General features: G+C 23.8%; 43 protein-coding genes and 1 pseudogene (1 of these 44 running past the window's edge). 13 read left to right on the forward strand and 31 right to left on the reverse strand.

Going from position 1 to position 57,671, the window contains the following annotated elements; translation table 11 throughout:
* Nucleotides 1-555: 555 nt before the first annotated feature.
* Complete coding sequence (locus Q0087_RS01845; RefSeq protein ID WP_297897889.1) at nucleotides 556-1,245, reverse strand: DUF447 domain-containing protein; 690 nt, start codon at nucleotides 1,243-1,245, stop codon at nucleotides 556-558.
* Nucleotides 1,246-1,661: 416 nt separating this feature from the next.
* Between Q0087_RS01845 and Q0087_RS01850 the strand changes: the two genes are divergently transcribed.
* Nucleotides 1,662-2,669 (forward strand): SIS domain-containing protein, encoded by a 1,008-nt coding sequence (locus tag Q0087_RS01850; protein ID WP_297897890.1) that lies wholly within the window; start codon nucleotides 1,662-1,664, stop codon nucleotides 2,667-2,669.
* Nucleotides 2,670-2,806: 137 nt separating this feature from the next.
* Here the strand turns inward: Q0087_RS01850 and Q0087_RS01855 are convergent, their stop codons facing one another.
* From Q0087_RS01855 to Q0087_RS01865, 3 genes are all read right to left on the reverse strand, one after another.
* Nucleotides 2,807-3,334: an Hsp20/alpha crystallin family protein gene (locus Q0087_RS01855; protein ID WP_297897892.1), complete on the reverse strand. Its 528-nt coding sequence runs from the start codon at nucleotides 3,332-3,334 to the stop codon at nucleotides 2,807-2,809.
* Nucleotides 3,335-3,828: 494 nt separating this feature from the next.
* Entirely contained in the window at nucleotides 3,829-4,917 is a 1,089-nt protein-coding gene (locus Q0087_RS01860; RefSeq protein WP_297897894.1) for an NOG1 family protein, read from the reverse strand.
* A gap of 265 nt (nucleotides 4,918-5,182) precedes the next feature.
* Nucleotides 5,183-5,743 (reverse strand): TIGR00296 family protein, encoded by a 561-nt coding sequence (locus Q0087_RS01865; protein WP_297897896.1) that lies wholly within the window; start codon nucleotides 5,741-5,743, stop codon nucleotides 5,183-5,185.
* A gap of 680 nt (nucleotides 5,744-6,423) precedes the next feature.
* Between Q0087_RS01865 and Q0087_RS01870 the strand changes: the two genes are divergently transcribed.
* The gene (locus Q0087_RS01870) at nucleotides 6,424-7,026 is read left to right on the forward strand and encodes a TetR/AcrR family transcriptional regulator (protein ID WP_297897897.1); all 603 of its coding nucleotides are present in this window, start codon (nucleotides 6,424-6,426) and stop codon (nucleotides 7,024-7,026) included.
* Between the two features lie 144 nt (nucleotides 7,027-7,170).
* On the opposite strand, the gene Q0087_RS01875 is transcribed toward Q0087_RS01870, so the two are convergent.
* Nucleotides 7,171-8,541 carry a TldD/PmbA family protein gene (locus Q0087_RS01875; protein WP_297897899.1) on the reverse strand — a complete coding sequence of 457 codons (1,371 nt, stop codon included), beginning with the start codon at nucleotides 8,539-8,541 and terminating at the stop codon, nucleotides 7,171-7,173.
* 1,479 nt (nucleotides 8,542-10,020) lie between these two features.
* Here Q0087_RS01875 and Q0087_RS01880 point away from each other — a divergent pair.
* From Q0087_RS01880 to Q0087_RS01890, 3 genes are all read left to right on the forward strand, one after another.
* A complete protein-coding gene (locus Q0087_RS01880; RefSeq protein WP_297897901.1) occupies nucleotides 10,021-10,494 on the forward strand; it encodes a hypothetical protein in 474 nt (157 codons plus the stop codon).
* Between the two features lie 1,033 nt (nucleotides 10,495-11,527).
* Complete coding sequence (locus Q0087_RS01885; protein WP_297897903.1) at nucleotides 11,528-12,742, forward strand: GMC family oxidoreductase N-terminal domain-containing protein; 1,215 nt, start codon at nucleotides 11,528-11,530, stop codon at nucleotides 12,740-12,742.
* 424 nt (nucleotides 12,743-13,166) lie between these two features.
* Complete coding sequence (locus Q0087_RS01890; RefSeq protein WP_297897905.1) at nucleotides 13,167-13,910, forward strand: succinylglutamate desuccinylase/aspartoacylase family protein; 744 nt, start codon at nucleotides 13,167-13,169, stop codon at nucleotides 13,908-13,910.
* Nucleotides 13,911-14,035: 125 nt separating this feature from the next.
* Here Q0087_RS01890 and pyrI read toward each other — a convergent pair whose 3' ends face one another.
* From pyrI to Q0087_RS01950, 12 genes are all read right to left on the reverse strand, one after another.
* Complete coding sequence (gene pyrI / locus Q0087_RS01895; RefSeq protein ID WP_297897907.1) at nucleotides 14,036-14,497, reverse strand: aspartate carbamoyltransferase regulatory subunit; 462 nt, start codon at nucleotides 14,495-14,497, stop codon at nucleotides 14,036-14,038.
* Nucleotides 14,498-14,702: 205 nt separating this feature from the next.
* Complete coding sequence (locus tag Q0087_RS01900) at nucleotides 14,703-16,658, reverse strand: adenine deaminase (RefSeq protein WP_297897909.1); 1,956 nt, start codon at nucleotides 16,656-16,658, stop codon at nucleotides 14,703-14,705.
* 75 nt (nucleotides 16,659-16,733) lie between these two features.
* Nucleotides 16,734-17,117 (reverse strand): tautomerase family protein, encoded by a 384-nt coding sequence (locus Q0087_RS01905; RefSeq protein ID WP_297897911.1) that lies wholly within the window; start codon nucleotides 17,115-17,117, stop codon nucleotides 16,734-16,736.
* Between the two features lie 337 nt (nucleotides 17,118-17,454).
* Entirely contained in the window at nucleotides 17,455-18,681 is a 1,227-nt protein-coding gene (locus Q0087_RS01910) for a TIGR00300 family protein (RefSeq protein ID WP_297897913.1), read from the reverse strand.
* A gap of 77 nt (nucleotides 18,682-18,758) precedes the next feature.
* Nucleotides 18,759-19,988: a peptide chain release factor aRF-1 gene (prf1, locus tag Q0087_RS01915; protein WP_297897915.1), complete on the reverse strand. Its 1,230-nt coding sequence runs from the start codon at nucleotides 19,986-19,988 to the stop codon at nucleotides 18,759-18,761.
* An 810-nt stretch (nucleotides 19,989-20,798) separates the two neighbouring features.
* On the reverse strand, nucleotides 20,799-21,416 hold the full coding sequence (locus Q0087_RS01920) for an orotate phosphoribosyltransferase-like protein (protein WP_297897916.1): 618 nt from the start codon (nucleotides 21,414-21,416) through the stop codon (nucleotides 20,799-20,801).
* Between the two features lie 280 nt (nucleotides 21,417-21,696).
* Nucleotides 21,697-22,656 (reverse strand): Gfo/Idh/MocA family protein, encoded by a 960-nt coding sequence (locus Q0087_RS01925; RefSeq protein WP_297897917.1) that lies wholly within the window; start codon nucleotides 22,654-22,656, stop codon nucleotides 21,697-21,699.
* Nucleotides 22,657-23,235: 579 nt separating this feature from the next.
* Nucleotides 23,236-24,105 carry a hydroxymethylbilane synthase gene (hemC, locus tag Q0087_RS01930; protein WP_297897918.1) on the reverse strand — a complete coding sequence of 290 codons (870 nt, stop codon included), beginning with the start codon at nucleotides 24,103-24,105 and terminating at the stop codon, nucleotides 23,236-23,238.
* 322 nt (nucleotides 24,106-24,427) lie between these two features.
* Complete coding sequence (locus tag Q0087_RS01935; protein ID WP_297897919.1) at nucleotides 24,428-26,704, reverse strand: heavy metal translocating P-type ATPase; 2,277 nt, start codon at nucleotides 26,702-26,704, stop codon at nucleotides 24,428-24,430.
* Nucleotides 26,705-27,057: 353 nt separating this feature from the next.
* Nucleotides 27,058-28,800, reverse strand: a complete 1,743-nt coding sequence (gene cfbE, locus Q0087_RS01940; protein ID WP_297897921.1) for a coenzyme F430 synthase — start codon at nucleotides 28,798-28,800, stop codon at nucleotides 27,058-27,060.
* Between the two features lie 142 nt (nucleotides 28,801-28,942).
* Nucleotides 28,943-30,835, reverse strand: a complete 1,893-nt coding sequence (locus Q0087_RS01945; protein WP_297897923.1) for a bifunctional NADP phosphatase/NAD kinase — start codon at nucleotides 30,833-30,835, stop codon at nucleotides 28,943-28,945.
* Between the two features lie 261 nt (nucleotides 30,836-31,096).
* Nucleotides 31,097-31,561 (reverse strand): pyruvoyl-dependent arginine decarboxylase, encoded by a 465-nt coding sequence (locus Q0087_RS01950; RefSeq protein ID WP_297897925.1) that lies wholly within the window; start codon nucleotides 31,559-31,561, stop codon nucleotides 31,097-31,099.
* 675 nt (nucleotides 31,562-32,236) lie between these two features.
* On the opposite strand from Q0087_RS01950, the gene Q0087_RS01955 reads away from it, so the two are divergent.
* A complete protein-coding gene (locus Q0087_RS01955; protein WP_297897927.1) occupies nucleotides 32,237-32,626 on the forward strand; it encodes a translation initiation factor IF-5A in 390 nt (129 codons plus the stop codon).
* Between the two features lie 438 nt (nucleotides 32,627-33,064).
* Nucleotides 33,065-33,955, forward strand: a complete 891-nt coding sequence (gene speB / locus Q0087_RS01960) for an agmatinase (protein ID WP_297897929.1) — start codon at nucleotides 33,065-33,067, stop codon at nucleotides 33,953-33,955.
* 110 nt (nucleotides 33,956-34,065) lie between these two features.
* Here the strand turns inward: speB and Q0087_RS01965 are convergent, their stop codons facing one another.
* From Q0087_RS01965 to Q0087_RS02000, 8 genes are all read right to left on the reverse strand, one after another.
* On the reverse strand, nucleotides 34,066-34,566 hold the full coding sequence (locus tag Q0087_RS01965; protein ID WP_297897931.1) for a YfcE family phosphodiesterase: 501 nt from the start codon (nucleotides 34,564-34,566) through the stop codon (nucleotides 34,066-34,068).
* A gap of 128 nt (nucleotides 34,567-34,694) precedes the next feature.
* On the reverse strand, nucleotides 34,695-35,492 hold the full coding sequence (locus Q0087_RS01970; RefSeq protein WP_297897933.1) for an ABC transporter permease: 798 nt from the start codon (nucleotides 35,490-35,492) through the stop codon (nucleotides 34,695-34,697).
* The gene (locus tag Q0087_RS01975) at nucleotides 35,489-36,439 is read right to left on the reverse strand and encodes an ATP-binding cassette domain-containing protein (RefSeq protein ID WP_297897936.1); all 951 of its coding nucleotides are present in this window, start codon (nucleotides 36,437-36,439) and stop codon (nucleotides 35,489-35,491) included. The genes Q0087_RS01970 and Q0087_RS01975 overlap by 4 nt, the downstream gene beginning before the upstream one ends.
* Nucleotides 36,432-37,046: a MarR family winged helix-turn-helix transcriptional regulator gene (locus tag Q0087_RS01980; RefSeq protein WP_297897938.1), complete on the reverse strand. Its 615-nt coding sequence runs from the start codon at nucleotides 37,044-37,046 to the stop codon at nucleotides 36,432-36,434. The genes Q0087_RS01975 and Q0087_RS01980 overlap by 8 nt, the downstream gene beginning before the upstream one ends.
* A 693-nt stretch (nucleotides 37,047-37,739) precedes the next feature.
* Complete coding sequence (locus tag Q0087_RS01985) at nucleotides 37,740-40,937, reverse strand: hypothetical protein (protein ID WP_297897939.1); 3,198 nt, start codon at nucleotides 40,935-40,937, stop codon at nucleotides 37,740-37,742.
* A gap of 336 nt (nucleotides 40,938-41,273) precedes the next feature.
* The gene (locus tag Q0087_RS01990) at nucleotides 41,274-41,750 is read right to left on the reverse strand and encodes a hypothetical protein (protein WP_297897941.1); all 477 of its coding nucleotides are present in this window, start codon (nucleotides 41,748-41,750) and stop codon (nucleotides 41,274-41,276) included.
* Between the two features lie 259 nt (nucleotides 41,751-42,009).
* Nucleotides 42,010-42,459 carry a hypothetical protein gene (locus Q0087_RS01995; RefSeq protein ID WP_297897943.1) on the reverse strand — a complete coding sequence of 150 codons (450 nt, stop codon included), beginning with the start codon at nucleotides 42,457-42,459 and terminating at the stop codon, nucleotides 42,010-42,012.
* A gap of 112 nt (nucleotides 42,460-42,571) precedes the next feature.
* On the reverse strand, nucleotides 42,572-42,898 hold the full coding sequence (locus Q0087_RS02000) for a DUF2085 domain-containing protein (RefSeq protein ID WP_297897945.1): 327 nt from the start codon (nucleotides 42,896-42,898) through the stop codon (nucleotides 42,572-42,574).
* Between the two features lie 786 nt (nucleotides 42,899-43,684).
* Here Q0087_RS02000 and pyrH point away from each other — a divergent pair.
* The 4 genes from pyrH to Q0087_RS02020 all read left to right on the forward strand — a co-directional run bounded on the left by pyrH (nucleotide 43,685) and on the right by Q0087_RS02020 (nucleotide 46,348).
* Nucleotides 43,685-44,371, forward strand: a complete 687-nt coding sequence (gene pyrH, locus Q0087_RS02005) for a UMP kinase (protein ID WP_297897947.1) — start codon at nucleotides 43,685-43,687, stop codon at nucleotides 44,369-44,371.
* A 140-nt stretch (nucleotides 44,372-44,511) separates the two neighbouring features.
* Entirely contained in the window at nucleotides 44,512-44,700 is a 189-nt protein-coding gene (locus Q0087_RS02010) for a DUF2116 family Zn-ribbon domain-containing protein (protein ID WP_323384735.1), read from the forward strand.
* Between the two features lie 350 nt (nucleotides 44,701-45,050).
* Nucleotides 45,051-45,377 (forward strand): YbjQ family protein, encoded by a 327-nt coding sequence (locus Q0087_RS02015; protein WP_297897949.1) that lies wholly within the window; start codon nucleotides 45,051-45,053, stop codon nucleotides 45,375-45,377.
* 113 nt (nucleotides 45,378-45,490) lie between these two features.
* Nucleotides 45,491-46,348 (forward strand): heavy metal-binding domain-containing protein, encoded by an 858-nt coding sequence (locus Q0087_RS02020; protein WP_297897951.1) that lies wholly within the window; start codon nucleotides 45,491-45,493, stop codon nucleotides 46,346-46,348.
* A gap of 49 nt (nucleotides 46,349-46,397) precedes the next feature.
* Here Q0087_RS02020 and Q0087_RS02025 read toward each other — a convergent pair whose 3' ends face one another.
* Entirely contained in the window at nucleotides 46,398-47,393 is a 996-nt protein-coding gene (locus Q0087_RS02025) for a sulfite exporter TauE/SafE family protein (protein WP_297897953.1), read from the reverse strand.
* A gap of 365 nt (nucleotides 47,394-47,758) precedes the next feature.
* On the opposite strand from Q0087_RS02025, the gene Q0087_RS02030 reads away from it, so the two are divergent.
* Both Q0087_RS02030 and Q0087_RS02035 read left to right on the forward strand, forming a co-directional pair.
* The gene (locus tag Q0087_RS02030; RefSeq protein ID WP_297897955.1) at nucleotides 47,759-48,949 is read left to right on the forward strand and encodes a hypothetical protein; all 1,191 of its coding nucleotides are present in this window, start codon (nucleotides 47,759-47,761) and stop codon (nucleotides 48,947-48,949) included.
* 260 nt (nucleotides 48,950-49,209) lie between these two features.
* Nucleotides 49,210-51,339, forward strand: a complete 2,130-nt coding sequence (locus Q0087_RS02035) for an MJ1255/VC2487 family glycosyltransferase (RefSeq protein ID WP_297897957.1) — start codon at nucleotides 49,210-49,212, stop codon at nucleotides 51,337-51,339.
* Nucleotides 51,340-51,548: 209 nt separating this feature from the next.
* Here the strand turns inward: Q0087_RS02035 and Q0087_RS02040 are convergent, their stop codons facing one another.
* The 5 genes and pseudogenes from Q0087_RS02040 to Q0087_RS02060 all read right to left on the reverse strand — a co-directional run.
* Nucleotides 51,549-52,481: a transcription initiation factor IIB gene (locus Q0087_RS02040; protein ID WP_297897959.1), complete on the reverse strand. Its 933-nt coding sequence runs from the start codon at nucleotides 52,479-52,481 to the stop codon at nucleotides 51,549-51,551.
* Nucleotides 52,482-53,118: 637 nt separating this feature from the next.
* Nucleotides 53,119-53,421, reverse strand: a pseudogene (locus Q0087_RS02045) (Gar1/Naf1 family protein); the annotation flags it as partial.
* Nucleotides 53,422-53,749: 328 nt separating this feature from the next.
* Nucleotides 53,750-54,529, reverse strand: coding sequence for a type 1 glutamine amidotransferase (locus Q0087_RS02050; RefSeq protein WP_297897964.1), 780 nt, complete (start codon nucleotides 54,527-54,529; stop codon nucleotides 53,750-53,752).
* Nucleotides 54,530-54,630: 101 nt separating this feature from the next.
* Nucleotides 54,631-56,046 (reverse strand): MurT ligase domain-containing protein, encoded by a 1,416-nt coding sequence (locus Q0087_RS02055; RefSeq protein ID WP_297897966.1) that lies wholly within the window; start codon nucleotides 56,044-56,046, stop codon nucleotides 54,631-54,633.
* Nucleotides 56,047-56,318: 272 nt separating this feature from the next.
* Nucleotides 56,319-57,671: the 3' portion of a right-handed parallel beta-helix repeat-containing protein gene (locus tag Q0087_RS02060; protein WP_297897968.1), read on the reverse strand. The gene runs 1,407 nt beyond the window's last position; the window shows 1,353 of its 2,760 coding nt (coding positions 1,408-2,760); its start codon lies off the right edge, out of view; the stop codon is at nucleotides 56,319-56,321.

Genomic DNA, 57,671 nt, shown 5'->3' on the forward strand with positions numbered 1-57,671 from the left:
ATAAACCCTAAATCCAAAAAAAGAAAAAAAGAAAAAAATTTTATGAGTCGTCCTCTATTTTTAAATTTTTATTTTATTATTATATTTTTTATTTTAGTTTTTTACATTTCCATATAATTATTATATTCATTATATGCATTACATTCATTATACACATTATATTCCTTATTTTAATTCCATATCATTTATCACGTATTAAAAATATTATACTAAGTTTATGCTAACCCAATACTATTTTTATATTATTTTTCAAAATATCAATTTAATCTATTTCAAAGTTAATACGAATAATAATAATAATGTTTTTAAATTTAAAAAACATTTAAAAGTTCAATATCTATTATAAAATTATTTAATCAAAATAAAAAATTTCAATATATAATATAAAAATATATAATATAAAAATATATAATATAAAAATAAATAATTAGTAAAATTTAATAAATCATTTTTAGAAAAATAAAATAAGTATATGAAAAATAAATAAAATAAATAAGTATAAAATAATTAAAAGTATTAATATATAAAAATAGGAGATATATTAACTATTTAATGCTACTTTATTATATACCCTTTATTGATAAGAGTTTCTCCAAGTAATTCAATAGCTTCTTTCTCTTCATTACTTCCAACTTTATTAATAACTCTTTTTGATTCTTTAAACCTATCTAAAAAATATCTTTTTTTGTCGTTATTAACAATATCCATTCTAGTAAAATTTACTAAAGATTCTATTAAACAATAAAAACCCCTATTAGCTGCTTTTGCACATTTATTATTTAATATAATCTCTTCAACATTGGCAAGAATAACTTTAGCCTCTGATTTTTTAATAGGATCACTTTTTTTAAAAGCATTCTTTACATCACTTACCTTACACACCAAATAAGCATCAACATCTTTTAAAACAGGTAAATTTCTCTCCAAATGATTATTCAAGTACTCATGATTAATATTATGTCTTTCAATATTATTATCTATAAAATATTCTTTAGGAATATTTTCTATTGTGGCTAATGTGAATAAAATAGGATTTAGAGTTATATTAACGATGAATTCATTTTTTAAAAGAATATTACTTAATGTATTACTACCTTCAAATATACGACACATTATTACATCTTTATCCTTACATATAACCCCAATAGGAGCCCCATTTTTATTATTTTCGTTATCAAGAGTTGTTATTATAGTTTCATACTGCTGTCCTTTTTTCATTCCCACAGAACTTAAATTAATATTCATAATATTATTTATATTTAAGAAGTATTTAATTATAATTATTTGAGGTTTTAAATTAATTTAAATATTATTAATAAATATTAAATTTAAAATAATGTATATATTAAATTTAAAAATAATTTAGGAATTTAATAAATAGTAATAAAATTTAATAGAATATGATAAATTTTTATAAAAATAATAAATTTCATATATTTAAATTTTCATATTATAATAAATGAGCATATAATCTAATAGTTTAATATTAAAATGAATTAAATTATAAACTATGAGTTATATGATTAGAATAATATATAAAAATTTATAATTGATTTATAATATTATTAAATGCTGAATTTATCTTAAAGTTTAAATAGGATAATCAATAAAACTATTTAAGATAAAAAATACTTAAAAACATCAAATCAGTTGGAGATACAATGAAATACAAAATGTACAGTGAACTATTCGAACAACCTGATTCAATTAGAAAAACATTTCAAATGGAATTAACTAATATGGACAAAATAGCTACTAAATTATCTAAAGTAGACCGTATTTATCTAATTGGTTGTGGAAGTTCTTTATCAACAGCTTACACATCTAAAGATGCTCTTGAAATGGTAACTAACTTAAATATTGATGTTTTTACAGGATATGAATTCTATTATAATAAGAAGATAGATGGAGAAAATTCCGCAGCAATATTTACTTCACAGTCTGGTGAAACAGTAGATACACTAGCAGCACTTAGAAGAGCTAATGAGTTGGGAATACATACAATTACTATTTCTAATGAAAAAGAAAGTTCAATGGTTAAAGAAGCAAAAGATGCCATAGTGACAAGATGTGGAAGAGAAGAAGCAATTTTAGGGACTAAGACCTATGTAACTCAACTATCAACATTATATTATATCTTATTCTCGGCTTCAGATTATGAGAAAACTGATGAACTACTAAGAGAACTTAAATCAATCCCTGATTTAATGGAAAAACTTATCGAAGATACTGAAGAAGAAAATAAAAAATTAGCATATAAACTAAAAGATGAAGAAATATTTTATGCAATGGGAAGTGGACCAAATTTTGGACTAGCTTATAAATTAGCTATGACTATGCTAATGGAAGGTGCATTAAAACATTCATGCCCATTATATTCAGCAGAGTTTAGACATGGATTAATAGAAAGAGCAGAAAAGGATGTCCCAATTATAATATTAGATTCAAACTATCCTTCTGATGAGATAACTAAAAAAGCAATTGAATTCTGTAAAAAAATAGAGGCTAAAACTTTAGTTTATAAAATGGAAGATTATTCTAAAATAAATAATTTATTATCCCCATTTATACTTGTTATACCATTAGAATGGTTTGTATTTTACTTAGCACACTATAATGGAGAAGATCCAGGAAGTACTAGACATATAGGAAAAGTAAGATATGAATAATTATAAAACTAATTTTTAAAAATAAAACAAGAAAAGAATCAAAAAATAAATTATATTTATATTATAAAAAAATAATAAGGAATTATAAATTTAGTATTCCTATTAATACCATAGTTTAATATCCTTATTTACTATAATTATTTAATATCTACTTTTAATTTTTTAACTTCAATTTTTGGAAGTTCTAAGAAAAGAACACCATTAGTAAATTCTGCTTTTGAATCATCCATTTTTACTTTATTTGGTAAAGTAACTGTTCTTTTAGCAGGACCATATGTTCGACCTTTAATTAAAAATTGACAGTCCCCTTCACAAGATTCTTCAGAAGGATCTCCAAAGAAAGTGGTTATTGTTAAATCCCTATCAACAATTTCTACATCAATTTCATCTTTTTCGACACCTGGAAGATTTACTTTCACATAAAAAGTATTGCCTGCATCTATTAAATCTAAATCAATTTTGCCAGGAGCTGTTTCTTTATATTCACTTATTTTACTATCAAAGTCTTTCTGAAAAGATTTAAGGTTAACAAGTATATCATCCATAGTCTTTCCAAAATCATTAGCCATTCTTCCAGCTACATTTTTTCCTTTTTCTACACGTTTATCTACTTTTCCTGCAATTTCATCATATTTATCTTTATCAAGTTTAGGTTTTTCAGACATAATTTTATCTCCTTATAAATTTAATTTATAAATTTTCTATCACTCGCTTATTTATTTCAAAATATTAATATTATATATTATCCCAAGTCATTATTATAACTTTTGGTTATTAAAAAATTTTTTTAATTCATACAGTTATAAAGATGCAATTAAAATTTTAATATATTAATATTATTAGTTTTTTTATAAAAAAATATAGTAAAAATAGGAAAATAATGATTTAAACCTAAAATAACATATAAAAAAAGAAAAATGAAAGAAAAATATAATAAAAAAATAAAAATACTAAAAATAAAAATACTAAAAATAAAAATACTAAAAATAAAAATATTAAAAATAATTAATATGATATAAAATAAAAAATTTATATAAAATATTCAGAAAAAATAGAAAAAATAATAGAAATTAAAAAATAAATAACAAATTAATAAAAATAATCAATAAAGATTATCAATAGGATAATTAGAAAAATACCAAGTAATATTTACTAATTATTAATAGTAATCCATATCATCATCATTTTTTTCTCTTTCTATCTTTTTCACATTAGATAATTTAGAAATTATATCTTCTATTCCCTTACCTTCATAAGCAGAAATAAATAAATAATCATCAATTTTTTCTAAATAATTATTCAAATAATTATTATTTGAATTAGAATTAATTTCTAAATCAGAATCACTATTTAATTCAATTTTTTCAATATCTTCCTTATTTTCATTAGCAATGTCTATTTTATTAAAAAGATAAACCATAGGAACATTAAAAATTCTCTTGATTTCTTCAGAAAGATTATATTGACTCTCTATAGGGAAACCACAAGTTTCTGAAACATCAATAATGAAGAAAATTGCATCAGCTAAATGTTCAAGAGCCACCATCGCATTTAATTCAATTTCATTCATATCTAAAATAGGCCTATCTAAAAGACCAGGAGTATCAATAATCTGTATTTTTTTCCAGTCTCTTTCAAGATGCCCAATTTGAATACCTTTAGTAGTGAAAGGATAATTAGCTACTTCCGGAGTAGCATCGGTAATCTGACGAAGCAAAGTAGATTTTCCAACATTTGGAAATCCTGCTATCACAATAGTAGTTGCTTCAAAATCAATAGTAGGCATGTTTCTAAGATTAGATTTAGCAAAATCTAAAAAATCAAGATCTTTTTTGATTTTATTTACAACAGAAGCTATTCTACCATAGGCTTGTCTTTGAAGAGTTGAAGCTTTTTCAGGCGAAGATCTACGAATTCTACTAGAATAATCTTTTTCAAGCTGAGTTATTATTCCATAAGCCCAATTTAATGCACCCAATGATTTTTTCATGTCATCTACACCCACAGTGATATCAATATAATCTTGATAAAACTCAGGAAGTGTTTCAATATTAGGAACTCTATCCAAAACCATTTTAAGCCTGTCTTTAATTACTTGACAGGCCGTAATAACCCTTGTTTCTTCAATTCTCTTAGCTTTTAAATGTCTTGGAATTTTTGAAGTCCTAGCTAAGTCTGCTGCTTTTTTCCCTCTCCTAAATCCCTTATCTAAAAGTTCATCAGGAGTTGGAATAGTTGGAATCATCATAATATTAACCTAAATATATAAATTTATTAATTAAGAATTCATTTTTAAAAGAATTAATTTTAAATTTGTCAAAAATAGAACAATGTAATTTACTATTATTTACCTTTTATTAAACTACCTTAATAAAGATTTTCTAATAAATACAAAAATAATTCAAAATTAAATTAAATATTTAATAAACATTCAAAAACAACATAATTATAATTACTAATATCATTATAATTACTAATATCTCAAGATTAATAAAAAACGCTTTTAAAATAAATTAATCTTTGAAAATTTGTCCTTGAAATGTATAAACCATTGTTTCTTTTGAAATCCAACAATCAGAAGATAATCCTGCTTTTAAACAAGTATTAGCTAGAAATGTTTTAACATCCATATTATGTTCAGTTGCAACTTGTGGTAGAAGTAATCCTTTATTAAATCCATTTTCAATAATTAAACCATCCTTACCAACAATTATCTCATTTAGATAATCAGAAGGATTATTCAAATCTAAAAGCTCAGGTTTTGTTAAAACAGTTACTTCAAGGCTAATATCTTTTAATTCTTCTTTATTTAATTTAGGAAATCTTGGATCATTTACCGCTGCAGAAATAGCTACATCAATTGTAGCATCTATAAGAGGAGCTATTGGCTCAGGATACCCAATACAACCCCTTAGATTATTATTTTTATTTAAAGTTACAAAAACACCTAATTTTTCCTTCAAATGTTTGGGACAATCTTTTGGAACATTAATTTTTGTACCATTATTTAAATAATTCTCAATAGCTAACTTAGATACATTTATTAAATATTTTCCATCGTCATTGGTTAACATGTTTTAAAAAGTCTCCCATTAATTACTAAATAAGTTGAAAATTATAAAAATTTACTAAGATTAAAATAAGAGATAATTAAACTAATTAATTCAAAAATCAGTTATATTATTTATAATAATCTTTTAATCAATATTAATATGTTTAAAATAATATTTAAAAATATTGAATTAAAAAAGTTATTTTATCAAAATAATAAAAATAATAAAAAACAATTTCTAAATATATAATAAATTATTATATTAAAAAGAATTAGGTTATAAAAGATTATTTATATATATTATAAATGATAATTAAAGTAAAAAATAATATTGAACTTTTAAAACTATTAAAAAAAAGATTCACAGTTATAATCACGATTTTTAGGAAATAAAGGATTATACATTTTAAAATGTAATAACTCTTGGGGGGAGAACACAAAAATGTATAATTCTTTTTAATTCCTTGCCCATATTCTAAGATTAGATTATTATAATGTTATAATTTAATAATCTTATTTGAATGAAATTTTCTTATTGGAATGAAAATTCGTTCTAAAATATGAACAATTAATAATTATATCATAATCATATATAAACATTGCTATTTAATGTTAAAATTGAGTTGTTATATGTAATAATATACAAAACGAATGAAAAATATATATAGACAAATAGAAAATATATATAGGGAGTTTAAAGTTATGAACACAAAAGATCGCATAATAGAAGCAACATTTTTATTATCACTTGAATATGGATATAACAATGTATCCATCAAACAAATAAAAAACAAATGTAACATAGCTGCTAGTTCAATTTATCACCATTTTGAAAATAAAGATGAAATATTATCTTATTTAGTAGATAAATACATCATGAGTATTATTGATTATGAAAGAGACCATACAAAGGATCTTGATGTTTCTTTAATGAAAAAATTAGAAATCAATTTTTATTATGCAATTGGAATAGATTTATTAAATAATAAAAAACCACTAATAATAGAAGGAAATCATATAAACACAAAAAAATATTATCTTATGTTTACAGGAATATATCATCAAAATCCCGAGTATAGAAATTTATTTAGTGAAGCAATAGAAGATATTTTGAATTTTTTTAAAGAATTAATAGAAGAAGGGAAAGATAAAAAAGAAATAAGGGAGGATATTAATTCAGAAAAAATGTCGCTTTTTATTTATTCAAATATGAGAGGTACAATAGAAATATGGTTAAATTCTGATTATGAACCGAAAACACTTATAGATTCTAATCTGGAACTTATAGAAAAAATACTGCAATAAATGTCACTAAAAGAAAAATTAATAAAAATAATCAAAATTTGATGAAAATTAATTAAAATATAATAAGAAATAATTAAAATTTAATAAGGCAATAATGAAAATTAATTATTAAACAAAAATATTATAAAATAATGATAATAATAATTAGTTACTGCCCCCAACAGTAGCATTCAATATTTTTGTGTGTGGACCACCGTCTCCAACAGGAGCAACTTGTCCAGATTTTCCACAGAACCCGATTCCCAGTTTAAAATCACTTCCAATAGCATCTACATTTTTTAAAGTTTCCAAGACATTTCCTGAAAGTGAAACATCCCGTAAAGGATTTGTTATTTCGCCATTTTCAATTTTAAATGATTCGGCAGCATTGAATTGGAATATACCTTTACCAGTATCGACTTGACCCCCTCTTGAACCTTTAAGATAAATTCCATTAGAAACATCTTCAATTAATTCTTCAAAGCTCATATCTCCTGGCTCTAAATAAGTATTACTCATTCTGACTATTGGTTGTTCACTTATTATTGATCTTGCATTTCCTGATGATTTCATCCCTAATTTTGATGCAGATTCCCTTGAACTAAGTAAAGATACTAATTCTCCATTTTTTACAAGTTGGTTCTTTTTAGTTTTAACCCCTTCTCCATCATAAGCATAATAACCAAAACCATCTTTATTGCTTGCATCATCCACAATATTAACAATATCTGATCCAATTTTTTGATTTAATTTTCCCTTTAATATTGAATCATTTTGAAGAATCAAATCAGCTTCAACTGCGTGGCCTAATGCTTCATGTATAAATACACCCGTTAATTCATTATCAGCTAAAATAGAAAAATTACCAGAAGGTGGTGTGCTGGCTTTTAAAAGCCTATTTGCTTTTTCACCAATATTTCTACCAAAATTTTCGATATCTTGTTCTTTTAAAGCCTCAAACCCTTTTGCACCCCCAATACTCCCATGTCCAAATTGAATTATATCTCCAGAAGATGCAGCAGCATTCAAAAATAAACCTATGCGAGTTTCATCCATTAAAATAGAACTTCCTTCGCTATTTAAATATATAGACTTCGATTCACTGTCCGAATAATTGACAGTAGTGCTTAATACATTATCAAAGGTTGCAGACTTACTAGCATCAGTTATTATCTCCTTTTTATCCTCAATACTTACATCACTAACAGGAATTTTTCTAGGAGTTTTTACACTATCTTCAATAATTTCAGTTTCAGCTAATTCTACATCACCTTCTAAAACATTTGATAATTTTATTGCAGTTTCAGCTATTTCATTTAGTTTATTTAAATCATTTGTAAATGCGAATCCCCATGCACCATTTTTTAAAACCCTAATTCTTACCCCAATATCTATTCCAGTGTTTACCTCTTGTATTTTATTGTCTTTCATTACAATATTAGTACTATTTCCTTTAGAAGCCTTTATATCAACATAGTCGACTTTTGAAATTATATCATCAATATTTTTTATGAAATAATCCATATTTTCTTCCATTTTCTCGCCTTAAATAAATAATTTTATTAAAATTCATTAGTTAATTGGATAAAATTTATTAATTATAAAAAATTATCCATAAAGTTCAATATTAAATAAAATACTATTTTATTATTCATTAAATATTATTTAGTATATTTTTTATTAAAATATTTGATTATTATTAAAATATTATACACCATAATAATAAATATTTTACTAATATATTACTATTAATATCCTACTTTACAAAATCCTATATTATTCACTTATATTATTTTAATTTATCTTATTTAATATTACTCCTATTCTAATTTATCTTATTTAATATTACTCCTATTCTAATTTATCTTATTTAATATTACTCCTATTCTAATTTATTTCATTTAATATTCCCACTATTTTAATTTACCTTATCTTAATTTATCTTATTTCATATTTACCTTATTTTATTTTAATTAATGATAATATTTTCTTATTTAAACCTTCTAAAAGAATATTTATTTTTTTATTCTTATTTATTTTTATAAAATTATTTATATTAGTATTTAGTTAATTCTTAGAGAATATATATTTTGAAATTTGGCCTTGAAATTTATCAAGCAAATAATTTAGATTTTAATAAAAATTTTTAAAATTTTTAAAATTAGAGCATATTGCCCATAATCAAAAATTAAAGAATAAGTATAAGTTATAAGTTAAATTACTGAATTATTACTGTTTTTAGAGTAACATTTAAATAGCATTATTAATAATTAAAAATAAGTAATTGAAAATAAAGGCTCAAATTAGTAATTAAAGATAACTTATAACTTATTATTATATATTAAACGAGGAAAATGATTTCTGAAATTTAAAATTAAATATCAAAATTACTTAAAAAAATAAAAAAATATACTTCTAAAATATTATTACGATTCCAAATTTTGAAAATACGAAATTAGATAAATAAAAGAAATAATAATTTTCTACTAGTTTTATGGGGGAGATATCATGATAAATATCATGAAAATCGTGGCAGGAATTGGTTTTTATTCTATAATAGAATTCAAACCTGAGAATATTTAATAAAAATTCTCAAAAAAAAAAACAATTAATATAATGCTTTATTTAGATAACCTTTTTATTTAAATAACCTATTTTAATATTTTAATTATTCTTATAACATCCATATTTTAAAATAAGAAGTAAATAAAGATTTTTAATTCAATTAAAGATCAATGAAACAATTTGAATTAAAAAAGTAAAGTATTTTAAATTACTATACATTGAAAAATTGAAATTTAGTTTTTTCATTAATTATATTTTTCATTAGTTATAGGAGAATATATGGATATATTTTTAGAATACATTATGAAAAATGGATTTATAAACATGGAAATTGAATAATCAATTTTTGAAATAATAAAAACTATTTTTAAAAGCATAATCCCAAAATTTTAAAAATATAATTCAAAATTGAAATTTAAGATAAAAATTTACTAGTAGGAGAATGAAAATTTGAAAATTATTAATAAAAACTTCTTTATGGGAATTTCTTTAATACTTATAATATCATTATTTTTTATGTCATCTGCAACAGCGAGTACAATTACAGTAACTGCAAAACCAAGTGCAAATAATAATTTAGCATATAAAGATTACACGATAACTTGGGAAAATCACTGTCCCCTGTGCGGACATGAAGGAACTTTAGTATTCAATCCAAAAGGAACTTATGAGGGAGAATTAACATGCTCTCATTGTGGAGCGGATTATTGCGCAGTTACTGGTAAAGATAAAAATTGGAAAGGGCCTAGAGCCTGTTTAAAACATCATGTAGAAAAAAATAACACTACTAATTATGAAAACTATAATTTAATGAATAATACAAGTGAAAATTACCAGCAAATACTTTTTAGAAGTATCTTATTGAATATTATAAACTTTACATCATATCCTCAGATTACAGTATTAGGAAATATGATTAATTAAAAATTAAACTCTTAAAAATGATATTTTAATATATAATTTAAAATATACTATAATCAAAAATAATAAAAATAGTAATAAAAATAATAATATTAATAATAATAGAAAATAATAGCAATATACTAATAATGAGAAAAATCATGTAAATATTTAAAATTATTATTAAAATTTAGAATAATATACATTAATTATCAAAATTAATTCGTGAAAATACAAAAATATTTATATTAATAACTACTTAAAAAAAAGATGTAAGTGTTGATTTTATCATCAAATAAAATCTTAAAAATTATGAAATTAACACAAAATCTAACACAAGAGGTGAAAAAATGCTAATTGAACTCGATTTACAACATTTCTGTTGTGGTCCTAAAGGCTGTGAAATCGAAATCACCTATGGTGAAATGATGGATGCAGAATAAGTTTTTAAATTATATTAAATTTAGTATATAGCAAATTATGATATTAAATATATTATATAATATATTATACTATAAAAAATTTAATTAAACTTATAATCTATCTATTTTATTAAGTAGATTAAAATCTACTTTTATTTTTTTTATTGATTTTAAAGATATATTATTTATTAATAATAATAATAATAAAAATAATAAATAAAAACATATAAAAAACTAAATTTCCTAAATAAATATTAGCTATTTTTACAATTAATCTAATTAGATAATTACTCTAAATTAAAATACTCATTCTAAATTAAGATATTTATCCTAGATTTTAAAATTAATAATTTTTGATGATTTTTATTAAAAATTACTAATTTTAATTTAATTTAAATCAAATCAAATATTTCTTTTTATTAAAATATTATTTTTAGTTTCTTATTTATAATATTAGCTTAATATAATTTAATAAACAGATTAATTGATTAATTATTATGATTATAAAGAAATGAAAAATTAATATAAAATATAATATATAAATTAATATAATTAATATTTTTAAAAATATAAATATAAATTAAAATAGGATAATTAATATTTATTAAAAGGAAATTAAATATTAGAGGCATTAAATGGTAATTATTATTGGATCTGGAGCAGGAGGAGGTATTTTAGCTTTAGAGTTATCAAAGAATAATATTCCTGTAACCATAATTGAAAAAGGGCCTTTTATAGATTCAAAAGATGCCCATAATTATTATAAAATACATAGTGATGATACAGATATTCTAAAAACAGAGTGCTTGGGCGGTACAACAACAGTTTCTGCAGGTAATGGTATCCGTGTTCTTGAAAAAGAATTAGAATCAATCGGAATATTAATCCATGAAGAATTAGATCAAGTTGACAAATTATTATCCATTCATGAGATGGATGACAAGCATTTTGGAGAGGGTAACAAAAAATTTATCGAATCTTCAAAAAAACTTAATATGAAACCTTTTAAAATGCCAAAATTCATTAGAGATAAAGATTGCATACCTTGTGGCAAATGTACATTTGGATGTCCAAAAAATGCTAAATGGACATCAATTGACTTTATAAAAAAAGCAATGAAAAAAGGTGCTAATCTATTAGATAATACAGAAGTTTTAGAAATAATTGTTAAAGATAATATTGTAAAAGGAGTTCTTGTTAAAAATAAAAATAATCAAGAAGAAACTATTTTATCCGATATAGTTATATCTTCTGCAGGAGCCATAAACACAGCCATATTACTTCAAAAAATAGGATTACCAGGAGGTAAAAAGTTGTTCATGGATTCATTTGTTACAATAGGAGGAATAGTAAAAAATATTGGATTTAATAAAGAAGTACAGATGAATAGCCTTATAAAAGGAGAGAATTATATTCTTTCACCCCATTATGCACAATTTATTGCAAATGAACTTAAAAATAAAGGTGCTAAAGAATCAGATATTTTAAGTATTATGGTTAAAATTCCTGATGACAACTATGGTCAAATTAAAAAAGGGAAAGTAATTAAAGAAAATTCAATTAAAGATATCAAATTCATAGCAGAAGGCTCAGCTGTTGCAGGAGCTATTTTAATTGAATCAGGAGTTGTTCCCGAATCAATTGTTTCAACTAATCTTAGAGGAGCCCATCCTGGTGGAACAGCAGCTATTGGGGATTTAGTTGATTTAAACCTTGAAACGAGTGTTAAAGGATTATATGTTAGTGATGCTAGTGTTTTACCAAAATCACCAGGAGCTCCACCAATTTTAACAATATTGGCATTGTCCAAAAGACTTTCTAAACATCTAATATCAATAATAAAAGATTAAATAAATAAAAAAAGATTAAAAAATGAATTAAAGATTAGTAAAACGACTTAATTTAAAAAAAATAATAATCTAAATTAATTATAAAATAAAATAATCAATGACTAAAATAATTAAATAAATAGATAAAATAATTATAAATAAATATAAATAATTAATAAATAAAAAATCAACTAAATAAATACATTTAAATAATAATTAGAAAATAAATTAAATGATAAATTAAATAATAATTAGAAAATAAATTAAATAATAAATTAAATAATAAATTAAATAATAATTATTAATTATATATTAAATAATGATTAATAAATAAAAAAATATTAAATAAATTGGAGGAAAAAAAATAATTTTTAATAATGAAAAAATTAAGGTTAATAATAATTTTAAAAGAATATTTATATTACTAATTTTAATATCCATTTTCGTGGTTGGAATTCAAGCAGCATCTGCCAGTACAGTTATAGTTAAAGATTGGGGTACTGGAGGAGATGTTACAAAAAATAGTTTGATAAAGAAAAATATTCCAAAATCGAATATTACAACTAAAGTTGTTAAAGCTGCAAAAAAAGGAACCCCTATTGTTAAATTTGGAAATGGGAAAGGTAAAAAAACACTTATTGTTGCAGGAGTTCATGGAAGTGAACTTTCATCACAGGTTGCAGCAATGAAACTCATAAACTATTTAGATAAGAAAAAAAATATAAAGGGGACTATATATGTTATACCCTTTGTAGCTCCAAAAGCAACCTCAAAAAACCAAAGATTTTATAATAGCAAAAACTTGAATTCTATAGCTAATAAAAAAGGAAGTATAACAAACAAAATAATGCTTACTGCACAAAGAATTAATATTGATGCTGTAGGAGATTTCCATTGTACAATGCCTGGTGGAAATCCTGGTAAGAATATAATAATGGGTTCAAAAGTTCCAACAATAGCAAGTGCAAAAATGGCCATTGGAATTTCAAAAATAACAAAACATGCTTATAAAAATTATTATATGGCTGGTAAAGACTATCCTGGTGCTCTTGAAGATGTTCTAAATTTAAAAGGTATCCCATCAGTGACTTGTGAAGTTAAGAGCCCACATGGAACAATAGCAAAAGGAAGTATAACTTCCTCTCTAAAACAGATGCTTGGATTTTTAAAATATAATAAAATTATTTAATACAATTAGTATTGTTACTATAATGCAATTAGTATTATTATAATAAAATTATTATGTTACTATAATAAAATTAGTTAGTTATTATTGTTATAATAAAATCAACATTATTTAAAGATGATATGAAGTTAAAATTGTTTATCTATCTCTTTTGCATCAATTAATCTTTCACAATAATGACATCTTAAAAGTATTGGAGATTTTTTTATCAAATGAAATCTAGATTCAATTGGTTCATTTGCATTGGTAATACAGTTTGGATTGACACATTTAATGATTGATTTTAATTCCTTCATAAATCTAACTTTATCTTTAGCAACAACATTATAATCCCTTATTATATTGATTGTAGCTTGGGGAGCGAGAAGCGCAATTTGATCAAGTTCGCTGGAATCTAATTCCCTTTTTTCTATTTTTACTATATCTTTTTTTCCAGCTTTTCCAGAAGAAACATTCATAGCTATTGTAACATTAGTATCTTCATTAGGAAGTCCTAAAATTTTTAAAACATGAAGAGATTTATTAGCTGTAATATGATCAATAACAGTCCCATTTTTAATTGGTTCTACTTTCATTTCAGGTTTTTTCATAAGATTATATTTTATATTAAATTTTATTTAAAATTTTTTATTTTAAACTTAATATTAATAAAATCAATAATATAAAAAAAATAAATGTTAAAAATTTAATACAATAAACTAAATACAGTAAATATATTAAATATAGTAAATATATTAAATATAATAAATATACTAAATATAATAAATATACTAAATCTAATTTTAGAAATTAAGATTATTCAATAATTAAATCAACAAAAGAAAAGTTATCCACATCAAATAATCCTTTATCACTTAATTTTAACTTTGGAATAACTAAAAGAGCCATGAATGATAAAGTCATGAATGGAGCATCAAAATTACAACCTAAATCTTTTATTATTTTATTAATTTCAATAATTTCATCTGAAACTGTGAAAACATCTTGATCGCTCATTAAACCGGCTATTGGAAGTTTTAGAATTTTTTCAATATTTTTAGAAACCACAGCTAATCCTCCGTGATTTTCATGAATTAAATTTACAGCCTTAGCCATGTCTTTAGAATTTGTTCCTAAAACAATGATATTATGAGAATCATGAGCAACACTAGAAGCAATAGCCCCATTTTTTAGATTAAAACCTTTAATAAATGCATTAGCTATATTATTATTTCCATATCTTTCAACCACAGCTAATTTTATAATATCTTCATCGATATTTTCTTGAATAATTCCTTCATTCACATTAAGAAAAGCACGATATTCATTTGTAATTAATTCTCCTTCAGTAACCTCAATAACCCTTACCTCAATAGTATTCTTAGTATTCTCATTATTTTTAGTATTTTTAATGTTTTTAGTGCTTTTAATGTTTTTACTGTTTTTAGTATTTTTACTGTTTTCACTGTTTTTAATGTTTTTAGTGCTTTTAATGTTTTTATTATTTGATGAATCATTTGTATCAACATATATATTAAAACAATCTTCTGTTTTTTGATTAAGAATAAAAGTATTTTTTAAAGTGGATTTTTTAGGTTTTATGAATGATTCACCTCTTGATGCTACTAATTTACCACCGATAATAGTTTTTTTAATGTTTAAATCTTTTAAATTATCAATTAAAGTAAAATTAGCCTTTTTACCAATATTAATAGAGCCAGAATCAAGATTATAATGTTCAGCAGGATTTATAGTTACCATTTTAATAGCCTCAATAGGATCAATCCCAAAACTAATAGCTTTTTTAATTAATATATCTAAATGTCCTTCTTTTAAGTCACTTGGTTCTTTATCATCACTAACCAAAAAATCGAAAATAGGATTTTTTAAAGCTTCCTCAAAATCATTAACAGAAACTGAACCAAAAAAATCTTGATTTGAGAAAAGTGAAATTCTATCCTTCATATTGAAAAGAGCATTCATATTTTTAGCAGAAGACCCCTCTCTAACCATAATTTTCATACCCAGATTCTTTTTTTCAATAGCTTCATTAAAGCTTACAGATTCATGATCAGTAGAGATATCAACAAATTCATTTTCAATATTACTCCCATAATCCTCTATATTTTTAATTTTGGTTTCATCTATTGCTTTTTTAAAAACATTTACATATTTTTCTAAATCTTCACCAAATACTAGAGGAGCATGTCCATCAATAGGTTTATTATATTTTTTAGCCACATTTAACTTATCGATTATATCTTTATCCCTATTTATAACTCCTACAAAGTTCATTACTTCTCCTAAAGCCACAACTTCATCTTTAGACATTAATTTATCAATAGCAAAACTATCTAAAAAAGCACCATTTGTTTCAAAATTAGTAGCAGGAACACAAGAAGGAGCAGAAAAATAAAAATCAAAAGGAACATCATTTCCATTATTTATCATAAATTCAATACCTTTTAACCCACAAACATTAGCTATTTCATGAGGATCAGCTATTACCGAAGTAGTTCCATAAGGAACAACGGCACTAGCAAAGTTAGAAGGAGTGAGAAGAGAACTTTCAATATGTATATGAGCATCTATAAAACCAGGAACTAAAATCCCTTCAAAATCAAGATCTTTATCAAAATCAGAAGAATTAGAAGATAAAACATCAATATTATCAATATACCCATTTTTAATAGTTATTTTCCCAATATATATTTCATTAGTAAAAACATCTAAGATATTTGCTTTTATTGAATTAAATTCTTTATAATACATAATAATCAATTAAATTAATAAATTAAATTAATAAAAATATTTTTGTTAAATATATTTTTGTTAAAAATATTTTTGTTAAACATTTACTTTAAAATCGAGATTTATATCTTTCGCTGACTTTCCGCCTCTAACACCCCAATTTTCAAGTGGTTGTTCATTTATAAATATAAAAATAGATTCTTTTTCAATATTAAGGGCATTATTCAGTCTTTCAACAATTTTAGAAAATAAAATTTTTTTTGTGTTATTAGTTCTTCCTGAAAACATTGATATTTCAATTAAATATTTATAAGGTTCTTTCATTTCAAAAAAATCCCTTTCATATTCCATTAAAAAAATATTTTTATCATCATCTGGAAGATTTAGTACATCTATTATACTAGATAAAACCTCTTTTTTTAATTTTTCTAAAAAATCTTTATCTTTTCCCTTAGCTAGTGATATTTTTGTAAGTGGCATTAAATAACTCCTATTTAATTAAGCAAATTAATAGTTATATTATTCTTTATTATATTATATATTTTTTTTATATATATTATAAATATATTTTAAAATTTAATTAAATAAAATGATAAAAAATAAAAATAATAAAAAAAATACAATTAAAAATAGTAATAATAATAAAAATAATAAAAAATACAATTAAAAATAGTAATAATAATAAAAATAATAAAAAATAGAATTAAAAATAATATAAAAATTAAATACAAAGAAAAAAAATCTAAACTTCAAAAAAGAAAATAAAAAATTAAGGTGGATATTTAATAAAAAATAATAATTTAAATGTTTTTTATCACTACTTGTCCAATTCCCTATATAATGTTGGTAAAAATGCGCCAATATCTGTTACAACACTTAAAACTTGTGCACTTCCCCTATCAGCTAATTTTGTTACTGTTGCAGGATTGATATCAACACATACACTCTTTACTCTTGATGGTAAAATATTTCCAGTAGCTATTGAATGCAACATAGTAGCTATCATAATAACCATGTCCACTTCTCTAGCATATTCTCTCATCAGCTCCTGAGCTTCAATTACATTTGTTATAACATCTGGAAGTGGACCATCATCACGTATAGATCCAGCTAATACAAATGGAACATCATTCTTAATACATTCATACATTATCCCACTTTTAAGAGTTCCATCATTAACCGCTTCTTTAATAGATCCTGAAGCATTAATTGTATTAATAGCCCTCATATGGTGAGTATGACCCCTACTTACAACTTCTCCTGTTTTTACACAAACTCCTAGAGAGGTTCCATAAAGAGCATTCTCAATATCATGAGTAGCTAATGCATTTCCTGCAAAAACAAAATCTATATATCCCTCTTTAATCATTTTAGCCATTAAATCCGCAGAACCAGTATGTACAATAGCAGGACCCCCAACTATAGCAATCTTTCCGCCTTTAGATTTAACTTCTTTAATCTCTGAAGCAATATTTTCAATAATACTCATTAATGGTTTTTCTGAAGAAACTTCACTATTCATAAATTCAAAAACACCTTGTTTACCTCTTGGACGTTCTGGAGGAGTTACACGTATTCCTTCTCTTCCCACAACAATTAAATCCCCTTTACATATTCTTCCAATTGGTTTACAAGAAGCTTTAGTATTATTGTTTTCATCTGATTCAATAACAACCATACAATCCATTTCAATATTTTCAACAAGTAACCAATTCCCCTTATGAAGAACATGAGTAACATGGTTGGTAGTTGAATAAAAGTTCTCTGGAGCTACTTTATCCTTAGGAGAAGCAACTAAATCAACTTCTTCAATTGCTGAGATTGTAGCGCCAATTTCACTAAGTTCATCCAATATTTGATTTAAAAGAGAGGGAGAATCTGCTGAAACAATGATTTTAGCTCTACTTACATCAGACTTTCTTTTTCCAACATTAAGATCGATTATTTTAAAATCTCCCCCTTGATCCATAATAATATCAAGAGTTTTTGGAAGAATTAAAGAATCGATAATATGTCCAAACAGTTCTATTTCTCTTTGATTCATAAATAAATCTCCTTATTAAATTATTAAATTAATATTAAGTTGCATTATGAAATAATTATTGAATTATATTTAATTTATTATGTCCTATATCTTAGGATAGCACCTATCCCACCAAATGCTTTGAATAATTGCATTCCTTCTTCAGTTTCAGTAGAAATTATTTCAACATCAGAACCTAACTCTTCTGCCATTTCAACAAAATCATCGACAAGGTCTTTGACTTCAGAAACCTTCATTTTTTCATTACAATTTTCACATATTAATTCTTCATCAGCTTTAGAGTTATTATAAGTTATTTGAACTTTATTTCCACAATTAACACATTCCATAGTTGCCCTAGTCTTAATAAGATCTTCAGAAAGTAATAATATATCAACAGCTCCCATTTGAAGATTTTTCCTAACCTCTTTTTCACCATAAGAAGCTAAGCCATTATCATTTATTAATTCTTTAAGAAACTTCTGTACAAGTTGTTTTTCTTGCATAACATCCATTTCTTCTAAAATATCCATTGATTTATCTATAACTTCCCTTATTCCAAATTCTCCAGTATAAGAAGTGTCAACAGTAGCTATAACTTTATTTTTAAGTTCATACTGAAGATAATCACCTTTAAGAAATTCTTCTTTTGTATGGCCAGGACCTCCCAATATAATTCCTTTAAGGTCCTCAATTCCTAGAAATGCATCATTCATATGTTCCCCAATACGTTTTTTAAATTCGTGAGCAGCTAAATCAATTAAACGATCAAACCTTCTTTGTGATTGACCTCCTGCTTTATGTTTTCCAGGAACTCCACTAGTTAAATGTTTCATTATATCTACTCTTTTTCCTTTTAAAGTAGCTATTGTAGCTTCTTTTCTATCAATAACTGCTAATCCATATACTTCTTTAACATCCATCATATGTTGTAATGGTTCTAAGAAAAATTCAGAGTTACAATGGTAAGTATATGTTTGAATAGGTTCAGGAGGTTCGAAAACAAAAGTTTCCATCTTTTCAGTGCCTGGACCTCCTTTCGGAACCATACCCACAAAAAGAACCAATCCTTTTTCAGGAGGCTTTTTAAATAAACGAAGCCTTTGAACAATAACTTCTATAGCTGATTGAACATTTTTCTTTGTTTGTTTACTTTTAATATTAGCACTCTGACTTAACTCTTCACGCATATGTTTAGTAACATCACTAAGTTGACGATCCGGAGGTATATAAACTGATACTAACTCAGTCCCTCTTCCTTTTTTTTCAGATAATTCTTTAAGAGTTCTTTTAAATTCATATAATTCTTTTGAAGATACTTCTGACAATATATTCACTCCATGATTATGAAAATATGATAAAATTATAATAAATTTTTTAATAAATTATAATTAGTTATAAACAATAATATACAGTATAATCAACAATATGTAACGTAATTAGTAATATACCATATAATAAAATATACATCCCTCAAATAAATAAGTAAAATGTATAGCTAATAAAAATATTAGTATAATAAAAGTCTAAATTTAAAATACTGACATTAAGACAATAGAATGCTATTAATATTATTAAATTCAGCAATAGATTTATACCTTTTTATATTTATAAAAACTATAATATATAATTATAGCTATAAACTTACTATAAATATCAGGATATAATTATAATCCATATTATAATAAAAAAATTAATCAATATACTAAAAAAAATTTAATAAATTAATAAAAAAGGAAAAAATTAAAATAATTTAAAAACTTATATCATAACCATTTTAAAAAAAAAAAATTAGTTTAATATTTATTTTCTCCCACTTTTTATTTATTTAATCATTCCTTTTCAATATTTTTAATCTTTATTTAAATAAAAATATATATTTTTCTTATTAATTAAAATATATATTTAAAGAAAATTCAGTGCAAATAAAGATTAATTTTCATTTTTTATTATAAAATTTATCAGATAAGGATAAATTTGTTATAAAATATAAAAAACTAGTAAAAAAACTTCTTGGATGAAAAATAAAAATAATTATCTAAAAAAATATAAGCTAAAAATAAAATTTTTTAAAATTTATAAAAAAACTAAAGATTAAAAAATAAAAATAGTAGAATTAATTGAATTTAAAGAATTGATTATCCTAACCTACTAACTTTTATTAATGATTCTACAGGAACACCTTCAATTTCAGAAATTCCAACTTTATCAATTAATACAGCCACTGCTATAGGCTCTGCTCCTTGATCAATTAATGCATTAATTACTTCTTTTACAGTTCTACCACTTGTTATAACATCATCAACAATTATAACTTTTTTGTCCTTAACTTGAGCAAAATTTTGACTAATTGCTCCTTCTTGATCTTTTTCATCATCCTTCATATGTTTTATAGGATGGAATACAGATAATGAAGTTTCACAACCCTCTTCTGTTTCTAAAAAATCAGCCATCATTGTTGCAAAAGGTATCCCACTTACAGCAATACCTACAATAACATCAGCTTGACCATGATTTAATGTCATATCACTTAATGCCGCTGAAACATAGCGAAGTCTTGCAGAGCTTCCACCTAAACTATTCCAATTAATAGCAAAATCAACAGGAGCATCTGCAGGCTTTTCTTTTTCATCAAGCTTCTGCATAGTTAGCCATCTAGCTGTATCCATAGAAACATTTAATTCATCAGCTATTTCTCCAACTGTAAAGCCATGTTTTCTGAGTTCATGAGATTTTTTTATTAAATCTTGTTTCATTTTTACACCAATTGAAAATAGTTCCACATTTTTTAATTAGGATTAATTATAATCTTTTATTTATAGACAATATAATGTTTAATTAAGATATTATTAATATATCTTTTTAATAAGATAATATATTTTTTACTAAAATAATTTTAATTATTATTATATAAATTAATTAAAATAATATTTACTAAAAAAATATTAATTATCAATATATAAATTAATTAAAATAATATTTACTATAAATAATTTATCTTATTAATATATTGCTAATTGGTTAAATAATAAAAATTTAATCATCTAACTCGTCTAATTTTATAGGTAATTGTTCTTTAGAAGATTTATTAGCAGCTAAAACCATTTTAAGTGCATTTAAACCATCTTCACCAGTGATTTCTAATTCAACATCATTGACAATAGAATTTAAAAATGAAGATATTTCATATTTTAATGGTTCTTCCCTTTGAATTTCTACTTTTTGTGCGAATTTTCCTGCTACATCTACACTTTGATCAATATAATCAATAGAAATTATACCATCAGTACCAGTGACCTCCAATGCTCTTCTTTTATATGGAGTTAACCAATTAACTTCTAAAATACCAGTAATCCCATTAGCAAATTTAGTCATTATTTCTGCATGATCTTCATATTCACATTTTTCTAGAATACTACCCATTGTTGCATAAACTTGAGTTACATCATCATCAAATAAGTAATACATAACATCCAAATCATGAATAGCTAAATCAATAGCTACCCCAACATCTTTAATCCTTGGGGGGAAGGGACCTACCCTTTTAGCAGATGCAGAAACTACATCCCCAATAATATCCATCTCAATGAGTTCTTTTGCTTTTTGAACTGCAGGGTTAAACCTTTCAACATGTCCAGTACTTAATTTAACACCTTTTTCTTTAGCAGCTTCAATCATTCCTTCAGCTTCTTTTAATGTGAATGCTATTGGTTTTTCAACTAAGACATGTTTACCATTTTCTATTGCAGCCATAACAACATTATAATGATGAGTAGTTGGGACACAAACACTTACAGCTTCAATTTCAGGATTTTTTAATAAATCTAAATACTCCGTATATCCTTTAGTATCATATTTTTTAGATACTTTAGCTAAAGTATTTTCACTTACATCAGAAACTCCTACGAGATTCGCATTATCCAACCTATAATAAACACGAGCATGGTTATAACCCATTGCTCCAACCCCAATAACTCCTACATTAACACTCTTCACAACTAATCCTCCATATTGAAAGTTAATTAGTAATCATTATAATCTATTAATAAATCATTATAAATTTAAATTTGTAATTTTTTAATATTTAAAGTTATGAATTCTTGATAAACCTAAATTTATAATTTTTAATATGTATAATGTCAAAAATATTATACTAAAAATGCCATTATTTAATTAAAATCCTATTTATATTGTTATACCTCTAAAAATCCTATTTAGATTGATATATTTATAAAACAATGTGATAAATAAGGACAATATATTAATATGAAATATTAAATCAATATAATAAATAATAGCTTCAAAATAATAATATTTAATCTAAAATTAATAAAATAATCATTATTAACATAAAAATATTAAATTATATACACATAATATTAATTTCAGACCATATATTTTGATAATTTACTATTATAATCTAATATTATAATCCAAATATTATAATTATAACTTATACTTGATGACATATAAACTTAATCTTAAGTAAAAAATTTTCTATTCAAATAATAAATAAACCATTATAAAACTTATTTCTAAACTCAAACAAATATTTAAACTCAAATAAGCATTTCATTAAATAAATTCTTTCATATCATTAGCAAGTTTTTTAGCCAAATCTTCAGCTTCACCAATAGAAGCTTTTAGTTCAGATTGGTTGAGTATTTCTCCTTTTTGAGTCAATAAAATAGAATATAAACATAATTCTTCCCCATTAACCCTAGCTATTGATCCCAATGGCCATTGACAACCAATTCCTAATTCTTCAAGAACTGTTTTTTCTGCCAAGACTTCTTGCTCCGAAACATGATCATTTAATTTCCTTATAGTATCTTTAACTGGAGAATCTTTTCTTGTTATTACAGCTAAAGCTCCCTGACCTGCTGCAGGAGTTAAATATCTAAGAGAAAACCTACTTTTAATATATTTTGTAAGTCCTAATCTATTTAATCCAGCTTCAGCCATTATAGTAGCATCTACTTCCCCATTTAAAACTTTTTCAACACGAGTACCAATATTACCCCTTATAGGATTTAATTCTAGACCTTTTTCATACATATTACAAAAAGCTTCTCTTCTTAGACTACTAGTTCCCAAAGTTGAACCTTTTTTAAGTTCTTCCCAAGAGTAATTTGATACTAAAACTTCATTTGGAGATTCTCTAACTGGAACCGCAGCTATTTCAAGATCTTCATCAAGTTCTGTCGGAACATCTTTTAAACTATGAACTGCAAAATCTACTTCCTCTTCTAAAACAGCCCTATCTAATTCTTTTGTAAAAAGTCCTTTAGAATCCATATTATAAAGTTGAGAAGTAGTTATCTTATCTCCAGTAGTTTTAATAATTTTAGTTTCAACTTCATTATTTGTTAAATCAAACAAACATTTTCTAATATAATTTGTCTGTGTTAAAGCAAGTTCACTTCCTCTAGTTCCAACAATCAATAAATCAACCCCAATTCTAATAAAGAATTGTATTTAAATAAATAGTTATTTAATAAATAATAAAAACACTTTGTGTTTTAAAATATATAAAAATAAAAGATTTTATAATGAATATATATTTTATACGGATATAAATTTTTTCATTATACATATTATTATAAATTATAAGTATTATTAAAATAAATTAAAAAAGATGAAAAATAGAAATTAAAAATAATAAATGTAAAAAGATACTAAAAATAAAAATATTAATAATAATAAAAATATTAATAATAATAAAAATATTAATAATAATCCAAAATTAAAGTTAAAAATTGAATTTTTAGGACTTATTAACATCTTTTAATAGCATTGCATTAATAGCAACAAGAACAGTACTTAAAGACATCAAAATTGCCCCAATAAGTGGATTAAGCATGAACCCAAATGGTGCTAATACTCCTGCAGCCAATGGCAATGCTATTATATTATAACCTGCACCCCAAACAAGGTTTTGATTCATTTTACTTGTTGTTTTAATACCAAGATCTAAAAATTTAATTATATCTTGAGGATTACTCTTTACTAATATAACATCAGCAGAATCAATAGCTACATCAGTTCCAGACCCTATAGCTACTCCAATATCTGCTGCTGCAAGACTTGGTGCATCATTTACTCCATCACCAATCATCATTACAGCATCTCCAGAATTTTGATACTTTCTAACTATTTTCTCTTTATCTTCTGGGAGAAGTTTTCCAAAAACATTGTTAATTCCTAATCTTTGAGCAACCAAATTTGCTGTTTGTTTATTATCCCCAGTAAGCATAATCGGAGTAATATTTCTTTTTTTAAGAGAATCAATCATTTTTTTAGATTCTAATTTAATTTCATCTCCTTGAGAAATAAAACCCAATAGTTCATCATTTTTATTTAGTAAATAGCTAATAGAATTACCTTTTTCTGCAAGTTTTTCAAAAGTTGATTTATCATGAAAGATATCTTTTCTATCTAAATAAGCCTCAGATACTATCCTAAATTTTTCCCCATTAATATTACCACTTAATCCAATTCCTGTTTCTTGATGAGTATCTAATGCTTTTTCGTAATTTAAATTCATTTCTTTTGCTTTTGATAAAATACCAATAGCTAATGGATGATTAGATCCATTTTCTAATCCTGCAGATATTTCTAAAATATTTTGATTAGTAAAACCATCATTTAAACTTTTATAGTTAGTTACTTTAAAATTTCCCTCAGTTAATGTTCCAGTTTTATCCATCAAAGCATATCTCAATTTTTTTATTTGTTCAAATGAAGTCCTATTCCTAAATATAAGTCCATTATTGGCACCAATAGAAGTACTTCTAGCCACAACTAGAGGTATAGCTAACCCCAATGCATGAGGACAAGCAATAACAAGAACAGTCACGGCTACAGAAAATGCAATGCTTATGTTTTCTACATAATACCAAGAAACAAAAGAAATTATCCCTAATATAATAGCTACATAAAATAGCGTTCTTGCAATAATATCTGCCATAGTCTCTCTTTTTGATTGTTCTTTTTGAGCTTTAGAAACTAAATTTTGTACCTGAGACAGATAACTTTTTTTACCAGTCCCAGTTATTTTTACTTGTATATTTCCTTCCCCATTAACTGAACCCCCAATAACACCATTGTTAACATTTTTTGTTATTCTTTTAGACTCTCCAGTTACCATAGATTCATTAATGCTAGTTTTTCCATGTATTATAATTCCATCTGCAGGAATTTTTTCTCCTGCCCTTATTTCAACAATATCTTTTTCATTTAATTTTGAAACATCTATATCAATTATATTTCCATTTTCAATTTTATGTGCCTTTTTTGGAAGCAATTTAGCTAGTTTATCAATTGCAGAACTTGCACTCATTATTGAATTCATTTCTATTATATGGCCCAATAACATTATATCTATTAATGTAGCTAATTCCCAGAAAAAATCAGAAACCATTGGATATATATGGAATATGTTATTTGCAAAAACAGAATATAAACTATAAAAATAGGCAACTGTAATTCCCATGAAAATTAAAGTCATCATTGCCGGTTTTTTATCTTTTAATTCCTTTTTTGAACCATTATAAAATGGACTTCCGCCATAAAAATAGATTATAGTCCCAATTAATAAAACTATCCAATATGAACCAAAGAAACTAATTTGAAATGGCATTTCCATTCCCATCATAGGAGATAAAATTATAATAGGAATAGTTAAAATCAAAGAAGTCCAAAATTTTTTTTTGAGATCTTTCATATCCATCATACCATTTGAATCATGACTCATGAATTCATGACTCATTTCATCCATTTCTTCATGATGCATATGTTCATGGTTACTATTAAACTCCTTTGAATCTATATTATCACTAATATCATTTTTTATATTACTATTTTCCTTATGATTCCCATTATGAAAACTATCATTCATATTCCTATCAGTTGATTCTCTATGATGATTTCTGTTTCTTTTATCATAAACAATAGCTTTTTTGTGGTTATTTTTTATTTCCATTTCATCTTCATCCACCTCATGATGAAAAATATTTTTTTTATGGTCTTTTTTCTTATCCATAAAATACCCCGTAAATTACTATATACAAATTTTAAAATTAATATACAAGTTTAAAAAAATTTGACTTTTTATTGTATAATATTATTTTATAATATGTATTTAAAAAGTAATATAATTTATTAGAAATTAACATGATTTTTGATTTCATTATTGTGAAATTTTTAAATTGCAATAAATAATTATGGATTATTTTAGATAGGATATAATTAATATAAAATATTCACTAATAGTAAATAGCCTATTTAACATGAAAAATCCATTTAAAAATTAGAAATTAGAAATATAATTTAAATCTTAGAAAAAATATACAAATTTAGAAATATAAAAATTTAAATATTATACAAACTTAAATATTATCTTTTATTTATTTGAGAATAATTAGAACGATAAATAAAAAGAATATTTTTATTATTAGAAATAACCTTTTTTTGTGCATCAATAGGATTTTTAATGATTTCAACATTATGAAGCATCTTTTTTTCTATTTCAATCCCTAAATCATCAGTTAAGATTAAATCTAACTTTTTTTTAGAGTTTTTATTAGAATTATTTTTTAATTTATAATCAGAATCATTTAAAAGATTGTCTAAAAGATTAGCCACCTTATTTTCATCAATTTCTTCACAAGTAACACCATATTTTCCACCTAAAATAATTGTATAATCATCAAAACTATCAATCATTTTAATAGAGCTTTCAATGGCCTTAGTGTTTATTCCAGGGTTAATTTCTTCAATAATGATAGAATTATTATAATTTTTAAGTGAAGTCCTACCTTTAATACCTTTAAAATTGATTAATCCTCTTTTAATTTGATCTTTATCAATTCCTAAAGATAAAGAAACAGTAACGGCACATAAAACATTTAAAACATGATGTTTTCCTGGAGCAAAAGTATCAATAACTAATGAGCCAGATATTCTATCCCCCAAATTAGTCAGAATATTTTTATAAATTAGTTTAATACGAGTATTATTTAATCCATAAGAAACTGAATCCAGAACCAAGTTAGCCGAATTATCATTAAAGCTAAAGGTATTTATCTTAGATAATATTGCTTTATTATAACATCCACTAGAGGAATGGAGATTATTAAAATCAAAAGAATTATTCAAAGAATCCTTTGAAATATCGTCACTTATATAAAAATTATGCAATGTTTCTTTTTCAATAACAACAATATCACAGTCAAAAACTTGTTTTTTTGCATTTCTTGCATTTGAAGTATTTTTAGCTATAGGATAATTTTCCACAAGATTAGTTAATACACCAACATCCCCTAAACCAGTAGCTCCCAAAGAACTTTCAAAGATACATGCCCCATATCCAATATTATAATTTAAGTTATCAGGAGAGTTATTGGGAGATTCATCTATCCTAATTAAATCATCAATATTGATACAATTAGGGTTATCAATTTTTTTAGCTATATCTATAGTTTCCAATATACTTGCAGGAGTTATACTAATATTCTTTTTTAAAATTAATTTTTTACCTTTTTTATAATAACAAGCCCCAAGACTACTTAAAACAAGAGGACTCTGATAAAGCAAAATCTCTTTAAGCATAGATACTACACTAGTTTTACCTTTAACCCCTGTAACTTCAACAACCGGGATGTTTTTATTAGCTATATCATTTTTCCATTTATTTAAAATTAGTTTAATTGCTTTATGATGAGTTATTTCAGTTATATCAATTTGGGGATTAAAATTTTGATTAATATTAGTACTATTAGCATTATTACTATGATTAATATTAATATTCTCAACACTAATCTTCCCACTAGTAATATTCTCAATATTAATCTTCCCACTATTAAATTTAGAATTATTAAGAATATTATAAAAATTAAAAGGAGAATGAATAGGATTAACTATTAATATATCTAAATCAACAAGATTATCTAAATAATTTTTTAAATCAACTTCATTCTTTAGAATATGTATATTATGAAAACTAAGTAAATCACTATCTTCATTTTTTATAGTATTATAAATATCATAGGCATATATATTATCAAATTTACCTAATTTTTTAAGTCCAACAGCGATTTTAACTCCACCATGAGTTAAATCAATAACCAGTGCATCCATATTCAACAAACCAATTTTATAATAGATTTTTTATTTAAAAGAGTTAATACTAAAAATTTAATATAAAAATTTAGTAATTAAAAAATTAATATAAAAAATTAATATTAACGAATTAATATAAAAAATTTATATCAAGAATTAATTAAAAACAAGCTCTATCTGAACCTAATCCACCTTCAGTTAACTTTTCTTTAACTTTTTGATAGAAGTATTTATCTGTTGTTCTAATAAAACAAACATCATTTTGAGATCTTATAAATCTTAATTCTTCTGAATCATCAATTTCCTGACTAACTTGACCATCCATAACAAGAACCGCTTTTTTACCCTTTTTAAGTAATTTAACTTTAATTTCACTTTTATCTGAAACAACAAAAGGCCTTAATCCTAATTTATAAGGACATATAGGAATTATAATAAATGCACCAACTTTTGGATCTACAATAGGTCCTCCAGCAGACATAGAATAAGCAGTTGAACCACTAGGAGTAGATAATATAAGACCATCGGCCCTAAATTCCTCTACAATCTCTCCATCCACACTTACTTCAAAATTTAGCATTTTAGCTGGTTTTTCAGTCATTATCACAACTTCATTTAAGGCAGTGAAAAGTTCTTTACCATGGGAAACTCTTAGTTGAGTTCTTTTTTCCTTAAAATACTCTCCTTTAAGAATAGTTTCAATCTTTTTAAAGGAATCTTTAATATCTAATTCGGTTAAAAATCCAACAGTCCCTAAATTTATTCCCAAAATAGGAATTTCGCCAGTGCTAAGTTTAGTTTGGCCTCTTAAAAGAGTCCCATCTCCACCAAGAGTTATAACCATATCTGTATCAAACTCATTAATATCTTTTACATATTCCGAATAATCATCTTGAATATCCAACCCATTCAGTTCATTAGCTACATCTTCATTATGCTGAGATATATTATATATTAAGTCAGGGATGTCTAGATTATCCTTTTTAACTCTAGATAGTTTTTTAGCTAGTGATTCTTCAATTGAAATATCAATACCTTGATCATCTAAGAATTTTATAAGTTTAGCTGAGAATAAAATAGCTTCTATCTTATCTAACCTACTTACAATCCCAACTTTTTTAATATCAAATGACTTATTATTATTTATAGTGTTTATTATTTTTTTATGAAGTTTAGGATTACTTGATCCAATAACAATAGCTTTTTCTGATATGCTTAACCTGTTTTTTAGTTTATTACCATTTTCATCAGTGATAATTGCACCAGACTCAATAGCTATTAACATTGAAGCAGCAATATCTATTATTCTACTTCCCCTCATATCAATAAAAACATCATATTTACCATTAGCTATATAAGTTAGTTCTAAAACAACAGAACCTAATATTCTCATCCTTCTTACTTTTTTTATTAAGTTAAATACTCCATAACTATTATTCTTAAGAAATGCACCTATAGATAAATTATTAATATTAGTTTCGGTATTAGGCATCATTTTTTTATTATTTAACCATGCCCCTTGACCTTTAACTGCATGATAATAATCTCCACTAGCAAAATTTTTTATAAAACCTAATTCTACATCATCAAGAGAAATATATTCTTTATTAACCTCAGCAACAGCTATAGAAATTCCATAAGCAGATATATTTTTTATAGCATTACTAGTTCCATCAAGAGGATCAACTAAAAACAAAAATCTAGGTTTATCTTTATTATCTATACTATTAGAATCATTTGAATTATTCTGTTCGGAGTTGTAGATATCTTTTAATTCATCAGAGACATTAATATTTTTTACAACACCTCTACCAATTTTTAATTCCCCTATTTCTTCACTTATCAAAATAGAAGTAAAATTAGTATCTCTCAAAACTTTTATAACCTCTTTTTCAGCTATTAAATCAATATAAGATGTTGGAGTTCCATCAGCCCCCATTTTAACAAATTCACCAGATTCATTATTTCCAAAATGTCTCTTAATCTTTTTTTCAACATTCTCAATTATTTTATTGGAAATATTTTTACATAAATCAATGTCTTTGTTTTTCATTTTTATAGCCTCAAGTAATAATAGCAAAAAATAAAAATATAATTAATATGAATTATAATGAATATATATTAACTTAATACCAATTATAATAAATATAGACCATATTAATACTAATTATATCTAATATTAGTTATAGTTATTATATGAATTATAATTATCTATGAATATACTTTTGAACATATATTATTATATTATCATATAATAATTATATAAAGTATAAAATATAAATCCATTGCTTTTTTTAATATATACTTATTGATTTTAATTTTTATCAATAATTTCATCATTTATATAAATAACTGAAGCAACAACAGTCCCCAATTCTTCAACAACATGATTAATTTCTTCAATTACTAATTCATTAATTTTTTCATTACGAACTTTCATCATATATTTAACCATTTCCTCAGCACCCTTTTTGATTTCTTCAGAAGTCTTATTGATCCCTGAATTTTCAACAACACAACCAAGGTTATCTCCAATAGCTATTGCTACAGCAGAAGAAATTAAATCCCCTTTTTTATCTGAGCTTATTGTTGCTAATACACAATTTACCATAGCTCCAGCTTTCAATTTTGGGAGTAAACATGTTTCTGTTTCTTTTTCAAGCATACTTGAAACTTTAATTAAATTAACATCACCTATTCCTGCTTCGAGTAATGCATTATCAAATGAATTAAGTTGAGTTGGACCTTCTGCCTTTCCTGATACAATAGCTACTTTCATTTTATCACATTGTAAATTTAATAAGTATTAACGATATGTTATTAGTAGAAAAATTTTTAGTAAAGATATTTTTTAGTAAAGATATTTTTTAGTAAAGATATTTTATTAAATATATTTTTAATTAGTTTAAATTTAGTAATTTAATAAATTTTTAATTGAATTTTATTAACTTGAATAAATTTTTTATTTTAAGTTAAAATTAATATTATTTTAAAATTAATATTAGTTTAAAATTTATTAGTTTAAATTTTAAATAAAATTCAATTTATCATATTTTAAATAATTTTTAATTAAAATCTAATTTATTTGTGTTTATTATATTTATATTAATTTATGATAATTAATATTTAATTTATTAATTACAAAAGCATTAAATTTATTTATAATAATTATTATTTTAATTTTAATTCTTATTTTTAATTTTTTTATAATAATTAAATTCAATAGAATACTTTATATAAAACTTGATTAAATATAATATTAATCTAATTATATTGCTTATATTAACTACATTTTTGCATATTGAAGTTTATATAAAGTTCATAATAAATATGTGTAAATACACAGTATTATTAATTAATATTAGATTTTATAAGGGGAAAATATTTTTTTAATAAATATATGACCTTAAAATTATTTTAACAAAGATTATATCCTATATGTGGAGGAAAAATAATGTCAAAGAAAGTTGTTGAAGTGAAAACTTTAAAAATAGGAAAATATGTAGTATTGGGTGGAGAAGCTTCTAAAATAACTAGTTTATCAACTTCATCTCCTGGAAAACACGGAGCAGCTAAAGCAAGACTTGAAGCTGTTGGTATTTTTGATGGACAAAAAAGAAGTATTGTTAAACCAGTAGATACTAAAATTGATATCCCAATTATTGATAAAAGAGTTGGACAAGTATTATCTATCATGGGTACTGATGTTCAATTAATGGATATGGAAAATTATGAAACTCTCGAACTTCCTATACCTGAAGAGATAAAAGACCAAATTGTCGAAGGTGCAGAAGTGGATTACATTACTGCTTTAGGAAACATGAAAATAATGAGAGTTAAATAGATAAATGTTTAAATTTATCTAACTAATTCCTTTATTTTAAATACTATTTCTAAATTAATAATAAAATAAATAAAATACTTAATTCTAGCTAATTCCTTTATTTTAAATACTATTTCTAAATTAATAATAAAATAAATAAAATACTTAATTCTAGCTAATTTTTTTATTTTAAATAATATATCAAATTATATAGTAAATTATATATTTAATTCAAAATCTAACAAAAAAATCTTTTATATTGATTATAAAATAATTTATATCATTTATACTAATAATTTAAGATTTATTAATAATAAAATATATATTAATATTTTTAAACACTATTATAAACAAGTTATATCAATATTATAAATTGATAGAAAATTTTAAATTTGCAAATTTAAAAATAATAAATTTAAAAATATATTTATTTTAAAATATTAAAAGGTCATTGTTATTATGCTTTTTAACACTTATAAACCATGGAAGTTTGCTTTTTCGCAAGAAACTGAGGATTTAGATGAAGCTAAAGAAAATAGTTGGGGAATAATTGGTGTACCATTTGATAGCACTAGTTCATATGGCCCAGGATCAAGATTTGGCCCAACAACTGTTAGAGAAGCATCATATAGCTTTGAAAAATATAATATAACATTTAAAAGTAATTTAGATACAGTTTTCTACGATTTTGGAAATATAAATGTTATATATGGAAATTGTAGAGAAACTGTTAAAATTCTTGAAGAAACAATATTAGAACTTCTAGAACATGGAATAAAACCAATAACTATTGGTGGAGAACATAGTATTAGTATAGCTCCAATAAAAGCACTTTCAAAAAAATATAATATTGAAAAAATGACAATCATACATCTTGATGCACATATGGATATTATTGATGAATATCAAGGTGAAAAATGTTCCCATGCAACAATAATGAAAAGAGCGTATGATTTAAATCCAAAAGAGATAATTGAAATAGGAATTAGATCAGCAAGCCTTGAAGAAAAAGATTTTGTTGAGAATAAAGAGAATATAACCATATTTACTGCAAAAGATACAAGAGAAAAATTTGAAAATATTAATAAAAAACTTAATCAAATTAATGTAGATGAACCTGTTTATTTAAGCATTGATATGGATGTTTTAGACCCTTTATACGCTCCAGAAGTTGGAAATCCAATACCAAATGGAATTTCAATAGATATAATTGAAGATATACTAAAAACTTTAGCAAAAAAAAATATAGTTGGTTTTGACTTAGTTGAGGTAGCTACAAGTAAACTTGGAGATTCAACTGCAGTAACTGGATCTAAAATAATATATGATTTCTTATCATTAAATAAATAAAAATCATTTAAAAATAATACTTTTTATCATTAAATAATAAGAATCATTGAAAAATGCTGTTTTTTATAATTAAATAAATAATAATTACAAAAATTAGCTATTTTGTCATTTTAATTTATTTTTTTAACATCAACACTTATTTTACCATTTTCTAAGGATAATATCATTACTGTAGCTTCACTAAAAATTGGAGCAGTTGGACTTCCAGGATTTAAAAGAATAACTTCCCCCATTTCTTCTATAAGTGGCTGATGAGTATGTCCACTTATCAAAACATCAACATCGAGTTCCTTTGCAATATAATACAATTGTTGAGTATCTCCTTTTGGATTAACTTCTCCATGTTTAACTCCAATTTTAACTCCTTCAATAGTTTTTACAATACTTTCAGGAAAATCATTTCCATATTCTCTATCTCTTTCTCCTTGAACAATTAAAACAGGAGCTATTTTTTCTAAATCATATTTTACATCAAGAGAAGTCAGATTACCTGCATGTATAATAAGTTCAACATCTTCAAATAATTTAAATACTTCTAAAGGTAATTTATCCACTTTATCGGGAATAAATGTATCTGAAATTAAACCAATTTTCATAAATAACAAAACCATGATTTCATTTTTATTAATATTATAATTTTAATTTAATTTAATAATAACTAATTTAAAAAAATTAAAAAATAATATACAAATAAAATTTAATGCAATCAAATTCAAATAAATAATATTTCAAACATTATTTATCTATTTTTTTCAGATTTTGCAAAAAAGAATGTCCCTATTACTAGACAGATTACTGTCAATAAAAGTATTGCAGCAAAGTTAATCAATGGATTAAAAATTGGTGTTTGAACACCAGTAACACCCCTTACCAAATCAATACAATAAGTCATTGGCATAATACGACTCAAAGCAAGTAATAGCATATTAGAATCATTTACAGGAATAATTGCTCCTGATAAAAATATTTGAGGCATTATTATTATCATCATTGCGAAATTTGCAGTTTTTGGATTTTTAATTAATCCCATTAAAATCATTGACAATGCCCCAGCTGCAAAACATATAAGTGGCGAAAGTGCCAAAATCAATAACAATTGATCTAATGGAAGGTAAATATTCATAACCAAGCCAACAATGAGTGTTCCTATCATGCTGACTATAGCTACAAAGGTAGATCCTATTATTTTTCCTATGACTAATGAATAACGAGAAATAGGAGATACTAACATTTCTTGAGTAAAGTCTGTTTCATGGTCATCTACAAGTGAGGTCATCCCTAAAATTGTCACCATAAACAACATAGTAACAAGCATTCCCACAAGCATAAATTCACCAAGATTTGCACCTCCCACTATGCCCATCATATTTCCACCAATCATACCCATCATAAAGAGAGGCATAACAAGTGTAACAATTAGCATAGATGGCGATTTAAAAAATACTGTGATATCTCTTGCTACTACTGCAATGATTGAATTTAATTCTCTTGAAATATCTGACTTTCTTTGATTTAAATTTTCGTTCATATTCTTCATGCCTCTACTTCATTTTTTTTATTTAAAAATTCAATATATGCATCTTCTAACATTGGTTCATGAATTTTTATTACACTTAGTTCTGTTTTTAATTGTGCGAAAATCTTTTGTGGTGATTTTGTATAAGGAACAATTATATGTTTGTCTATAATGAAAGGTATATCAAGTTCTGATAGTTCTTGTATCAATTCATCACGATTTTCAGCATCAATGATTAGTTGGGTTTTAAGTAAACTTTCTTTCAATTTTTCTGGAGAAGAGCAGGTAGCAATTTTGCCTTTATTTATAATACAAACATTATCTGCATTTTCGGCTTCATCAATATAATGAGTTGTTAGAAAAATAGTAATGCCATATTTATCACGGATTTCATTAATATATTTCCATAAACTTCTACGACTTTCTGCATCTAATCCTTGTGTTGGTTCATCAAGGAATAAAACATCTGGTGTATGAATTAAGCTACGCATAATTTCAAGTTTTCTTTGCATTCCTCCAGATAAATTTTTTACAGGATTAAACAATGCATCAATGTCAATATCAACCACTTTAGCAAGTTCCATTACTTTTTCACGATAGTTTTTTGGCATTAGATTAAAAGTTGGCCTGTATGTAAACATACCATAAAGACATGCATGAAATCTAATGTTTTCTTCAGCTGTAAGTTGTTTGTCGAGACTAGGTTTTTGAAATATAATTCCTATCTTTTTTCGAACTTCTCTATCTTCTTTATCTATATCAAACCCTGCAATTTTAACTTCTCCCGATGTTTTTCCGAGCGTAGTAGTTAATATTGAAATTGTTGTGGTTTTTCCGGCGCCATTAGGACCTAAAAAAGCGAAAAATTCTCCTTTTTTAACTGAAAAACTTATATTATCGATTGATAATTTTTTAGAACCTTTATAACTTTTAACTAAATTTTTTACTTCTATTACATTATCAGTCATTTCTCTTACCTCCAAAACCTTTAAATTTATGGTGATGGTGATGATGATGGGAAGAATCCCTATTATGAAACTCCCAAAATCTTCTGGAAAAATTATTTTGATTTTCATGTTTTTCAAAGAAACGTTTTCTGAAAAATGCAATATAATCATCCACATCTACTTCTTTTTCAATGTTTTCAATTATTCTTTCTATGTAATTTAGAAGATTATCCTGTTCTTCATCATTCAAACAGCCAAAAAGCTCTTCTAAATAATTATATTCCATATCATCCTCCTCATTAGGAGTAGCTTCACGCCCAGCATCAGTTAATTTTATAACAAATGAACGACGATCTTTTTCTGATTGTTCCCGAATAATGTAACCTTTTTTTTCAAGTTTATTTAGAAGTTCAGCTAATGCTTGTGTACTTATATCAAGTAAGTATCCAAGTTCTTTTTGCATTATTTCTGGTTGCATTTTTAAAAGAGTTAATACTCTTCCTTGTCCTTTATATGGATTAATATCTTTATTTTTATATTTTTGATCCATTTGATCCATATATAAATGACCATATAAATGCATTAGCTCCATAAATTCAGTTGCTAATTTTTTTCTTTTATTAGTCATGATACTACCTTCTTTTTAGTCAAGTTTTTTAATTATTCAGTAAAGTAGACTATTAATTTAACAAGTCTTTAATTATACTATCAAGTATATTATTATATTATCAAGTACTTAAGTATTTTGGTAAGGTGTGTAGTATATAAAAAATAAATTTTGTTATTATTTTATTCATTTTCTTAATTTTTCATTAAAAAATGATTTAAATAATTATTAAATCATTGAAAATAGTAATTTTAGACATTATAAAATATTATCTAGTAAATTATTTAAAAATAATGTCAAATATACATTTTAAAATATTTGATAAAAAAGCCAAATACAAATTTTTTAAAATTTTAAAATTAAAATTTCGAACAGATAAATTATCATTTAACATTTAAGGCAGAGATAATTAATAATACCCTATAAAATTAATAAATATTATTTTTATAATAAATAATATAATTTTAATATATATTTATAAGAATATAATGAAAAAGAGTTTAATGAAAAAGATTTAATTAAAAATAATGAATTAAAATTAGTATTATTATAAAATAATTAACTAAAATCAGTTTTATAAAAAATTAAGGAAAATATTTTATTATAAAAAATTAAAGGAAGAAATATAATTGCTTTTTATAAATAATATACTATATAATTAGTTTAATATTATTTTATGCTATTTTTCTTCCAAAAAATGGTTTATTTTTTCATTTATCTTATTGGTCTATATACTTTTATTTTTATTTTGAAAGTTTTGCCAGATTTTAAATTAATCTTAAACTTTATCTTATTATCCACATACTTATATTTTATTTTTTTATTGTAAACTTTCCATAAATTATATTTCAAGTTTTTATAAATTACATGAGCATTTACAATATCTGAACCAGAATATCCATAGTTTTTAAAAGTCAGCCATTTCATATAAACAATATTTCCATATCTAATAGCCTTACTATACTTCTTTTTAACAAGTCGAACATCCGGCTTAGTAGGAACATCAGAACCTTTAGAAACTGTGTAATTCATAGTATTAGTAAATCCCAAATAATTGCTGTTACCCGAATATTTTACTTCAGCTATAAATTTACCTTCTTTAGATGGAGTGTAAGATAAATTCCAATTTCCATTAGTAGAAGTAAACACATTATATGACTTACCCCCAATAATAACATTAAGAGAAGCTTTATTTATAGGTTTACCATTTTTATCTACAAGAACACCGCGAATAATTGTAGTTTTTCCAGCAGTAGCATTTAAAATAATAATACTAGAATTAGTAGCTAATTTAGACACATTAAAGTTTGTATGATTACTAAATGCAGTGTAATTGTCATTACTCATAAAACTAACAATCACTGGAATATCACCAGTGCGATTAGCAAAATAAGTTAAATTCCAACCACCAGTAACATTAACCGGTACAAAATAATTAACACCATCAATAGTGACATTAACAAAATTAATACCTGTATAATTAGCTAATTGACCATAAATAGCAACATTTTCACCAAAAGTAGCATTAGAAACAATGATACTACTATTTGTGACTACTTTATTTGCAGAAAACTCAAAGTTTACATTTTGATTATCCAAAGTCCCATCAATCAGTTGCACACCAACATTATCAATATTAAATTCGCCAGTAAAATTACTAGTATTATTAACTGAAAACTCTTGTCCATTAAAAGTGCCATTAATTACAAAATAAGGTAATTGATCAACACCATCATTAGTAAGAGTATTATTCAAAACTAGAAACATGAATTTAACACTATCACCAATTTTAAGATTATTCAAACTAGTAAGATTAGTGATATTCAAAATATAATGATTATTAGTATCTATACCAAAAATCAAACTGGAAATATCATTAAAACCCCACCAATTATAATCAAAACTACTATTATCATTAAAACCAGTTATATTAACACCAACAAGAGCCAATACATGATTATATTCAACAGTAACATTGACAAAAGATCCAACATATAATCCTGTAAAATTCAAACCAGCACCATTAGGAGCAAAAATACTATTTCCCCTAATAATAAAGTCAGTTACATCAGTAGGTAAATCTCCCTCATTAGAAAAGAAATAAAACCCATCACCTTTAGTGGAATTTATCTTATTATTAAAAAAGTTGAAACCACAAAGATTACTTTCACTAGAATAAACAAACACCCCATAAAATTCTCCAGTAATATTATTTTTAAGGAAAGTTATATTGGAGTTGTTATTATCATAAGTAGCTAGTAAAAGACCTAAACCAAATATTCCATTGATATTATTATTACCAAAGAAAATAGTTATATTGTTATTACTGTAAGAAGTCAATGCAATACCATATTCTGATGTTCCAATAAGACTATTATTTTCAAAGGTTATATTAGTATTGTTACTGTTAGATACTCCTAACCAGATACCCCATTCAGCCCCAGTAAGATTAATACAAGAAAATAGAACTTTTGTATTATTACCATAATCTAAACCCAAAAGAGCAGCATATCCATATATTCCACTAATATTATTATTTTCAAAGGTCATATTGGTATTATTATTGTTAGATGCATCCATAGAAACACCATTATCTGCTTCTTTGATATTGTTATCTTCAAATGTCACATTAGTGTTATTATTATTGTATACATCCATATAAATACCATAACTTCTTCCAGTTATATTATTATTATTAAAGAATATATTAATATTTTGATTAATATGTGCATCCATATAAATACCACGAGATATTTTTCCAAGGAGATTATTATTTTCAAATATTATATTAAAGTTTTCACAAATAAATCCCCCTAGATTAAAACCATCTAAAATCCCAGTGATGTTATTATTATCAAATATAATATTGACGTTTTTACTATATGGAGTACTCCAAGAAAAACCATTACTAGATGTTCCATTAATAAAATTATTTAAAAATGTTAAATTAGTGTCATTACTATAAGATGTATCTACAGAAATACCATCATGTCCTCCTGTAATATTATTGTTGACAACTGTTAAGTTAAAATTGTTATTGAATTGTGCATATATACTTAAAGCGGAAAATTGATCCATATCAGAGTTGATTCCCCAAATATTATTGTTTATAAAATTTATATTAGAGTTTTTACTATCAGATAACATTAAGTAAACAGTTCTAGAAGTCATTCCAGTAATATTATTGTTATCAAAAGTTATATTAGAGTTGTTAGTGTTAGAGGCATATAAATAAAAACCAGATGATGTTCCATTAATATTGTTGTTAAACAATTTAATGTTGTTTCTACAATCTGGTACATTGATAAAAACACCCTTAGACTTAATTGTGGCATTACTAGATATATTGTTACCTAATAAAGAAACTTCTATAATCACTTGACTATTAGCAGGAGCAGATATATAAACTGCACCATAATTATTGTCAGAAATTAAAGAATTTATTGTGTTGTTTTCAATGTTTATTCCTTTTAAATCAGCACCAGTACTACGAATATCAATACTAATACTAGAAGATGTAATATTATTATCAATAATTGTTAAATCACTACTATTGGATTTAATAGCTGTATCAAAACCACTAATAGTTAGATTGATTATGCGAACATTTGTTGATGTAATATTAAATAGAGTACCAGTTCCTGGCCCATTTATTTTCACATTACCTTTACTATTACCTTTTATAGTTGCATTACGTGTAACATTAATTTGATTGAAATTATAATTACCATCAGCAAGATTAATCACTAAATCAGAATCAGTATCATGATCAATAACACTCTGAAAATCAGAAGTAGTATTATTACTATTAAGATTATAATTCTGTGCACTAACACCAGACAAAGTAAGCAAAAATAAAAAAGTTGAAACAACTAAAATAATTGACATAAAACGCTTATTCATCACAAACAAAATTTTCACCCCCTGATCCAATCAATTATAAAATAAATTTATTTTAAACATAAAATAAAAAGAGTTATTATTATGTTATAATATATAATATGTAAACTACTAGTATAAAAAAGTTACAATTAGAGGTAAAACATTGAAAGCAGAATAATAGTTATTAAAACCTTGAAAATAAAAATAAATAAATAAGTACTACTAATAATGAAAAAAAATTATATGAAAAGTTTAATAAGAATTTTAAAAAGAAATGAATGATTTAATATAAATATTATTTTTTTAAATTTAAAAACAAAAAAATTAAAAGAAATAAAAAGTTTAAAAAAATGAAAAAAATCATCCTCATACTTTTATATTCTTCATATAAATAAGTGTTTTTATAGGAACCCAATTCTTACCAGAAGTATAACTTACAGTATTTCCCCCACCACTAAAAACTTTAGCATAGATTGTTTTATAAGAATATTTATCTGAAAACTTACCTAAATTATAGTTATAAAACATATATTTGATTTTAGCTTTGGTTATATATTGTTTGTCATAAATAGTACCATGACTATAAAATGAAGTCTTATATTTAAAATATTTAGACTTTTTATAATCAGCTTTATCAGTATAGTAATTTATTCCTTGTTTCCAACCTATAGTATGGGTTACTTTTTTAATAGGAGTATTTTTTACTACAGTTTTTCCAAAAACATCTTTATTACTTATTTTAACTTTATAATGAGTTGTTTTGCTTGCACTAGAAGGGGCTAAACATAAAACCATTACAGCTAAAAACATTAACCCCAATATCATTGCTTTTTTATTATTCATATAAAATCGCCTTGTATATATTTTTTATTTACTAGATAATAAAATTTTTCAGAATGAATAGGGAAATTATTCATTTAAATTATTTATCCAATAGCCTAATAGATCTAAAATAATAACTATAAAAAATTATTAAAAATACAAATTAAAATTATTAAAAATACAAAGTTTTTAAATATAAATTTATTAAGAAAATATTAAATAAAAAAGAGTATCATATTAAAAAAAGAAAATTTTAAATTAAAAAAGAAAAAAAATGGAATTATGAAGTTGTTAGTGTAACTACTCCATAAGCTGCTGTGGTTGAGCCTTCTTTAACAACTTGACCATCTTTTAATATTTGAACTTCTAGTAATGCAGAACCTCCACCATTTTTTTGAATAGCTAATGATACTATGTTTGATTCAACATTTTTAACATCGATTGTATCATTTCCAACACCATCATAACTAGAAGAATCTATAGAGCCAATACTTCCTGACCATGAGTCATCAGTTATTATTTTAACTTGATAACCACTAGCTGCAGGATTTTGATTAGAATCTGTTGAAACATTTGTGCCTATTTTATCTGGGGCAAACATTCCCATTGCAGCCAATATTAGTAATACACCTATACAACATACAATTATAATCCCAAACATTCCTTTTTTCTGTTTATATATTGGTATTTTTTCTTTTGTTTCTTTTTTTGGATTTTTATCTTCATTCAATGCCCTACACCTCAATTATTGTTATTTCAAAAATATTTCAATGAATGAAAGAAATCTTTTTATAAAAGAAATCTTTTTATAAAAAGGATTTTTTAATTAACTAAAAAAATTTTTAATAGATAAAGAGATATTTGATTGTCTTAACCAATATCATTAATCCTATTCCCCCAAGAATGCCATTAAAAAATCTAAGAGTATTATTACTTTCTCTAAGATTTAAAAATTGTGTTAATCCATCTATTATAAATGGAATTAATAGCATTATCGCCAATATAGTAGTATTTAATGTGTATTGAAATGCTATAAAAAATGCAAGAATAATATAAATAAAACCACTTAGATAAAAACCAGTACATCTTGAACAAACTGGTAAATAATATTCTTTAACCTTGAAACTTCTTTCAGGTTTTTGATGACATAAATATTTAAAAATATTCATTTTAAACCAAATTAATTTTTTTACAATTAATTTTTTTACTATTATTTTTTTTACTATTATTTTTTTTATTAAAATTATTATTTAACCCTTTCTATTTAAATTCCTAAAATTATATTATATATAACTAAAGAAATAATCTACATATTGATAACTTACTAACTAAATAAGATCGCCTAAAAAACTTTTATTAAAAATATAGAATCTTATACAAATAAATAATATATTATCTACTAATAATAAAGCAAATATAAAAATTAGGAAGATTTTTTAATATTTTAAAAATTTATTATTTTTAAATATATTAAATAATATTTTAAATAAATATAGATATAATAAATATTAAAAATTATATTATTAATATAAATAATAATATTCATATCTATAAATAAATATTATAATTTAAAACAAACCCAATAATTGTTTCTAGTTTTATTTTTAGCCTATTTTATAATAAATAGATATTTTTTATCATTATTACAAATAATCTAGAATTACTCCTTAATTTATAATAGAAATATTTTTTAAAATGATATTTTGATAGATATTAAAATGATATTTTGATAGATAATTTTATAAATAGTGATTAATATATTGAAAATAAGTATAAAAGAATAACAGATTAGAATTAATTTTTTAGTAATTTTTATAATGTTTTTTGTTGTTAAAGCTATATTAATTATAATAACTATCAATACAACAAGAAAAATCTTGAAAATATTAAAGATAATGAATTTTCAAATGAAAAAATATTATTTCATAAAACTTATTAAGTCATTAGGTGAATTTATGCGTATTGTAGCTGCAATCGGTGGATCTATATTAATAAAAGAATATAACTATAAGAAATTTCAAGAGTATGCTGAAATTTTAGGAAATTTAGCTAAAGAACATGAGATTTTTGTTGTTGTAGGTGGTGGAAAACCTGCAAGAGATTATATTCAAATTGTTAGAGATCTTAATTGTGGTGAAGCTAAATGTGATGATATTGGTATCGAAGTTACAAGAATCAATGCAAAATTAATGCTTTTAACCTTAGAAGATAAAGCTTATCAAAAAGTTCCACATAATTTCCAAGAAGCTTTAGAATACTCCGCTAGTGGAAAGATTATTGTAATGGGTGGTACTGAGCCAGCACATAGTACCGATGCGGTTAGTGCAATTTTAGCTGAATATGTTAAAGCAGATATTTTAGTGAATTTAACCTCTGTTGATGGAATGTATACTAAAGACCCCAATAAATATTCTGATGCTGAATTAATAGAAGAGATTACAGCTGATGAAATGTTAGAAGCCATAAAAGGAAAAGATGTTAAAGCTGGAACATACGAATTTTTTGATATGACCGCTATTCAAATGATAAAACGTTCCTCACTTGAAACTGTTATAGTTAATGGCGAAGATCCAGAAAATCTAGTTAAAGCTATCAATGGAGAAAAAATTGGAACTAGAGTTGTTCCCAGTAAAAATTCTTAATAAAGTTATTTATAAATAACAATAGTATTTATAAATAATAGATACAATTATCATTAGAACTAATCTTACTGTTTAAATGAATTTTATATAAATTAAATATAATAAATTAAATTTAATGAATTAAATACAAAGGTGAAATAATGGTTGATATTCATAAACATTGTCCTGTTTGTAACACTCCTATTCCTTTAGAAGAGACTACTTGTTCCCCCAAATGTCAAGAAATTTTGGAAAGTAGACAAGCACAAATGAAAAGAAGTAGAGTAATCTTATTTGTTGTTATGGTAGTATTCATAGTAATATTTGCATATATGATGTTTTTTAAGTAAGTTTAATTTTTATATAATAAACTTATTTATTAAATTATATAACATACTATTTTTTATTAATTTTTAATTATTTAATTTTAAACTTTTTTTTAATATTTTTTAATCTTAATATTTTTATTTTATTTTTTATTATTAACTTTTTATCTTATATTTTATTCTTAGATTTTTATTTTATATCATATATATAAAATTTAATTAGAAATATTTAATATATTCTAAAATTATATATAAATGATAAATAAATTATAATTTAACTATAAATAAATTATAAATATAAAAATAGTTAATAATAGATTAATAAAATAATAAAACATGATAAATTTGTATCAAAATCAGTGAGGGTGTTTTAAATGTTGTTATCATCTACAAATACATTGGGAATTAAAGAAATTGTTGAATATCATGGTTTAGTTACAGGTGACTCATTAATTGGTTCTAATGTATATAAAGATCTATTTTCAGGTGTACGTGATGTTGTAGGTGGACGGACTTCAGCTTATGAAAAAGAGTTAGAAAAAGCTAGAGAGTTGGCTTTAGATAGTATGAAAGATAAGGCAAAAGAATTAGGTGCAAATGCAATTGTTGGACTTAAAATTTCCTATAATAATCTCGGAGGAACAATGGGAAATACTATCCTTGTAACAGCATATGGAACAGCTATTTCATATAAAGACTAAAAATCTTGAAAAAAAGTAATTACTTATAATACAAATTTATCATAAATTTAAATTTAATTATAATATAAATTGAAGATTTAAGTTTAAAACAAATATATAAAACACTGATTCAAATGATTCTAACAGAATATAGAAAAGCAAAACTTAAAGACATAGCTTATGCCACCCTTTTTATATCAATTGGAACTGCAATAGGAGTTATTTCTCTTGTTTTATTTTATGCATTCCATATAGCTATTTTTGGATTTAATCTAGGTCTTATTTTTTCCCCAATCATTGCAGGCATTAGTGAAACATATCTAGCAAAAAGATATTATGGAAAAACAACTGGAGCTGTCAGTGCATTCATATTGTTCTTTATAACAGTATTCTATGGATTTATTTATATAAATAATAGTCTTGGATTGAATTTAATAACTGTTGGAAGTGCAGCAGTTATTTTACAAGCAGCTTTCCCCATATTCATCAATTATTTCTTAGTAGTGGTTCTTTTAGGAGTATTATCTTATACTTTAGGGATTTTCAAAAAATTCATTGACTATATACATATTTCTTTAAAAAAGTTGTACTATAAATTACGTGGAAAAGAATATGTTGAAGAGACAAGTGAAATGGATTATAATCAAGATATGAAAAGAGTTGATGTAAATAACCTCGGAATTCTTTTTTTAACAATAGATTCAATTCAAAACGAAAATATAAAAAAGTTTAATGGAGTTTTTGAAGGAGAAATTTTAATACAAACAAAAAAATCATTAACAGAAAATAAGAAAATTAAAGATACTGAAGTGTTAATAAAAAACCTTGAAAAAGCAAAAGAACAAGCTATAATAAATTTATCTAATAATGCAAAAAATGCAGGTTGCAATAGTATTTTAGATTTAGAAATTCAATATGATACTTTGAGTACTCTTAAAGAAGATAATATCCACATTGTTGCTCGTGGAACTGGTGTGGAATTGTCTAAATAAAATATTTATTAATTATTTATAATTAATTGAATTAATAACATCCAAATTATTAAATCCCAAAAATATAAGATATCGGATCTAATCCTAACATTTTAATTCCCATATAAATTAATAAAATGGCAAAAATTTGATTTAATCTTTTTTCAGGAATTTTATATACTAATTTTGCTCCTAAATAAGCCATTGGGACTGAAAAAGTAATTATAACTCCAAAATTAACTAAACTAATATATCCTAAGGAATAAGGCAAATTATTAACACCAAAACCAGAGAAGATATAAGATAATGTACCTCCTATAGCAGTTAACGATATAAAAATAGAAGATAATGCAATAGATTTTCTAAGTGAAAATCCTAAAAAAATAAGTATTGGAACTAAAAACACTCCACCACCAATTCCAAGAAGGCCAGAAGAAAATCCAACTAATGTTCCAAATATAATAGAAAGTTTCAAACTGGGATTGGGATTATTTTCATTAATTTGATTATTTTCACATTCTAAATTATTATTTAGTTTTTTAAAATCATTATTTTCAATTGGAAAACTATTATTTAACTTTTCATAATTATTATTTTCATTTTTAAGCATAGTATTCTCAAGTTCAGAATTATTACTAAATTTTTCAGAATTTTTAGAATTTATATTATTCTTATTCTTTGATAAATTTCTACTAAAAATCATAAATATAGCTTTGAAAATAAGGAAAAATCCCAAAATGCTCCCAAGTATATCGAAAGGAAGATGTGAAGATGTTATCCCTCCTAAAATACCTCCAAACATCCCAAATATTCCTAAAATAATTCCAATTTTTAATAAACCCTTAGATTCTCTTTGATGACTGTAAGCTCCAGATATTGCAGTAGGAATAATAATTGCAAGACTTGTTCCAAGGGATATCCTTAAAGCTAAATCAGGATCAATGCCCATAGAAGTTAAAAGGAAATATTGAAGAGGGACCATTAAAAATCCTCCCCCAATGCCGAGTAATCCAGATAAGATTCCTGCGAAAATCCCAATAATCATTAATAAAATAATATACTCCATAAAAAGAATATTTACACCCCAAAATCTATATCAAAAATGGAAACATGTGAAAATATATGTATCTTTAGTTATATTAATTGTTTGATATTAAAAATAATTAAATTAGATATTAAATTTTATTATATATTACTAACTTTTTAGAAAGTTACAAAAACCAATAGATGTTTATTAGATTACTAAATTATATAAGAGTCATAAACCAATATAATTATAAAAATAATATTTAAAAAAATAATTAAAAAAATAATTAAAAAATCAGTTGAATAGTTAGATAAATTAAAAATAAGCTAATTTAAAAGGATTACTTGAAAATATACTTTTAAAAATTCTAATTGTAAAAATATTATAAATATAAGAGACCGAACATGAAAATAGATAAATATATTTTATTTGGAATTTTATTTATATTTGTAGCCATATTAATCTTTTTTACAGATATTTTCAATCCATTTATAAGACCAATAACACATTTATTTTTAATGGGTTCTTCAAAAGGAAAAGACATATTATTTTTCTTAATATTAGGTTTATTTTTAATATTAAGTCAATTATTTGAATATGACCATATTTTTAAAGAAAGCAAGCATATTAAAAAAATAAAATCTAGCAAAATTTCATCCATATTTAGATTAAATAATAACACTTACATAAAAATTTCATTAATTCTTATTATAGTTACATGCATTTGTGGACTTTTAATGGAATTAATAATAAGATACCAACTAGGAATTTCCCCATTTACAATTTTTGTATCAATGGATCCTACTCCAACAACTACAAGCATATTACATTCACATATATACAAATCGGTTATTGGAGGAGTTATTGGTTTTTTCCTTTCAATTATGTCTTTAGGAGTTCCTGTGGGCGTTAATACAGGAGATTCTTTATACCAATATGTTCCAAAAATAGCCAATATTATAATAATAATTTTACCAATAATATTTATAACACAATTAAATTCAATGAAAAACCGTTTAGATCCAAGTAGAATACTTTTAATATTTGCATCAACAATAGGACTAATTGGAATATTTGATGGAGGACTATTTTCAGTACCTTGTGCTGGAGCAATATATGGAATGCTACTTATATATTTTGATGGGGATGCATTTGATTACTATGTATTAAAAATATTTAATAGTTTACATATAATTAATAAAGATGAAAAATATCTTGAAAATGTCAGAAATAAGGTTAATTTTTCCTATAGTGATATTAGAAGATTCATACCACATATTTTTTTAGCTTTAATAATTTTATCTGCTATCTCAATTGCAATAATTGGTACAGATACAGAAAACTATAAAATTGAGATAATAAATCAAACAAATTCCATTTCAGAATTAAATAATAGTTTAAGCCAATATTCTGTTATATCTATTCAAAATAACGATGATAAAACTTTAATTTATATTTCTCCAAAATATAATGAAATGAAACTTCTCAATAATTTGACAAAATCACTTAAAAATCAGGGCGATGCATTTTCAATGAGCTGGAACTTTTATTCATACCTTCCTAGAAATAATACTAATTTAACCAAAAATATATAATTTTGAAAGCATATAAAATATAAATATAAATTTAAGTAATATTATTAATAACATAATTTAATTAAAAGTTAAATTTAATCATAGATCAAAAAAAGATAAATAAACTAAAAATTAAAATAAAAATAAAGATTGAATTTGAATAAAAATTGAATTTAAATAATAAAATATAACTAAATATTAAAATAATAATAAATAGAACTAAAAATTATCTAAAATAATTAATTAAAATTATTAAAAATACTTAAAATAGTTTGATTAAAATGAAGCTCAGTATTATTATCCCAACATATAACGAAGAAGAATATCTTCCTAAACTATTAAAAAGTATTAGATTACAGGAATTTGAAGATTACGAAGTAATTGTAGCTGATGCTAACTCTTGCGACAATACTATTAAAATTGCCGAACATTATGGATGTATTGTAGTTGAAGGAGGAATGCCAGGAGTTGGAAGAAATAATGGAGCTAAAATTGCTAAAGGGGAAATACTATTATTTTTAGATTCTGATTTAGAACTCACCAATAATTATCTTATTGAAACAATCCACGAATTTGAAAGTAATGATTTAGATATTGGAATTACACAAATAAATCCAATATCTGAAAAAAAAAGAGATAAAATTCTCCATGACTTAGCTAACTGGTTTATGATAGCTTTTGAAAAGATAAAACCTCATGGAGCAGGATGTTATGGAATAATATGTAAAAGAGAACTTCATGAAAAATATAATGGTTTTGATGAAACACTGACATTTGGAGAAGATACTGATTATATTGAAAGAATAGGTAAAGATAATAAATTTAAAGTTCTAAGGAACCCCATAATTAATGTTTCAACACGTAGACTTGAAGAGGAAGGTTTAGGTAAACTAGCAATGCAATATGGTAAAAGTACATTTAATGACCTTAGAGGAATAAGAACTAGTGCTGAAGAATTAGAATATGGTTTTAATCACTTTCCTAAAGATTCAATAGAAAAAGAAGACTTAATGGCTAAAATCAGGAAAATATCTGATAACCACTCCATAGTGAAAAGTGAAGATTTGGAATATATGGATAAAAAAAGGATAGAAGATAGAAAAAGTATAGAAGATAAAAAAAGGATAGAATCTTCTATAAATAATAAGGAAAATAAAAACAAAGATTCTAATAATAACAAAAAATACAATAATAAAAATAATTATAATAATTATAATAATAATATTAATAATAATATTAATAATAATAATATTAATAATAATGCCACTACTATTAGTATCTATGAAAACAAAGAAAATAACTTAGAGATTATTAACACATCCCTTCAAAAAATTAATCAAAAGAAAAAGATATTTTATGCCGTGTGTGGGGAAGGAATGGGGCATGCTGTTAGAAGTGCAGTAATATTAGAAAAGCTAACAAAAGAAGAAAATAAAGACAAATATGAAATATACATATTTTCAAGTGATAGAGCATATAAATATTTGAATAGTAAGTTTGATAATGTATTCGAAATTGGTGGTTTTAATACCGTTTATGAAAATAATGAAGTAAAGAACAAAAGAACTTTATTAAATGCAATTAAAACTACACCAAATAATTTAAAAGAAAATTATGGAATATTATTTAAAAAAGCTAGAGAAGTTAAACCAAATATAATAATATCTGATTTTGAAAATTATTCAAGTATTCTAAGTAAAATTATAAATGTTCCACTAATAAGTTTAGATAACATTCATATGATAACACAAACATTGGTAGATTATCCTCCTTATCATAGACAAGACATGTTAAAAGCAAAAAGTGTTATAAGATCATATATAATGAGGCCAAAAAGATACATTTTAACTAGTTATTTTTTCCCAAAAATAAAAAATCCTGATAAAGCAGTCATTTATCCCCCAGTAATAAGAGATAAAATAAAAAATCTTAAAACTAAATATGATGACTATATATTTGTTTATCAAACTAGTGATTCTAATAAAGAACTTATAAAAACACTAAAAGAATTTGATGAAAAATTCATAGTATATGGATTTAATAAAGAAGGAAATGAGGAAAATTTAACTTTTAGAAAATTTAATGAAGATAAAATATATGATGATATGTGCAATGCAAAAGCAGTGATTAGTAATGGTGGTTTTACCTTAATAAGTGAAGCTATCTATCTAAAAAAACCTATATATAGTATCCCCGCTATAGGAAATTTTGAACAACTACTTAATGGATTTTATATAGATAAATTAGGATATGGCGAAATGCATGAAAAAATTAATGTTTCAACACTAAAAAGTTTTCTAAATAATTTAAAAAAATACCAAAAAAATCTTTATAATATTAAAAATAGTGATAATTCCGAAATAATTCAAGAATTAGAGAGATCTATTGAAATATTTTCAAAAAAATACTAAAAAACTGTTTTAAAAATCAGAAAAATTAATAATTAAATTAAAAAATAAAATATATTAAAAAATTATTAATATATAATCTTAAAAATAGCTAAAAAATGACTTGAAAAGCTAAAACAATTTAAATAATAATTTTAAATAATTAAAAAATAATTAAATAGCTAAAAAGTATAAAATAGCTAAAAAGTAACTTGAAGATTCAAAAAATAAAATTAAAGAGTTACACCCATTTCAAGTTGTTCTGTAAGTTCTTTATATCTATTTCTTATTGTAACTTCAGTAACCCCAGCAATATCTGCAACATCCCTTTGAGTTTTTCTCTCACCCAAAAGAACTGAAGCAATATACAATGCAGCAGCAGCCACACCAGTAGGACCCCTACCAGAAGTAAGTCCTTTTTCCATAGCTTTTTCAATTATTTCAATAGCTCTTGATTGTACTTCACCAGAAAGGCCAAGTTCACTTGCAAATCTTGGAACATAGTCCACAGGAGAAGTAGGAGGTAATTTTATATTTAGTTCCCTAGTTAAGAATCTGTAAGTTCTTCCAACTTCTTTTTTACTTACTCTTGAAACTTCAGCTATTTCATCAAGAGTACGTGGAACATTACATCTTCTACATGCTGCATAAAGAGAAGCTGCTACAACGCCTTCTATACTACGGCCTCTAATTAATTTATTTTCTACTGCACTTCTATAAACAACAGAAGCTGCCTCTCGAACACTTCTTGGAAGACCTAATCTTGAAGAATCCCTATCAAGTTCACTTAAAGCAAATGCTAGATTTCTCTCTGTAGCCCCAGAGATTCTAATCTTTCTTTGCCATTTTCTTAACCTATACCATTGAGCCCTATTTCTTGCAGGAATATCTCTACCATATATATCCTTATTCCTCCAATCAATCATAGTACTTAAACCTTTATCATGTATAGTATAAGTAATTGGAGCACCTACTCTAGTACGTTTATCTCTTTGTTCATGATCAAATGCTCTCCATTCTGGACCCATATCTACAAGATTTTCATCAATAACAAGTCCACAACTAGCACAGACAACTTCAGCCCTCTCATAATCCCCAATGAGATTTTCTGATCCACATTCAGGACATTTATTTTGTTTTTCTGTATCAGAAACATCATCCTGCATTCTTTTTTTTGCAGAAACATTTTCTATAGGTTTTCTTTCAGAAAACTTAGTTTTTACTTCTTCTTTCGTGCTATTACCCCGTATTAGTTTATTATTAATTATTTTTAATTAAAAATTATAATATTTATTGATTAAAAATTAAATCAACTTTTATAATATTAATTATTAAATTAAAATCTTTGATTAATCATTAATTTAAGAATAGATAATTTAAAAATATGTTAAATTAAATCATTATTATTTGTTAATTTAAAAAACTTATTAATATAAAAAATTTTATTTAAAAAAATTTTCAATAATTTTAATAATAATAATAATAATAATTCTAATTATTTATTAATTCAAAAAAATTGAATATTACATTCTAAATAAAATCAAATAAGTTAGAATAATTAAAATAATTAAATAAGTTAGAATAATTAAATTTAATTAAATTATAAGATAAATTAACTATAAACCTAAATAAAGTGTTTAATTTTTAAATTAGAAAGCCATTATAAACAAATATGATTAAATAAAATTATATTTCTATACAGTAATCTTATAATGATATTGTTTACATCAGTCAATTGTTTCTTCTAGTATTTTTATTCCTTTTTTTGTTTTTATTATTAGTATTTTTACTTCGTTTATTATTTTTTCTATTTTTAGTTTTAACATTACTTTTTTTATGTCTATTCTTGCTGAATTTTCTATTTTTAGGATTTTCAGAAACATATAAATCTTCACCAATTGAATCTCTAAATTCATCAAGATTAAAAGACTTAAAAATCCCTACTGAAATATATGGCTCTTTTGTAGGTCCAAAAACATTTATAATTTTGCCTATTTTATTTTTATCTTTATTAAAAACAGAAGCCCCAGAAGGAGGTGACTGTGAAGACCTAGCTATTAATCTTCCAGAGTTAGATATGTGAGAAATATTTCCTAAAAACTTCATAAAATCAAACTTAAAAATAAATAATTATTATATCACACATATAATATACATTTTATCATATATAAATCTTCCGATAGTATTATATATAATTAATGTTAATTATTTAAATATATTTCTATTTAATTAAAACCAAAAAGACTTATTTTAAGATGTCAAATATCAAATAGTTTACAATTATAATGTCATTTAATAAAAAAACACAAAATACTATTAATGATTAATATAAACAATTAATAAAATACAATTAAAATAACAATATATCAAATGAAAAAAAAATTTTAATAAATAAAATAAATTAAACCTATTTATTTATTAAATATATACAAATTTATGAAGTATTCATTAACCTATTTTTCATTATGTTATGTGCATTTATTTCAATAGTATCATCTATCGCATTTAAAGATGAAATATTCTCAGTTAAATAATCAACATCATAATTATTCTTCAAAGCATTTAATATCATATAATCGGCAATATGGGGATTTTTAGGCAATATTGGTCCATGTAGATAGCTACCAATAAAATTCTTGTAAACCAAACCCTCTTTTCCATCTTCACCATTATTTCCAAAACCTATTTTAACATCCCCAAGAGGATCATATTTATGATAAGTTCTTCCTCCATGATTTTCAAACCCAATAATGTCACTTAAATCATGATTTTGCTTTAAATTAAATGCCATATCTAATTTTAAATTATTTGAAATCAATATATCTCCAATAAGTCTCTCTTTTTTACTTATGGTTTCCATTTCAAAGATTTCAAGGCAAGAAATTTTTTCATTATAAGGATTAATATAATAATTACCAAAAATTTGATAACTACCACAAATAGCTAAAAGAGGTTTTCCCTCCTCAATAAAATTCTCTAAAGAGTTTCTATGATTAAGAATATGATTTGAAATAATATTTTGTCCACTATCAGACCCTCCACCAATGAAAATCATATCTGAATCTTCAAGAGATATTTCTTTATCAATTGTAAAATTTTTGATGTTAATATCGATTCCTCTCCATTCACATCTCTTTTTAATACATATCAGATTACCCATATCCCCATATGTATTTAAAATATCAGGATACATATTAACTACTTCAAGTTTCATATTACTAATCCTTATTTTATAGACATTTATTATTATTATTATTATTATTATGCATAATTATGATTATGAATTATGATTATGATTATGATTATGACTAATTATCATTTTGAAATATCATTAAATTTAGATTTTTCTTTCAATTCTTTTAATAAAAATTTTCTTACCTCAGGAACAGCTGTAAAAGTTCCAATAATATAAGATTTTACATCTTCATCTAATATTTCTTTAATAGGTATTTTAACATCACTTGCTTCTTTTGAGACATATTTTTTTATTTTTTCTGTATTGAAATTACTATATTTCAATCTTAAAACAGCTTCATTTGCCCTTGTTCCAGAACAATAAAAATAATTTATATTTTTTATATCACTTATCTGTTCAAAATCTGCATCCCAAATCCAAGATATATCTCTTCCATCTGCAGGAGCATCATTAATCAAAAACATGACTGATTTAGGTTCTTCATCATAAGAAAAACTATTAAAAACTTCACTTAGTCCTACAGGATTTTTTGAAAGAACTAAAACTACATCTTTATTAGGGAATTTCATAGTTTCCATCCGTCCTAATCTATAATCAAAGTTCTCAACTTGCTTCTGAACATATGAAATATCAAAATTTTCAGATAAACATAAAGAAATAGCAGCTAAACAATTATAAATATTATATATTCCCATATATTTAAATATAAATTTATTTAAACTTTCTACATTATTTTTATTTTTTATTTCATCAGAAATATTAATTTTAAGTTTAAATTCATAATTATTATTTTTAATATCAATTGAATCTGCGCAATAATCAATTTTTGGACGTTTGACTCCACAATTATTACAATAATAATCTCCAACATTACCATAACTTATAAAATTATAATTCAAACGATTTCCACAGTTTTTACAAAATATAGATTCTGCAACACTATGATTAATTTTAGAAAACTTATTTTTATTGAATCCATAGTATATTTTTTTATTAGGTAATTTATTAAATTGAGTTGTTGAAGGATCATCAGCATTTAAAATTAGAGTAGAATCGACAGTTTTCAAAGTATCATAGACAAGATGAATAGTATTTTCAACTTCACCGTATCTATCAAGTTGATCTCTAAAGAAATTAGTTAATATAACATAATCTGGAGAAAAGTTATGAATTACATCTGGAATTGAACCTTCATCTACTTCAAATATCCCCCAATCATAAGAACTTTTATTATTTACAATAAATGAAGTTACTACTCCTTGAATCATATTAGCTCCTTTAAGATTAGAAACTAAATTATTATATTTCCCACCAATAATATGATTTGTTAGATTGTTAGTAGTTGTCTTTCCATTTGTACCAGTAATAACAACAGTTTTATCACACTTTTTAGTTAAATCTTCTAAAATATTAGGGCATATTTTAATTGCCACTTTTCCAGGTAAAGCTGTTCCTTGTCTCCCCGTAATTTGTAAAACAAAGTAAGCAAGTTTTCCAGCTAAAATTGCTATATTTCTTATAATTGTATTAGTCATATTTTATCATAAATACTATTGTTAGATATAATATAAAAATCTATTGAAAAATTGTATTTTCTCAAGCTTTTTAATATAAAGTAGATAAAATAAACTATTTAAAATTCAATACAACAAAAGATAATAGTAGAAATAAATAGAATAAAAAATATAGAAAATATAAAAAATATAATAAAAAAATTCTAAATAAATAATAAAATGAAATCTAGAAAAATTAATCCAACATTCCAAATAATATTTATTGTAAAAAATAACCCAAAAATATATTAAAACTATGTTTTATTTTTCTTAAGTTTATTTTTATACCCATAAACACAAATTCGTTTATTATAATTTTTACCTAACTTATTACTAAAAACAACATTGAGATTACCAGCAATATTCATCCCATGAACACCACATAAACGAGCAACATTTTTTTTCAACTTATTTCGATCACCATTTACCTTAAAACCATAATTTTTATTCTTATTAACTACATTACTAGTAACTTTGTTAGCATTTCCAAAGACTCTAATACCATGAACCCTATTCTTGTTAGCTGTGTTTTTATTTATTATGTTTTGATGACCATAAACATATATCCCATATTTTTTGGATTTGATTTTATTATTATTTATATTATTTTTAAATCCATTAGAATAAATACCCTTTTTCCCATTTTGTATTTTATTATTCATAACCTTGTTTTTATGACCTTTAAGATAAACACCATAAACTTTTGACTTTATAACATTTTTAAGTAGTTTATTATAATCTCCCATTATATAAATACAATTTTTACTGTTGGAAATCTTATTATATTGAATATTATTACGACTTCCTTGAACTTTTATCCCATAAGATTTAGATCCATTAATAATATTATTAAATTTAATACTATTATAATCACCATTCACCCATATACCACAATATAACGACTTATAAATGTTATTATAAGTTATATAATTATTATCAAACTTAATATAAATACCAAAATAGTTATTTTTCAAAGTATTATTAGTAATAGTATTTTCACCATCATAAGAACTAATACCTGCACCGCCAACATGATGCACGTAATTATTAAAGACTTTATTATAATTTCCAGACATTATACTAATACCATCACGATTAATATTATAAGCAGTATTATTAAAAATTAAATTACTGTCACCATAAATATCAATACCTTCCCTATCACCATTTGAAACAGTGTTAAAAGATATTTTACTGAAATACACAGATTCCAACAACATACACATTTCATGATTACTGATTCTATTCTTTGTAATTATTAAATTATCACCATCATTTATATAAAGACCATTGCCCATCCAATTATTAAGTATCTTATTAGAACTAATAAGAGAATCAATAATTGAAGATATGTAAATATTATTATAGCCATTACTCTCAATTAAATTGTTAATTATACTAATATTATTCGCATCTTCGAGATAAATACCCTCAAATACACAACCAAAAATATGATTATTATTAATTATAACATTATATAAAGAATTTATATAAAACCCATAACCTGCATTATTAGGATATCCACTAGATTCTACAATATTATTCATTATTTTAGAATTTCCAACATCATATAATTCCATACCACTAAGTGCTGAATTTTTAATAGT

It is taken from the genome of uncultured Methanobrevibacter sp., assembly GCF_937881195.1.
GTDB lineage: Archaea > Methanobacteriota > Methanobacteria > Methanobacteriales > Methanobacteriaceae > Methanobinarius.

Bases quoted from the DNA above. Each gene is read 5' to 3' on its own strand.
- Q0087_RS01845 (WP_297897889.1), bottom strand. From the start codon at position 1,245: ATGAATATTAATTTAAGTTCTGTGGGAATGAAAAAAGGACAGCAGTAT.
- Q0087_RS01850 (WP_297897890.1), top strand. From the start codon at position 1,662: ATGAAATACAAAATGTACAGTGAACTATTCGAACAACCTGATTCAATT.
- Q0087_RS01855 (WP_297897892.1), bottom strand. From the start codon at position 3,334: ATGTCTGAAAAACCTAAACTTGATAAAGATAAATATGATGAAATTGCA.
- Q0087_RS01860 (WP_297897894.1), bottom strand. From the start codon at position 4,917: ATGATGATTCCAACTATTCCAACTCCTGATGAACTTTTAGATAAGGGA.
- Q0087_RS01865 (WP_297897896.1), bottom strand. From the start codon at position 5,743: ATGTTAACCAATGACGATGGAAAATATTTAATAAATGTATCTAAGTTA.
- Q0087_RS01870 (WP_297897897.1), top strand. From the start codon at position 6,424: ATGAACACAAAAGATCGCATAATAGAAGCAACATTTTTATTATCACTT.
- Q0087_RS01875 (WP_297897899.1), bottom strand. From the start codon at position 8,541: ATGGAAGAAAATATGGATTATTTCATAAAAAATATTGATGATATAATT.
- Q0087_RS01885 (WP_297897903.1), top strand. From the start codon at position 11,528: ATGGTAATTATTATTGGATCTGGAGCAGGAGGAGGTATTTTAGCTTTA.
- pyrI (WP_297897907.1), bottom strand. From the start codon at position 14,497: ATGAAAAAACCTGAAATGAAAGTAGAACCAATTAAAAATGGGACTGTT.
- Q0087_RS01900 (WP_297897909.1), bottom strand. From the start codon at position 16,658: ATGTATTATAAAGAATTTAATTCAATAAAAGCAAATATCTTAGATGTT.
- Q0087_RS01905 (WP_297897911.1), bottom strand. From the start codon at position 17,117: ATGCCACTTACAAAAATATCACTAGCTAAGGGAAAAGATAAAGATTTT.
- Q0087_RS01910 (WP_297897913.1), bottom strand. From the start codon at position 18,681: ATGAATCAAAGAGAAATAGAACTGTTTGGACATATTATCGATTCTTTA.
- Q0087_RS01920 (WP_297897916.1), bottom strand. From the start codon at position 21,416: ATGAAACAAGATTTAATAAAAAAATCTCATGAACTCAGAAAACATGGC.
- Q0087_RS01935 (WP_297897919.1), bottom strand. From the start codon at position 26,704: ATGGATAAGAAAAAAGACCATAAAAAAAATATTTTTCATCATGAGGTG.
- cfbE (WP_297897921.1), bottom strand. From the start codon at position 28,800: ATGGATGCACTGGTTATTGATTTAACTCATGGTGGAGTTAAAATCGCT.
- Q0087_RS01945 (WP_297897923.1), bottom strand. From the start codon at position 30,835: ATGAAAAACAAAGACATTGATTTATGTAAAAATATTTCCAATAAAATA.
- Q0087_RS01950 (WP_297897925.1), bottom strand. From the start codon at position 31,561: ATGAAAGTAGCTATTGTATCAGGAAAGGCAGAAGGTCCAACTCAACTT.
- Q0087_RS01955 (WP_297897927.1), top strand. From the start codon at position 32,237: ATGTCAAAGAAAGTTGTTGAAGTGAAAACTTTAAAAATAGGAAAATAT.
- speB (WP_297897929.1), top strand. From the start codon at position 33,065: ATGCTTTTTAACACTTATAAACCATGGAAGTTTGCTTTTTCGCAAGAA.
- Q0087_RS01965 (WP_297897931.1), bottom strand. From the start codon at position 34,566: ATGGTTTTGTTATTTATGAAAATTGGTTTAATTTCAGATACATTTATT.
- Q0087_RS01970 (WP_297897933.1), bottom strand. From the start codon at position 35,492: ATGAAGAATATGAACGAAAATTTAAATCAAAGAAAGTCAGATATTTCA.
- Q0087_RS01975 (WP_297897936.1), bottom strand. From the start codon at position 36,439: ATGACTGATAATGTAATAGAAGTAAAAAATTTAGTTAAAAGTTATAAA.
- Q0087_RS01980 (WP_297897938.1), bottom strand. From the start codon at position 37,046: ATGACTAATAAAAGAAAAAAATTAGCAACTGAATTTATGGAGCTAATG.
- Q0087_RS01990 (WP_297897941.1), bottom strand. From the start codon at position 41,750: ATGAATAATAAAAAAGCAATGATATTGGGGTTAATGTTTTTAGCTGTA.
- Q0087_RS02000 (WP_297897945.1), bottom strand. From the start codon at position 42,898: ATGAATATTTTTAAATATTTATGTCATCAAAAACCTGAAAGAAGTTTC.
- pyrH (WP_297897947.1), top strand. From the start codon at position 43,685: ATGCGTATTGTAGCTGCAATCGGTGGATCTATATTAATAAAAGAATAT.
- Q0087_RS02010 (WP_323384735.1), top strand. From the start codon at position 44,512: ATGGTTGATATTCATAAACATTGTCCTGTTTGTAACACTCCTATTCCT.
- Q0087_RS02015 (WP_297897949.1), top strand. From the start codon at position 45,051: ATGTTGTTATCATCTACAAATACATTGGGAATTAAAGAAATTGTTGAA.
- Q0087_RS02020 (WP_297897951.1), top strand. From the start codon at position 45,491: ATGATTCTAACAGAATATAGAAAAGCAAAACTTAAAGACATAGCTTAT.
- Q0087_RS02025 (WP_297897953.1), bottom strand. From the start codon at position 47,393: ATGGAGTATATTATTTTATTAATGATTATTGGGATTTTCGCAGGAATC.
- Q0087_RS02030 (WP_297897955.1), top strand. From the start codon at position 47,759: ATGAAAATAGATAAATATATTTTATTTGGAATTTTATTTATATTTGTA.
- Q0087_RS02035 (WP_297897957.1), top strand. From the start codon at position 49,210: ATGAAGCTCAGTATTATTATCCCAACATATAACGAAGAAGAATATCTT.
- Q0087_RS02040 (WP_297897959.1), bottom strand. From the start codon at position 52,481: ATGCAGGATGATGTTTCTGATACAGAAAAACAAAATAAATGTCCTGAA.
- Q0087_RS02050 (WP_297897964.1), bottom strand. From the start codon at position 54,529: ATGAAACTTGAAGTAGTTAATATGTATCCTGATATTTTAAATACATAT.
- Q0087_RS02055 (WP_297897966.1), bottom strand. From the start codon at position 56,046: ATGACTAATACAATTATAAGAAATATAGCAATTTTAGCTGGAAAACTT.